Source organism: Desulfobotulus alkaliphilus (assembly GCF_007830435.1).
Taxonomy (GTDB): domain Bacteria; phylum Desulfobacterota; class Desulfobacteria; order Desulfobacterales; family ASO4-4; genus Desulfobotulus; species Desulfobotulus alkaliphilus.
Window position 1 is genome coordinate 1 of sequence record NZ_VLLC01000021.1, and the last position, 52,832, is coordinate 52,832.

The following is a 52,832-nucleotide window of genomic DNA, read 5'->3' on the forward strand; positions in this document are numbered from 1 at the left end:
GCATAGGTGAGCTTATCCACATTGACAACGCTGTCAGGGGTGTTTTCGATAATATAACGGATCAGGGCAGAGCCAATAAACCCGGCACCACCTGTAACGAGAATCTTCATATCGTAAAAATACCGCCTCTTTTTAGAATCGAACCCATGAAGGGCCTTTTCATGATGCAAATGAAAAAGACTTTGCATCTTTTTCACCCCTCGTCAAGGAATAAATCGTCCTTCAGGGCAAAAAAATGCCCGTTTAAAAAAACGGGGCTTTCTGACCAACAAGGTTCAGCCGGGTTACTCAGCGAGAAGTATGGATCAAACACGCCATGAATGCCACCAACTACCCAAATCAACCCTGCTTCCTCCGGCATTACAAAAAAGGGGTGCCTCTTTTCTGCAATAGCTAATGGATGCTGTCATCTTTGGACAAAAGAATATCAAGGCCTTTGTCACTGGCGGCAAGGATGGCTTCGATCTTTTCAGGGGTAAGCCGGGTAATTTTGGCAAGATATTCAGTTTTCATATTGGACAAACGGAAATCTTTCAAAATTTCAAGGTATCGTCACTGCCCCCGAAAATCTCGTCCAGATTGATTTCCGGTACTTTTGTTGAAGCAACAATTTCTTTTCGGAGTTGATAAAGCTTAGTCAGACCAGCGAGACGATGCTGGGAAAAAAGCTGGGCATATACAAGGGAAAGGGCCCCCGTTTTGCTTAAAACTCCCACTTTTTCAGGTTCAAGGCCCTTCAGTGCCTGCTCATCAATTTTAAAAAGACCTTTAACAAACTGTGCCGCTTCTTCCTTTACGCCCTCATTCTGCACACGAATTTTCCATGGAGCAATCAACCCCATGCTGCTTATAAGGTTTACCGCTTCCTGGGTTTTGAACCGGTCTTCCTCGCATTGCTTTAAAAAAGAAAAAACATTTTTCAGGTCCTGAGTCATTTCTCCTTCGGGGGTAAAAAAAGAAACATCATCAGCCTCCGAATTCTCATGGAAAAGACCGCTTTGCGTATCTACACACAGTGCCTGCCGGTTGCTTCCCTCCACGGGCAGAAGCCTGAAAGGGTAGCCTCTGTAAACGGCAGGAATATATCCTCCAAGCCAGCGGCCATCCGGATGTATGAAAAGATTCAGGCCCGGTGTCAGCGACTGTAGCGCAACCATCTGATAAATTGACGGTTCTTCCTGAAAAATAAAACCCAGCGGCATGGTCGGAAGAAGATGGGGCAGCTCAATGGCCAGCACAGGGGCAACGGCATCCTCAGCTGCAAAGGTAAAAGTCTCCGCACGTTTCCAGCCTGCTCCCTGATGCAGAGAGCGCTGAAGGGCAATAAATCTTTGCATTTAAAACCTCTTTCTCTGACCCTTTATAAAAAAACCTTTACGCATTTGTGCAGTCAGCACAGGCGTAAAGGATAGAATTCATTTTAAATTATCAATCTGCCTTCAGTTCCTGCTGAAGAGCACTGGCATAGGAGGCCCTTGCAGTCTGGGCGATGGCAAGCTTCTGGTTGAGGCGGGCAATTTCCTGATCCGTTACCCTCAGGTTAATGATCTGATTTCGAGCTTTCTCGCTCAGCTCATTCAACTTGTAGCTTTTTCCGTCAATGGTAATGGTTTCAATACCTTCCTGATCAGACATTCAGCAGACTCCTTTTTATATACAAACATTAAAGACTCGCTCCGAAAAAACTCCCCGGAACACACAGTTTCTTAACGAACAAAACGAACGTAATACCAGCGGTTCTTAACAGCACCAGGCCCACTGGAGCCGCCATGGAAACAGCTAACGGTCCATCCCGTTTTCTCACGACGATCCGCTCTTAATTATTTATGGTTTTCAGCGTTTATGGTACCCAATTCTACGGATCGAAAAAGGCGCATAAGCAATCGCCTGCGATCTCTCCCGCTCAGGAGCAGACCACGACATTTTTACTATCAGAGTACAGGCTATTTTACAAGATGATCAGCCCCCCTCCAAATCTTCCATCAAATTCAGTTACACCTTCCTATGGGTAAAACAAGATCAGCCCTTTTACAGTTTTAAATAAAGAAAAAGGTTCAAAGTTTGAATTTTTTAAGTAAATAACAGGCAATACTATTCATTCCTGCGGCATATCTCCATGCAGGGGAAGGTCTTTTCAAAAATTCGAAAAAAGGCAAGAGAAGGGTAATGGGGGATCCGCCAAAAGCTTCTTCTTGTCTTTAGCATGCCCTGCTGATAGAATTTAATCCTGTCGTATCAAAAGCTGAAGAACAGGAACTATTTTTTCACAAAAGCACATGGACTCTTCTGATACCTGCTACCGGCATCATCGGGGAAAAAAGGGGACGCTCTTCCAGGAAATCACAGATCAGAAAGAAAATTCCATACAGCAACAGTATATAAACCAGATGGATAAACCGAATCTGAACCAAAGGACTTAGATTCTGAAAAAAGATCAAAAAAAGAATCTGAATTCTTTTTCTCAGGAGCGCCCATGACCCAAAAAAAATGGCAGGCCCCCTTGAACAAGATTGATGCGGATATCAATATTCTTGTTGCCGATGATGAGCAGATCATGCGCCAGATCCTTGGTAACATACTGAAAACCCTTGGCCTGACAAAAATAAGCTATGCCAGCGATGGCGGAGCAGCCTGGCTGAGACTTCAGATAAAACCCGCCATTGACCTGATCCTTCTCGACTGGAATATGCCAAAAATGACCGGCCCCGAACTCCTCAGTATGATGCGCAAAAGTGAAGACTATAAAAACATCCCAGTACTGATGATAACGGCAGAAGGCACCCGGGAACACATCCTTAAAGCCATGGAAATTGGTGCCACAAACTATGTGGTCAAACCCTTTACACCTGCTGTCATTGAAAAAAAAATCAGACAAATTTTACAGGAAACAGAAGAATCTGGTTAAAATTTCCTGCCTTTTTTGCAGCAGAACCATGCTAAAGACGCCTGGGCTCTCCGGTGTCCGTTTTTTATCCCACCCTGCCAAAACTTTTTTCCAGAAAACGTTTTTCCCACTGAATCCAGATGGGTCTGCCATGGGGGCACCGGGAAGGCTGGGCGCAGGCGTCCAGCTCATGGAAAAGATGCCGGATCTCTTCGGGCTTCAAAGCCTGATTGGCCCGGATGGCCGAGTGACAGGCCATAAGAATCAGACACTCATCCAATGCCTCCGCAAGGCTTTCTGTATGCCCCGCCGCCACGATCTCTGCAACCATATCCGCAAAAACCTGCCCCAGATCCCCGTGGGAAAGAAGATCGGGAACGGCCTTAATCACAAAGGAGTTGCCACCAAAGGGCTCCACATATAGCCCCAGAGCCTCCATTAACGGCATAAGCCCCCTGGCCAGATCCGTTTCACGGAAACCAAGCTCCACCACCTGAGGAATCAGAAGCTGCTGGGAAAGGCCTTTGCCCTTTTCATGCCGCCGCCTCAAGGCCTCGTAACGCACCCGTTCATGGGCCGCATGCTGATCCACCAGCACCAGCCCCGCTTCGGACTCACAGAGAATATAGGTATTATGGAGCTGACCAATGATCTTCAGTTCCGAATAAAATGCTTTTTTCTCCCAAAGTATTCCCTGGGGGTCCGGTACAGGAAAAACACCGGACCTGTCCCCCTGACCGGAAAAAAGGGGCCTTTCCTGCCGGATCTCTCCTGCCCATCCCCTTTGTTCTCCATTTCCGGAGACCATGGCTTCCGGAGAAAAAGCATGCCCCGGATCTCCGGATGCTGCAGGCTCCCCCACCACTTCACCGGACAAAGGCTCTGCCTCTGCAGAAAAAGAAGATACAGACCCTGCCCCATCCTTAATATCATCTCCTGAAACAGAGAGACCTTCTGCCTCCCCCGGCCCCTCAGTGGGAAATACATTTCCTGATACATTCTCTCCGGAAAATGGGCCGAGACCTTGACCATGCCTTGAAGAAACAGCGCCGTGGGTGGCAACAATATTCCTGACTTTTTCCAGACTCTCCCTGCGGGAGACTGAAGAAACCTGCCATTTCCGGCTGTCCTCCCCCCTCAGTGCCAAAGCCACACCGTCGCGCACGGCAGCCCATACCGCCCTGCCGTCGGCAAACCTCACCTCATGCTTGGTGGGATGCACATTCACGTCCACCCGGTCGGGATCCACATCAAGAAATAAAATGGCCACAGGATAACGGCCCGTCATCATCCGACCCTTATATCCCTCAAAAAGTGCCTTATAAACCGACCGGTCCCGGACATAGCGGCCATTGACGTAGAGGTAAATCCGCTGGGTGGTACTCCGGGATATATCCGGAGATGCCACCCAGCCCCTTACCCGGATTCCCGCCCCCCCATGATCCACGGGAAAAAGATGGTTTTCCACTTCCTTTCCCAGCACATCCACGGCCCGGACAAAGGCATCGCCCCCGGCAAGATGCCTCAGCACACGACCATTGTGAAGAAGCCGGAACTGTACATCGGGAAAACCCAGAGAAACGGAAAGCAGGGTATCGGCAATGTGACCCATCTCCGTATTTTCCGTTTTCAGAAATTTTCTGCGGGCAGGAACATTGAAAAAAAGATTTTTTACGGAAATCACCGTGCCCGGAGCCGCACCCGTTTCCGCCACATCCAGAATCCGGCCGCCTTCCACCACGATGCGCACACCGGCAGGGGCGTCCTGTACACGGCTGACCAGCTCAAAGCGGGAAACGGAAGCCATGCTGGGAAGTGCTTCACCCCGAAAACCCAAGGTCCGGATGGAAAAAAGATCCGCATCGCTCAAAAGCTTGCTTGTGGCATAACGCTCCAGAGACAAAAGGGCATCGTCTGATCCCATGCCGTGGCCGTTATCGGACACCCGGATACCCGCAAGACCACCCTTTTCGATGGCCACCTCAATGCTGGTACTTCCCGCATCCAGACTGTTTTCCACAAGCTCCTTCACAACGGAAGCCGGACGTTCCACCACCTCGCCTGCGGCAATTTTATTGGAAAGAATATCCGGCAAGATACGGATCTTAGACATACCATCTCCATAAAAAAAAGGAAGACCAAAAGGGCCTTCCTTCCATTGGCTTCAGATATCTGAAGAGACGGGTTCTGCCCCTTCGCCCCCTGCCTTATGTACCAGACGCAGCAAAAAATCCGCCTCTAAAGGAGAAAGATCAAATCGCTGTGCCGCCATCATGGCAAGTTTGGTGACAGGCTCTCTGCTTTGGCCACCCTGCTCTCCGGCAATCCATTCACAGGCCCGCCTGATGGCAGGACTTGCTGCCACCGCTGTCAAGATTTTTCCCCGGCTGCGGGATCTGCAAGCCCCCTGTCCCATGCCGCTTCCTTTTCATAGGCATAGGCCGCCTTTAAGAGGGTGGCTTCATCAAAGGGTTTTCCCAGAAGCTGCAATCCCATGGGAAGTCCTTTTGCAGAAAACCCGCAGGGAACAGACATGCCGGGAATGCCTGCAAGGTTTGCTGAGATCGTAAAAATATCAGCAAGGTACATGGTCAGAGGATCATCCGCCACTTCCCCAAGCGCAAAGGCCGGCGCCGGTGTTACAGGGGCAGCAATCAGATCACACCCTGCAAAAGCATCCGTAAAATCCTTTGCAATGAGGGCACGCACCTTAAGGGCCTTGTTGTAATAGGCGTCATAATATCCCGAAGACAGGGCATAGGTGCCGACAAGGATGCGGCGTCTGACCTCCTCGCCAAAACCTTCGGAACGGGATTTTTCGTAAAGTTCCAGAAGACTGGCCGCTTCTGGAGTCCGGTAGCCATAGCGGATACCATCAAAGCGGGCCAGATTGGTGCTGGCCTCACTGGAAGCCACCACATAATAGGCCGCCACAGCATAGGCCATGTGGGGAAGGCGAACCTCCACGGTTTTTGCTCCGGAGGCTTCCAGCACACGCACCGCTTCCCCGATGGCCGAACGGATTTCCGGATGCACGCCTTCGGCACCATGGTACTCCACGGGAAGACCGATGGTAAGCCCCTTAAGATCCTTTGACAGAAGGGAGTAGTAATCCGGCACCGGCACATTGACCGAGGTGCTGTCTTTAGGGTCGTGGCCCGCAATAGCCTGAAGGAGAATGGCACAGTCTTCAACACTCCTTGCCATGGGCCCCACCTGATCCAGCGAAGAGGCAAAGGCCACCACCCCATAGCGGGATACCCGGCCATAGCTTGGTTTCAGCCCCACAACACCGCAATGGGCTGCGGGCTGTCGGATGGAGCCGCCCGTATCCGTTCCCAGAGAGCCCAAGCAAAGTCCGGCGGCCACGGCAGCAGCACTGCCACCGGATGAACCACCGGGAATATGGGACAGGTTCCATGGATTTTTTACCGGCCCGAACCAGGAAGTCTCGCTGGAAGAGCCCATGGCAAATTCATCCAGATTGAGCTTCCCCGTAATCACGGCACCTGCGTCTTTAAGCTTTTCCGCAACGGTGCCGCTATAGGGCGGATCAAAATTTTCCAGCATACGGGACGCACAGGTCGTGCGTATGCCCCTGGTCAGGATCAGATCCTTAAGGCCCAGAGGAATCCCCGTCAAAGCCCCGGCTTCGCCTTTACGGATTTTTTCATCGGCAAGACGCGCATCTGCCATGGCCGATTCTTCTGCCACTGTAATGTAGCTGTTGATCAGGGGATCTTTTTCTGAAATGGCTTGCAGGGTCTGCCGGGTCAGTTCTTCCGCTGTAAAATCTCCGGCATCCAGATGCTTTCGTGCTTCGTGTATATGAAGGCCCTTGGTGAGGCTCATAGTTTCCTCCTTCGGAATGGGCGCTTCCTTTAGCACCCGATGGAATCAGCCTACAATTTTCGGAACCAGAAAATGGCCGTCTTCTTTTTCCTCTGTGCCAGACAGGCCAATATCCACACCCAGATGTTCCCCAACGGTATCTTCCCGCATGGCATTGACCAGATGAACGGCATGGGACATGGGAGCCACCCCTTCCGTATCCACTTCCTTCAGGGTATCCACATAGGCCAGAATGGTCCCAAGCTGGGTGGCCATACGTTCCACATCCCCTTCATCCATATGCAGACGGGCAAGGCCTGCCACATGCATTATTTCTTCCTTTGAAATTTTCATCCGGATTCTTCCCCCAAAAAGCATAATTTGATCACATGGTCTGCAAAAGACCTCAGTCCATACGAAGCACAAAGGCATTCATCCGATCCGCCTCCAGACGGGCCAGAACAGGTCTTGCCGCATCCCGGCTGACAAAACGGCCCACACGAACCCGGTACCAGACGCCCCCGCCCTGATCTGTTCCCGAAACAACATAGGCATCATAGTTCTGCGCCAGAAGCTGCTGCACCATGCGGGCCGCATCCTCGGGGTTTTTCATGGCTGCTACCTGAATGGTATAGCTTTCTTTGCCAGATACCAGCGAAGAGGAAGGAGCTGCGGGTGTCCTTGCCTGCTGTCTGGATACAGCAGGCAGCGTTTTTTCTTCGGGCTTCTGTGCTGCCGCCGCTGCTCTCTCACTGCGGGACTCCGCCCTCCTGACTTCCCCTTGTCCAGACGGACCTTCTTCAGAGTTCCCCCTTGCCTGAAAAGAAGGAGACTCTGACGCCATCAGGGGGGCAGGGGGCATAGGCTCCTTTTCTCCATCAAAGCGGGGCATCTTAACGGGCAGATCTTCCAGCTGCAGCACTTCCGTATGCTTCAGGGACTCAAAAAAAGTCAGCTCCGGTACATAGGACAAAGCCTGGGGTTTTTCCCTTTCAAAAAAGCTCTGCAAACGGGCTTCCATATCCGGAATATCAAAGGTGACCGGAGAGGTCCCCCTACCCACCAGAATACCGAGAACAAACATGCATACGGAAACAAAAAGCACAAAAAGCATCCACTCCCGGTTTTTACTGTTTTGCAAAGGATGGGAACCTTCTTTTTTCTCTCCGTTCTGAAAATTCCGGGACATGCCTTCTGCTCCTCTACCCATCTACTACATTTCTTCAGGCGCAGAAATACCCAGAAGAACAAGGCCATTGCGGATGACCTGCTGCACAGACCGGATCAGTACCAGCCTTGCCGAAGACATGGCAGCATCCTCGCCGAGAACCTTGTGGCGGTTGTAATAGGTGTGGAATGCCGATGCCAGTTCCATGAGATAAAAAGGAACCCTGTGGGGCTCCAGATTGGCACCGCTTAAGGCAATGGTTTCCGGAAAACGTGCCAGATGCTTCATCAGGGCAATTTCTTCGGGTTCCTGTAGCAAAAAGAGCTGATTCATATCTTCATGGATCTTCTCCTCAGCCGCCTTGCGGAGAATACTGGCAATGCGGGCATGCACATACTGCACATAAAAAACGGGATTATCATTGCTTTTTTTCTTTGCCAGCTCCAGATCAAAATCCAGGGATGTCTCATAGCTGCGCATCAGAAAAAAGAAGCGGGCCGCATCCTTTCCGACCTCATCCACCACAGCCTTCAGGGTTTCAAACTCACCGGAGCGTGTGCTCATGGCCACAGGCTGACCATTGCGGAGAAGGGCCACAAGCTGAACCAGTATCACCTGAAAACGCTCAGGATCCGTACCCGTTGCCCCCACAGCCGCCTTGATGCGCTTAATATAGCCGTGATGATCCGCCCCCCAGACATCAATCACCCGGTCAAAGCCCCTCTCAAACTTGTTTTTATGATAGGCAATGTCCGATGCAAAATAGGTGGTGATGCCATTGTTACGAACCACCACCCTGTCCTTTTCATCCTGCCAGTCCGTGGTCTTAAACCATTTGGCCCCATCCATTTCATACACAACCCCTGAAGCTTCCAGTTCCTTCAGTACGGCATCCACGGTGCCGGAATCATAGAGGCTCTGTTCACTGAACCACTGGTCATGCACCACACCAAAGGCTTCAAGGTCTTCCCGGATACCGGCAAGAATACTGTCTGCGGCAAAGCGGGCACAGAGGGCAACCCCCTTTTCATCGTCTGCTCCGGCCAGTTCAGGAAAACGATCCTTTGCCTCAAGGGCCAGCTCCCTGATATAATCCCCCTGATAGCAGTCCTCAGGAAATTCCAGAGACTCACCCCGAATCTGTTTCAGGCGCAGCCATACGGAGTTCCCAAGGGTACGGATCTGCCTGCCGGAATCATTGATATAGTATTCTTTTTCAACCGCATAGCCGCAGGCGGAAAGAATGGCGGCCATGGCATCACCCACCACAGCCCCCCGTCCATGGCCCACATGCAAAGGACCAGTGGGATTGGCACTGACAAACTCCACCTGCACCCTGCGGCCTTTGCCCTCATCCACCCGGCCAAAGGTGTTACCGGCTTCAAGTACCCTTTGAACAACGGGAAGCCATGCAGAAGGTTTCAGGTAGAAATTAATGAATCCCGGACCCGCTATTTCCTTTTTTTCAAGGATTCCGGACGTATCCTCCATATGAAACAGGAGAATTTCCGCAATTTTACGGGGGGGCATCTTCTGGGTTTTAGCCCCGACCATGGCAATGTTGGCAGAAAAATCTCCATGGGCCTCCGCTCTCGGAACTTCAATATCAAAGGCCGGAAACTCACGGGACAGAAGACTGCCTGCACCAAAGGCCCGGTCAATGGCCTTTTCAATCATGGATCTTAAATGATCTTTCATAGACTAATGACTTTCAAAAAAATTCAACCGCGGTTTTCAGGGCCGACAAAGCGGGATGCCGGAGCCCCTTAAAAATCAGGACATCCGGCACCGCCCGATGCAAGCAGAAAATACCCGACATCAAATGTCTATATCCACACCACCATCATCATCGGCAAGCTTGATGCTGCCTTTCTTATCCTTTTCATCCAGACCGTCCAGCCCATCTTCCGTATAGGCATCTTCTTCGATTTCCTCTTCCAGAAGATCATCAATGAGATCTGCAGAATCCTCATCACTTTCATAAGTGGCGGCTACATCCTGCTCACGGGAAATGAAATCCATGTCGTCAAACAGAAGCTCCCTGCGGTCCTCTCCTTCTTTAAAAAGGGCGATCACAGCATCTGCAATGGGCTCTGCAAAACCCGCAGGCGGATACATGTTGTGGGTCCGCAATGCATTCACCAGAAATTCTTTCCCGGCTTCCATGGCAGCTTCCACGGTTTCTGATGTAAAATTTTCTTCACAGAGCAGAGAAAAAATACCCGTTTCCAGCTCGGCGTATTCCTTGACGATCAGGGAATTGTCTGCATCCCTGGATAAAATATACTTCTGCTTCATCGAAATCTCCTTCAGGCCCGACTCTTTCGGATCCGTTGTGGGAAGGCAAAATAAAACTTTAACATTATAAACGCTCACTCCCGTCTGTCAACAAAGGCCTTAACAAATCATTTTTCTGGCCCATCATGACGTGCATATCGATTCTTTTCTGTGTAAAAAAGTCATTGACCAGAACGAGCCTTAATGCTATCTGTTCTAGCCGTTGCTGGAGGAGTGGCCGAGTGGTTGAAGGCGGCGGTCTTGAAAACCGTTGGGTGTCACAGCCCCGTGGGTTCGAATCCTACCTCCTCCGCCACGAAGTTATACGGAGAGATGGCCGAGTCGGCTGAAGGCGCACGCCTGCTAAGCGTGTATGCGTCAAAAGCGCATCGAGGGTTCGAATCCCTCTCTCTCCGCCATTTTTAGATTTTTTTATATTTAATTTCAACACCTTAAGAGCAAACCAGAGAGATCGTCCATAGGGCCATCCATAGGCAAGCCGTATTATAGAAAAACTCAGACAAAAAAAGAAAAACGATAAAGAAGCCGGAAAATTTCGGCTTCTTTTTTTTTATGGAAAAAACAAATGGGAAAGGTAAAAACCCTTCCCCTTTGTTTTTAGGCGGAAACATTTTTGATGGATTCCTTAAAACCTTCAATGTCCTCGGCACACCACCCTATAAGCTTGCCGTCCTGACCAAATCTTCTCGGCTTCGGGAAAATCCCATTCTTGCACCATCGCCAGATAGTGCTTCTGGCTACACAAAATTCGGCCATCACATCCCTCACTCGGTAGAATTTTTTCTCTTCCATCACAGGTCCATCCTTTCCATCAAAGAGATACCCCTTTTCCCTGCTTCCTCTTTATAATGACTGCTGGCCTGACCATTCGCCAGCTCAAGCAACACATCTGCATGACATGGCGAGCCTTCCTTGCAGTAGCACGCCAGGTTCTTCCCGCGCAGTTCGTGCAGGCTTTCCAGGATACGCTGCTTCCGTTCAGGCATGTCAGCCGTACAGCCCTCAACGGCCAGCCAAATCCGGAAAGCAGACACGGCCTGGGCATGGCTGCGGTCTTCTGTCACCTTAAAGGGATTACCGAATTTTCCGGGACGGCAGACACTCACTGTATTTGGCGGCATTCTCCATCCTTTTGATCTCTGCCGCTGGATACGGCGAGGCGCATCCATCCCAAAGTTCCCATTGTTCCATCCCATCTCACACTTCAAACCTCACTCCTTTCATTTTCCTTGAGATAAAAGCTTCTGATAAAGCCCCCTTTTATAAAGCCGAAGCCCTGCTGCCTGCGGAATTCCGCACCATCATGGATGATATTGTGTGTGGGGAATATCCGCAGCTCCCCGATATGGAGCGGGTGTACTACCCACGAAAGCAGGATCGATAGATCCCATGCAGACGGCCTCTATGCGTCCATAGTAATTAATGCCGCAGTGAACGCAGGTGACGGGGGAGGCATCCCCCCGGAGCATGGCATGGATGAACAGGGGATCGATGGTGGTACTTTTGGTTTTCTGGTGACAGTGTGGACATTCAAACATGGGGCCTCCTTAAAATTGCTGCTGACGGGTGTTTTTAAAGGGGGAAACGCCTTTTCTCTGGATACGCCCTGACATCACCATTCCCCAAACAAAGACATTTGATTTTCATGTTCCGGCTGTGGCAGGCCTGAACAAAACAGCCGCTTTGCCTTTGACGCCGGGAGCAGTTCAATTTCTGCGCCCTCCCTAGACCATGCTTTCAGGCTGTCAGCGAGGTCTGCCGCACAGTCTGGGGCTGCGGAGCAGATGGCGTATGCTCTCCCGTTTTTGGAGGCAACATAGGCCATTTTCATATTTCCATCCCTCTTTCCTGTTTTCACACCTCCCCCCTTTCATCTCCCTTGAGATAACAGCCTCTGCAAAGCATTCTCAGCCCCGGTGCCACGGGCTGCCTGCCGCAGCAGGCGCATTTTTTTTGGCCCCGATGCAGGATCTTTGCCCTTTCTCTGGCCTTGCCCTGTCTTTGCTGGATTTCCAGCAGCTCCTGTCTGGAAAAAAGCCTGCGGCCCCCGAATGTAATGCAGCTCCGGATTTCATTTCTGACGGCCTTTTTATTGATGGTGGTGGGCTGCCAGCCCGTAAGGCGCATGGCTTCCCGCATGTCCGCCGCATCTTCATCCGGAATCGGCGGCTTGGCGGATCGCCGCAGAAACCGGGGCAGCTTGCGGACCTCATCCGCCGACACAAGGCGCTCGCCGCCGGGACTTTTTTCCGAAGAAAGCCTGCCGCTGCGTATCCATGAGTGCAGGGTGGGAACCGGGATATCCAGCTCCCTTGAAACAATTCTGAGAGGTTGCATGGCTCCTCCTCAGGCTGCGGACCACAGGCAGTGAATGTGGCCGGATTTGAGTTTGCGTTTTAAATTGGGGTCCCGAAGACCGCTTTTTCTGGCAATGCCCTTGGTTCTGGCCATGGCCAGGGGGCGCCTGGGCTTTGCTGAATGCTTTGTCCGCAAGCGGTAAAAGGTGATGATGTGCAGGGTATCCCGGCTGCGGCTGGATATGACGCAGAAATCTTCCAAGCGATGCAGCATGCGGCCATCACGGTTGGGCATGGCCACCCCCGCAGACAGCACGGCCAGCAGATGGGTCAGGCCGAGGTTGCGTTCCCGCATCCGGCGTTCGGCGTGTTCGGTGAGGGAGACGTGCATGGGACCTCCTTCAGGCTTGGTTTTTTTATGAAGCTGTGTTTTTATTCTTGCAATAAATGATAACCATCACAACAAAGGTGCCTGTCATGTACTGGAGCTACAAAACCCCCATTGGTATTTTCTGTATCAAACCGGACAGAGGCGGTTTTTCTCTGTGGTTGGTCAGCAACAATCTGGGCTTCTACCATCGGCCTGAGCTGGCTGCAGATGATGTGTTCTGTCATTCAACGGGTTATCCGGGATGGGACAGCCAGAAGAGATTATCCGTCCCAGGGGATTTATCTTTCTGGGATTTCCATCCATAAGCCCCCATACTTCAGGGGCACAAACTTTCAGACAGTCCAGAAAAAACGATTCTTCCATGAAGATCATCCCGGATCTCTCAAGGAAAGAAACCACCTCTGCGCCCACAATAACGCAAGCATGGCGGAACGTTTTATACAGCATGGCTTCAGTGGGATCGTCCGGGATAAACATACGATCCGGATCCAAAGGTACGCAAAAATTTTCCGGGTTTGGCTCTGCCATGGGAGCCCGGTATCTGCCGCGGGGTTTTTCCCGATCCGGAGGCCAGACCCCGGCGCTGTACTGGTGAATCATGGGGCCAAACACCTCTTCCGGAACAATGAAAATTCCGTTTTCTTCCAAAAGGAGAAATGCAGGCAGGCCCATCCTACAGATGGCGTAATGACTGTAGCGTTGCAATCTGCCGAGGACGGGGTTTTCAGAAAAAACCAGAATCTCGGGGTTGTAGTCGATTACGGACATATTGCCTCCACCCACGCCCGGATTGCCGGGAGCTCTTCCTGCAAAGTGTTTTTGAGGTTCGGATCTCTCTGATTTCCGGTGAAAACACGCCGAAACGGCACGACCAGCATCCGTCTGCGACAGCCTTCTCCGAGCCTTTCAAAATCCGGCTCCGTGTTGTGGTGAAAAACCAGACTGCATGTCGGCCTGAACTCAAAGGGCTTCTGAAATTTGAAGGTTCCGAAAAGGGTATCCCCGCTGACGATGGACTTAAAACAGGAGACGCAGTCAAGGGGCAGACCGCTTAAGCTGATGACCAGCTTTTTGCCCCGGATGCGGGCGCGTTCAAACGGGCTGTTGATGTACTGAAAGTCTATACATACGGTGTTTTCGTCTCCGGTCAGCCCCACCAGCACAGAAAGCAGAGTGCTTTTGCCGCTGCATACGTCACCATGGAGGTACAGGGCTTTTTCATTGGGACCATCCCCCAGACATGCGGCCATCCATTCCCGCAGGGCGTGAATGCTTGCAGCATCCTGCATGCTCTCTTCGAGGAATTGCAGCCATCTGGGGCATCCGGATTCGGGATGAAAAGGGGTTGTCCGGGGTGTAGCATGGGCAGCTTGTGTCATCATGGAAGTCTCCTTATTTCTGATGGGTTTTACGGAAAACCTGTTCCCGGACCAGACTGCGTTCCCTTGCCTCCCGTCTGGCCCTCTCCTTTTCCAGTGCCTCTCCGCAGGCTTCGTAGACCTGAGAGATCATCTCCAGCGCATCTGTTTTCATGATTCCTCCGTAGTCAGCGGGAGTTTTAGCAATAGAGAATCAATTTCCTCTGGGGAGAGGAAGTCGGAGACGGCTTTCTCAAATTTCGTCCAGTTTTCGGCCAGAAAAAGATCCAGGGCTATTACCTCACGCTGTGTCAACTCAATCATGATGCCTCCTGCATGCTCAGGCTTCCGTTATCCAAAAGGGCCGACATCTGGTGCGCCCTCCCCATATTCCAGCCAAATTCATAGGTGATGTTCAGGATGTCGAGAAGATACCAGAGCTGTTTGTCCGATACTTTTTCAGTCATAAATATCAGGGCACGGCCATCCGGTCCCATCAGGGCTGCGGTGGAAGAGGTTCTTTCAATTCTGCATTGTTTGGGGTCTGCGTAGATCATCCGGCACCTCCTGTGATGGTGTGGATATCTGTGCTGGCGGGTGGGAAGATCCAGCGGCTGCTTTTATCCGGCATCCGAGCGACTTCCGCCGTGGGGGGCATGGACCGGAGAAAGTCTCCGGTGGTGCGGTGACGGCGTTTCAGGCTGGCCATTACAGCCATTACTTCCCGCCGCCGTCCCTTCATTGAAAAGCCGTTGACTTGATTTGGGGTCATGGGTATTCTCCCTTTATTGTGGTTTTGCATCAGCCCTTGTACGGTGGCCGCCGTGCAGGGGCTTTGTCTTTTTCTGAGCCTCTCTGAGGTTCATTTCGTGCGCACACGCGCCTTTAAAGCAACCTTCTTCTCTTTTAATGCTATTGTCAAGAAGAAATAACATTTAATGCTTTATTTTTTGCACAAGCTTCCACAAAGAAACCCGGCCCTACACCAAATAATTATTTTTAGGCTTCCAAAACATCCTTACAGCGTGATATGCTTTAAATCCAAGCAGGCCTTTAAAATCCTTAAGAATAAGGGGGAGACATGAAAAATTCAGTGCTGATTCGTGAATTTGTATCCCTGCCGCCAGAAGCACAAAAACAAGTGATGGATTTTGTTGCTTTCCTTAAAACCCGGTACCCGGAAAAACAGGAAAAAAAGCAAAAAAAATCCCACTCTCTGGAAAAAGAGCCGTTTATAGGAATGTGGCAGGACAGGGAGGATATGAAGGACAGCTCTGAGTGGGTCCGAAACATGAGACAAAAAGAATGGAGCGGAAATGGGCTTGATGAAAAGAACAGTCCTGGATACGGACATTCTCATTGATGCCGCAAAGGGGATAGATACTGCGGTGCAATGCCTTTTTTCTCTTGAGAAAAGCACAGGCGTTGCCATCAGCATTATTACATATATGGAACTGGTAGTAGGGTGCAGAAATAAAACAGAGTTGCGGAGCTTAGATCTTTTTATGAAAAAATTCAAAGTTCTGCCATTGGATAACCCCGCTTGCGACACAGCCCTGAATCTTCTGAAGCAATATCGCCTTAGCCATGGACTTATGATTCCAGACGCCCTGATCGGGGCCACAGCCCTGGCTGCGAACCTCCCTTTTATTTCAAAAAACCAGAAAGATTTTCGTTTTATTCCGGGACTGGACCTTCTCCCATACCCCGACCCCAAAAAAGAAGAGGAAATCAGAACCTGATTTCCCCTTTCTGCCTTAAAGTATTTTTACAAAGGTATAATAATACCCGTTTTCATGCTTGCAGTAGATGATGTCCATGTTCACCACAAAGCCATCCGCACGGGTGATATGCACGGTTCGACAGACACAACCTTCCTGTTCTACCTCCTCAAAAATCTCATCTCTCTGCTCCGGCCTCAGATAGATGTCTCTGGCAAAATCTATTTCCCTCAGACTGTAACCCAGCAGTCCTTCCCAGAGCTCCCACTGACAATTTCGAATTCTTTTTTTGTCTGAGACCAGACAGATAACATCTGTAGCACCGTGCCTTTTCATCCACTTTTCGAATGCCTTGCGGATAAAGCGGCTCATAAAAAAGAGATTAGAGTTTTCCCCCTGCACCTGATGCCGCTCCGCATCAACAGCCCTCTTACACCGCCTTCGGTCTGAGCCGCTGCGGCGTTCCATGAAAACTGCGAGGCCTTTGCGGGCCGCCTTTATTCCCCCGAAGCTTTTTTCCGGCTTTCGGATTCCTCTTGAAGGGTGTTGTTTTTAAGGTCGGAGTTTTCCTGAAGGAGGGAGGCTACTTTTTCCTGAAGTTCATCCAGGGTAGTCATTAGTTTTTCTGAGCGGGCTTCGGTTTTTTCCAGTCTGTCTTCGAGCTTTTCTGAACGACGGGTTTCACGCTCTACGGTTTTCTGAAGATCCGTAATATAAGAATCCTGTTTCTCGATGTAAGAATCTTGCTTTTCTATGCGGCTGCGCAGCTCTTCAATCCGCTCCTCATACATCTGACGAATAGAATCATCCATACCCCCCCTTTTTTCCACAAGCTCTTTGATCCCGGTTTTTGGACTTCCAGCCACATCCTCAAACCCAAAAAGTTCATTGGGGGTAATTTGCAGGACCTTGCATATAGCAGGAATCTTCTGGGTTCTGGGCAATACGGTCTTGCACCACCGGTACGCAGTTTTATCTGTGTCACCGGTAGCATCCCCCAGCTCCTGAGCAGTAAGCCTGAGCTGCTCCACCCTCTTACCAATTGTCCCGCATACCTGATCTCTTACATTCATCATACCCTCAATATACGCAAACAATGCGAATCTTGCAAAAGACCTTTGATGATACTTTTTGTGCCATAGGATGAAAAAATACTTGACTTTCACATCTTTTGGGTAAAATATTTCATTCTATGAAACCAAGAACGATAGATTATAAAATTCTGGGTTTGATTTCAGGGAAACACCCGAACCATACCCGACGCCTCAAGCAGCTCGAATCCTTTCCAAGAAAAGAGTTGGCTGCCCATCTTTCTGACTGGTTCGGCATGGAGCCCTACCACTTCATGTGGCCCGAACGCTACGGCAATCCATGGCCCGTCATCGAAGCCCATTGGCCGGAGGTGGAAAACTACCTCAAGGCAAGGCTTTCCGGTGACAGCCCAGCCCTTCCGGACTGCCTTGCCGTCTTCAGTCAGCATCCGGAAAAAGAATATGCAGATTCAAAGGCAGGATGAACGCAAAAGTGGCATTCGTTTCTGCGGGGATTAATTTCCTTTTTTCAGGGGAAAAAAACAGGCCAGTCAAAGGAGCACCCATGAACGACATCAACGCCATTTTGTATGAAGCCCTGATCCAGAACCGTGAAGATCAGGCGCTGGTTCCGCAGGTGGCCACCATGGCAGGCATGGCGGCAAGAACCGTCTATGAATACTGTGCCGATCCCCGCCGCACCCCGGATATCCGGGCCATCCGCGCCGCCTTTGCCGTAACCCAGAGCCCCACCATCAAAATGCTGCTGGAGCCGCCGGGATGGCGTCTGGTGCCGGTTGCGGATCTGGCCACACCCCAGACGGACAGCCTCAGCCGTGAAATCGAAGATGTGGTCATCCACACGGGCAAGCTGCTCCAGCATCTTCGGGAAGGGCTTAAATCCAGAGAAACGGCCACGGTGGTCAAAACCGCCCGGCTCATCGGTCGGCTGGAAACGGAGGTCATGGAAGTACGCAGACTCTTTGAAGACACCATACGACAGGGGGGAGAATGGGAAATGTCATCGCTTTGACAATCAAAAGAAAAAGGCTTTTGTCTCAGCTTATGAAACGAAAAGCCCTGAACCTTGAAGGCCCTGAAAAGCGCGTGATGCTCCTCAGGGCCAGAATGGCAGATCTGGATGCAGACAGGCTTGAGCAAAAATACGGCATTCCGGCTTAACTGGTTAGCCGGGCAGGGAGAACGCTATGGGAAAAGCCGTTGAATTCTTAAATCCCGATGAGCGGGCGGCCATCGCCAGGGGGTGTTTTCAGGTAGATCCCCGCAGCAGCAACGAAAAAGAGCTGCGGGGCTTATGCCCCTTCCATGACGATCAAAACGCGTCTTTTTCCTACTCTCCGGAAAAAGACGCATACAACTGTCTGGCATGTGGTGCTTCCGGGGATCTCATCAAATTATGGGGCCATGCCCAAGGCAAGGCATCCCCGAAGGAGGCGTTCCAGGCATTCTGTGGCCAGTACAAGCCACAGGATCAGCCAGCAGGGGACAGTGTGCCAACGACAGAGCAAATGGCAGCGGTGTGGGATCAGTTCCCCCCTCTGCCTCCGGAGATGTGCTCCCGTCTGTGCCGGGACAGGGCATGGACCGAGGACGGGATCAAATCTCTGGACCTCAGACTGCAAACCCTCAGGTGGAATCCCAAGCTCGGTGGTTTTGTAGATGACAGGTACAAAAACCGAATAGCCTTTGCGGTGCGGGACGATTCCGGAGAAATCCGGAACATCCGCTCATATATGCCCGGCGCCAGGGAGTTCAAGCTCCTTTCCGTTGCCAAGGGCATGGGCGAAAGCCGCCTCTGGCCGCATCCTTCCACCCTGAAGGATGGCCCTGTCTGGATCTGTGAGGGCGAGCCGGACGTAATCTGCGCCCGCAGCCACGGAATCAATGCCATCACCCAGACCACGGGTGCCCTGAGCTGGAAAAAGCAGTTCAATCTGGTATTTGAGGGCCGGGATGTGGTGCTGGCCTATGATGCCGACGGCGCAGGGATTCGGGGGGCCGACAAAGCCGCGGCTTCCCTGTCAAAAGTGGCGGCGTCGGTTCGTGTTTTAAAATGGCCCGACTTCATGGGCCGGGTGGATGGTGCGTGGCCCGAAAGTGGCGGTCAGGATCTGACGGACTGGTTTGCAAAGCACAGGCGGTCTGCCTCCGAGCTGGAAGAGCTTTTGGGCGAAAGCCCCGCCATCCAGAGAGATCCCGGCAGGCCTGAGTCTGTGGAGCGGTTTTTTTCCGGCCGCTCTTTTCAGCATGCAAAACTCGCCCGAGAGCTGTACCGGGAAAACCCCCTGATTTTCGATACCAAAACAAAGACCTTATACAGGTGGAACGGGAAGAATTGGGCCAGTATCAGCGAAATGGCGATCCAGCAGCGGGCACAGGCCCTCCTGCAGGATGAATCCACCATGGCGAGGATATCCGATGCCACGTCCCAGGTGGCTGTCATGGCGGCCATGCCTGCGGAGCAGGAGCTGGACAACAATCCGGATCTGGTGCCCCTTGAAAATGGCATGCTCAGCCTCTCCACGGCGGAGCTGCTGCCCCATGTCAAAGAGCATTTGAATACATACAGGCTGCCGGTGTCCTTCGATCCTGATGCAAAATGTGAGCGCTGGCTGCAGTTTTTGACAGAGACCATACAGGATGCGGCCACCATCGCTGTGGTGCAGGAGTGGTTTGGGTATTGCCTCACCCGTGACACCAGCCACGAAAAGGCCATGTTTTTGATCGGGCCGGGGTCTGATGGCAAATCGACATTTTTACACGTTATTCAGGAGCTGATCGGGGAGCGCAATTCATCGGCGGTCAATATGGCGGACATGGCCAAAGAGCATTACAGGGCCACGCTGATAGGAAAGCTCCTTAACACCGCCTCCGAGACCGAAGGGGCGGCTTTTGAGTCCGACTGGTTCAAGGCCATCGTTTCCGGTGACAAGATTTCCGCATCATTCAAATTCAAGGACGTCTTCGATTTTTCCCCCTACGTCAAGCTGATGTTTGCCAACAATCGCTGGCCAAAGGTCAAGGACAACTCGGACGGCTTTTATCGGCGCATCCTGCCCATCAAATTTAAAAGGCAGTTCAAGGGCAAGGCCATCCAGAAAAACCTGAGGGCGATTCTGATAGCAGAGCTGCCCGGTATTCTGCTGTGGGCGCTGGTGGGGCTGGAGCGGCTGCGGCTGCAGGGAGGGTTCACCCATTCCGATGACATCCACCGGACGCTGGTGGAATACCAGTTTGCCAATAACCCGGTGCAGGCATTTGTGGATGAAGAGTGCCTGACGCAGCCGGAATATGATGGGCAGGGCCTGAGCGTGAGCAAGAAGGGCCTGTATGATCGTTACAGGGCCTACTGCACGGGGTATGGATTTCATCCTATGAACATCGTGCATTTTTCCAGAGAGCTTTTGACCATTCTGCCCCACGTCAAGGAAACCCGTCCCGGCGAGCGGGGCGGCAGCCGCCAGAGGCATTTTGATGGTGTGGCTCACGTGGACAGAGGTGTCATATAATGGCCCCCTCTCTCCCCCACACCCCCCCACGGGACAGGGCGTGTCCAGGTAAACTGGCCAAATGTCCAGCCCGTGTCCAGGTAAACACGTTTACGGCGTTTTCAGATTTTCAATTAAATCAGAATATTACAAGCCGTGTCCACCGTGTCCAGGTAACTTCCGAAATACGCGCATGCGCGAGGGGGTTATTTTACCAAGCCACAAGCCAAGCGAAGACTCATAGTAGTTTAATAGAGATTTACCTGGACTTGACGGACACGGAATATAAAAGACTGAAAATAAAAGAAAAACAAAAATGCCTTAAACCAAGTTACCTGGACACGGGCATTTTTCAAAAACTTTTTAATGGCAAAGCCATTGAAAATAAAGGGGTATTTTATGTTCCTTGAAAAATACCCTCAGCTCAACCGGTTTACCGGGGGGCAAATCCTCTCCACGGGGAGCGAAGAAACGGCAAGCGCATCAAACCACAGCCCGGTCACGGCGGGGCTGCCGACGCACACTGGTGCGACTCGGGATGGACAAGCACCGCAGGCTTTCGAGGAGGGGGTTTCTTTAGAGGCAGTAAACAGCGTCGGCACCACTGGCGTCCGAGAGGCAAGCGCATCAAACCACAGTTCGGTCACGGCTGGACTGCCGACACACACTGGTGTGACTCGGGATGGACAAGCACCTGGATGCACGGGGCAGACGCACTGGCGGGACTTTCCCGCCGTTGTGGCACTTTCCGAGTTCCTGCGGTCAAAACCCATGGGCATTTCTCTGGCCAGAGATCCGCACTGGCGGATCATCCTGAGAGCCAGGCCCGGCGTTACGCCTGAGGAACCGGAGCGATGGGAGTTCTACCGGCAGGCCTTGGCATTGGCCGAGACTGCGCTGCCGGATCTGTACGAGCTGATGGACCACGGCAGGATGGGCCTGCCACTGGCCGACCCCCACGGAAACCAGCGCCGTTGAACCGGCCAAGGTACTACCCGGCCCCCGGCCCTGTACGGGGCGCGGAGGCGCGAAGTTCGTGCACAGTGAAAACCGAAAACGGAACGGAAAACGGAAAAGTCTGTGATTCCGGAGGGTTTTTGGGGGATTCCGTCATGGAATTGACGCTGCAAAAAGAGTTCCCGCCTTAGGGGCCAGCAGCCTAAACCCTTACAAACCGCCGGAAAGTGCGCAAAAAAGGTACCCGCTGGAGGGGCCTCGCGCACGAAGAAAGTCCAGCCATTGGGCTGGCAGTCAGTACCCGGCCCATTGGGGTCGGTCGGGAGCGCAAAGGTACCCGCTTAAAGGGGCCTGTCGTTCACAAGAAAAAAAGTCCAGCCATTGGGCTGGCGGCAGTACCCGGCCCATCGGGGTCGGTCGGGAGCGCAAAGGTACCCGCTTAAAGGGGCCTGTCGTTCACAAAGAAAAAAAGTCCAGCCACTGGGCTGGCGGCAGTACCCGGCCCATGGGGGTCGGTCGGGAACGCAAAGGTACCCGCTTAAAGGGGCCTGTCGTTCACAAAGAAAAAAAGTCCAGCCATTGGGCTGGCGGTCAGTACCCGGCCCATTGGGGTCGGTCGGGAGCGCAAAGGTACCCGCTTACAGGGGCCTGTCGTTCGCAAAAAAAGTCCAGCCATTGGGCTGGCGGCAGTACCCGGCCCATTGGGGTCGATCGGGAACGCAAAGGTACCCGCTGGAGGGGCCTGTCGTTCACAAAGAAAAAAAGCCCAGCCATTGGGCTGGCAGATACCCGGCTGAAGAGGCCGGAAGGAGCGCACAAAGGTACCCGCTTAAAGGGGCCTCGCGCAGGTTTTTGGGTTCAGGATTCATGGAAGGAGAAGGGATGGAGGAGACCCCGCCTGAAAGGGAGTTCAAGACCCTGATGGACGTCCTGCGGTTTTTGCAGGGAGAGGGCTTTTCCATCGAAAAGACCAAGCTCTATCAGGATCAGAAGAGCGGGCTGATCCGCTACAAAAAGGGCCAGCCCATTACGGAAACGGAAGTTCTGGCCTATGTGGCCAGATGCGAGCTGGAAAAGACCGACGGCGGCAGCCCCATCACCGCCGCCCGACAGCTGGAAAAGGACAACGCCGCCAAGCGTGCTCTGGCGCTGGAGCTGATGGCCCAGAAAAGGGAGATGGTGGCCCTTCAGCTGGCACGGGAAAAAAAGAAGCTGGTGGACAGAAGCGAGGTGGATCAGATGCTGGTGGGCCTCCTTCAGGTTCTCGACACCTCGTCCAAGCAGCTCATGGATCGGCTCATGCCGGACATCGCCCGCATGGTGGGCGGAGACGGTGCCAAAGCCAACCTTGGCCGGGATCTGCTCCGTCAGGAGTGGGATGCCATGATGCACCGGCTTTCCCGCACGGAAGCCTTTTCCCTGAAGTACGCGGAGGATGAAGGGGATTTTTCGGAAGACCTCCCCCCGTCCGTCTTCGGGCAGGAGAACAAAAACCCATAACCCCACAGGCCAACCCTGCGGGATAAAAAGCCCAGGCTGAAATTCCTCAGACCTACGGGATAAAGACATCCGCAGACAGCAAACTCCGCCCTGCGGAAAAACCGCCTCAGGCGGCAACCCTAACCCATCCGAAGGGATGACCCCATGGAAATGCAGCAGCCCATCCCCTCCTGGATGCCGGAGACCTACCGCAGCGTCATCCGCCATTCAGGCCACAGCATCCGTTTTCAGCCCCTGCCGGGGGTGAGACGGGTGATGCGCAGGCCCCGGCCCATGTCCATTGCGGACTGGTCGGAAAAATACCGCTACGTGACCCTTTCGGCCATCGAAGGCCCGTGGCGGCACGAGAACGCGCCCTGGGCCGAGGGCATCATGGAGATTTTGGATTTTCCCTCTGTGGTGAAGGTGGGGCTGTGCAAGTCCGTGCAGTCCGCAGGAACGGAAACCGCCCTGAACATGGTCGGCTCCCGCATTGATCAGCAGAGCGCCAAGGTGATTTTTGTGTATCCGGACAAGGACACGGGCCGCAATGTCATGAAAAAGCGCATCGTGCCCATGATCCGCAATACCCGGCAGCTGTCCCGGCACCTCACGGGGTATCAGGATGATGTGCAGGGGCTGTCGGTGCAGCTTTCCCATACATGGATCAAGATCGGCTGGTCCGGATCTCCGGCAAGCCTTGCCTCGGACCCGGCCGACACCGTGGTGCTGGACGAGGTGGACAAGTACATGCCCTTCACCTCCAACAAGGCCGAGGCCGGGCCCATCGAACTTGCGGAAAAGCGCACCACCACCTTCCGCCGTCTGGGACGGGCGAAGATCTTCATGCTCTCCACGCCCACCACGGAGAACGGCCCCATCTGGAAGTTCATGGAAGAGGAAGCGGAGCTGATCTTTGACTGGCATGTCCGCTGCCCGGACTGCGGCAGGGAGCAGAAGATGGCCTTCAGCCGCATCCGATGGCCCGAAGGCAGCGCTGCGGACGCCTCCCGGGTGGAATCCCAGCATCTGGCCTGGTACGAGTGCAGCCACTGCCCCTCCCACTGGGACGATGAAAAGCGGGACATGGCCGTGCGCCACGGCAGATGGCGCTCCCGGGACAAGGGCCTTTCCATATCCGCAGCCCTGCAATCTTCCCGGCCCAGCCGTGTGGGCGTGCATTTTCCCGGATGGAATTCCCTCTTTGTGACCCTTTCGGAATGCGCGGCCTCCTTTCTCCGGGGGCTTACCAGCAAATCCGCCCTGCGGGATTTCTGGAACAACTACGCCGCCGAACCCTGGAAGATTGTTTTAGAATCCACCTCCGAGGCCGAAGCCCTCAAGGCCCGCTGCGCCCTTGCCCCCGGCATGGTGGCCAATGAGGCCGTGGCCCTCACCTGCGGCATCGATCAGCAGCACGGGGGCTTTTTCTGGGTGGTTCGCGGCTGGGACAGGCACTTCAACTCCTGGCTGGTGGAAAGCGGATTCTCGCCGGACGAGGCGGATCTGGATCATCTTTTGTATGAGCGGAGCTGGCCCATCGACGGAGAACCGGGCCTGCGGATGAAAATCTGGCGGGCGGCCCGAGATTCCGGCGGCAACGCCTACGACACGGGCCAGACCATGCGGGACGAGGCCTATCTCTGGTTAGACAGCCGCTGGGGCCTCTGCCGTGGGTGTCAGGTCTGGGTGACCAAGGGCGCATCCACCAGCCTCCCCACCTTCAGCAAGCTGGGGAACCCCCTGCGCCAGACCCGCTCCGGCAAGAAGCTGCGCTCCGGCGCGCGCCTCATGCTGCTGGACCCCAACCGGCTCAAGACCTCCTTTTTCGAGCGTCTGGAAAACGCCATTCAGGGCCGTGGCCATGCGGGCTATCTCCATGAAGGTGTGGCCGAAGGATCGGACTATCTGCGCCAGATCACGGCGGAAGAGCTTCGGGAAGAGGCGGGGCGGCAGGTCTGGGTGCAGCTTCGAAAAGACAATCATTTTCTGGATTGCGAGTGCATCGCCCTGGCTCAGGCCCTGTGGGAATGGCCCGGCGGCGGCGTGAACCTTCTTCAGGATCGGGTGAATGTGGTGGAAGAAGCGGCCCCACCGCCTCCGCCCCGGAGGCCGAAGGGCGAAAGGCCGGAGAAGGGGCGCAAGCTTCCCGGCTGGCGGGACAGGATGTGAGCCATGGCAATTTGTAAGACGGACAGGAAAAAGGAGGCGGCATGAAAACCAGCCCCACGGCCCTTGTGGGCTTAAAAGAAATTTGTGCCTACGCGCGGATGAGTACGCCGAGGGTGAAGATTGCCATTCAGGAGTATGGATTTCCTGCCCGGCAGATCATCGGAACGGAGTGGCAGTCGGACATGCAGCTGGTGGATGAATGGCGACGGGAGAGGATTGGGCGGGGGGCTGCGTGAGGGGAAACAGAAAAGAAAGGAGAAGGCCATGAAAACGGAAAATATCTCAGAGGAAATGATTGAAAGACTGTACTGGGCGGCTGTGCATTTCAGGGATTTCATTGCCATGCAGCCGAATGCCAGCCCCGTGATCTGGTGCGGGGACAGGAAAAGCTGGGTGGTGAATATGCCGCACTATAAAAGTGCCTGTGAGGCGGTGAGGGAATTTGAGATGAAGGTTTACGGTAAAAAGCCCAGATTCCGCCTGATATTTATGGGGTCAAAAATTCCTGATTTTGAGAACTCGGAAAAAGAGGATGAACTTTTTCTCAAAAAACTTGAAAGTATGCGCTGGACAGTGCCTTCGGGGGGTGGTTCAAAGGCATAAAAAAGGTGATAAAAACTAAAAGGGGTCTGACCCCTTTTAATTCAACGCCTGAGCTAAAAGGGGTCTGACCCCTTTTAGCAAAAGGTGCCTGCCTCCTTTTGGTCATAGCTATATTCGGCGGCTAATTATTGCACGATATTCATTGGCAATAATGAATCCGTGAAACTGAATTGCAGCAATTACGATGCTTAAAAAAAGGCACGCTACACGGATCGAGATAGCAAATGCCCAAGCCCAATTAAACGGGTTACCACTGGTGACGGGGAAAATCAGTGCAAACCCATGGGCGATTCGTTCAACTACCAACAATCCAACCACAGAAAACGCATTCACTAAGATTTCTTTTTTTAGCTCGGTTAGTTTCTCAATCACCTTATTATAGTTGGTTCCTTCACTATTATTTTCATTTGCTGCGACATCCTTTATCACACTGTCAACATATGCATACAAAGCATATGACAACGTGCCGGTAATCATTGCAATAACAATAAATGCAGATAGTAGTTCTTGAAAAATAAGTACAGAAAGTCCTTCTATATAATAAGTAACGCAAAGTGCCGTACTAAAAGCAAGAATGAAAAGTAAAATAAATCTAGTCATTTTTATCGTCGCGAGAGAGGTTTTCAGCTACGGTCATTACCTGAGCAACCAGTCCTGCATCAATTACTTCCCTTCCCGGTGCAGGTAGCCCCGTTTCTAATTCAAGTTGTCCTTCATGATGGACTTCATCTTGAGTCGGGACAGGTAGTTCAACTAGAACTGCGGCTTTTTCACTAGTATGTTTCTTTTTACCACCACGAGTACCTTCAGTTATCAATACCCACCTCCCTTCACCTTCAGATGCATAGTCAATATAATCAGCTATAGGCTCCTGAGGAATTACCAAATCCCCGGATTCGTTTTCAAGCGCTAACGTTATTTCGTCTTGCCCATAAAGCTTTTTTAATTCTTTTAATGCTTCACGAGCCTTTTCATTGGTACGGAGAATATTCGGTGAGATTAGCTTTATTTCTATTTTATAAATTTTCTTATGTTTCTTTACAATAGACCAGAATTCTATCGTCTTAGTTTTTAGTTCAACAAAAATTCTATGATTATATTTCTCTAATACAGGATCGCGAAGGCCGGATTGAATCGCATTTGCTATTTGTGATTCTGTACCAAATTTCCAATCCCTTTGCACAAAAATATATTGTTCGTGCATATCAAAAACTGCTACAAGCGGAACCCAGTCATCTTTTTCATGCGCCACAATATCACCGGGTATTTTTTCACCGACATGCGCGGTTCTTAACTTCGCAACTTTTCCAACCATGTACCGCCCATCTTGGAACCGATAAAGATCCGTTGGCTCTGTTTTAGAAAATCCAACGAACGCATAACGTACATTATAGCGATCAAACTCTCTATCACCCAAGAGCGAAACGATTACAGCGGTTCCTTTGGGGGTTGGTACTGGAACGCAAACTGTACTTCCTTGAGATTCCTCGACAAGTGAATACCTGAGAACAAAAAAATTACCTGTATTCTTCATTCTTTCACCATAAAATAAGAGCCCCTCCTCTTTTAGTCCGTTTTTACATTGCTAAAGGTACTTTTTTGTAATCAATTTCATTGAATCAATCATCTCATTCTCTGATTCACGAAATAATTCTAGTGCATCAATTCCAGTCTCATCTATCTTTTTTAAAGCCAGTTCGTAGTAAAAGGGGTCAGACCCCTTTTAGCTGTTATCTTAACTCCTTCGCTGTCTGCCCTTGTAGAGTTAAAAGGGGACAGACCCTTTTTAATGATGGAGCGTGCGGCTTTTGGATTAAAAGGGGTCTGACCCCTTTTGTCATTTATCTAATGCAAAAAATAAGATCTCACCCCTTTTCCCAAAAAAAGCAGGTCTCCCACTTTTTGTCGCCTAGCCGATCAACTCGTCTAGAGAGAGGACTTCTGTTGGGTAACCGAATTTTTTATATATTATTTTAGCTCTTTCTCTTAACCTCTTGTCTTCTGTAATAAAATATTTTGAGTTAGAAGCGTATAAAATGTGTTCCCAGTCATAAGTTCCACTAATTACAGCACCTACTTCTTTATCACTTTTAAATCGCAAACAATCTAGTGTCATAAAGAAAGCGTAAAATGCTACACGCAATGTTATATAGTTGTTTTTTTGGACGTTATCAAGCAATAGGGATTTTCCGTTATTAAATCCATACAATTTCATAAAAATGTTATTAAATTCTTCATCACTTATCTCTTCAATCTTAATACCTTCTTTATATTTTTCAAAAAAAACAAATCTGTCACCGAAATCCACCAAGCGCATTTGCTCTTCTAACGCTGTCAATTTTTTATATGCAAGTACCTGAGGAATACACTTAGCTGGATCTATCTTGCCATATCCAAAACGTGGATACGAATCATTAATTACAGTTAAGATCTGGTTGTTTGTGATCTCACTAATGACTTCAAAATATTCACTTTGAATACTTGCACTATTGCATTTAATTATTTCATCTATATGCACAAGACTATAAACAATTTTTGAGTTAAAATGTCTTTTTATGTCGCTATAAATTTTGGAGCTTCTTCTGCATTGATCAAAAATATTTTGATCAAAATAACAAGTATCTATTAAACTAATTTCATTTATCCGAAACCCTGATGGAGGTTTATGTGCCTTTATAAGTTCTTCAGCAATAGATTTTTTTCTTTTATCTTGGACATACATAGCAAATTGATGTCTCGGCGTATTTAATAGTTGGAAAAAAAAATCACAATCACTACAGTCGCCAGCTCTATTTTCATCCAACAAATCAACTATAACACGTCTTAATTCATGACTAAAATCCTTACCATTTAGTCTTACAGATTCCAACAATTCACATACTGCAACTTCATATTTACATCTTTCACAAGCCATTTCCATTTCATAATTCCTTTAAAAAATATCAAAAAAGTATTGTTTTATTGGATGGATATAGTCTTCCATAGTCTCCAAGCTACATAATGCATCCGCTCGACGCACCCTCTAAAAAACGATCCTTTCCCATACCCCACCCATCCGCCTCTGACAAGCCCCAGCGTCCGTTTTCCGTAATTTTCTCCCATTTCCCCCGATCCGCTACAGTGTCTTGACATTCCATTCCGGTCTGGGTACAGTTTTCATGCTGCGGCAAAAAACCGCAGTCGGGATTAGCCTCCCGATCAGCACAGAGCCTAGCGCCCCCACCATAATGAATACGCAGGCGCATTTTTTGCGCCCTCGCTCACCCTTATGGCGGAGCTGTGCGGGGCTTCTTCGGAAGCGCCGGTTCTCTGTGCCCGGTAAGGCTAACCCGCCCAGCTCTGCCACCCACTGATTAGCCTCAGTTGTGGCGGAATCCTTCACCTACTCAAAGCACAGAGGATCGCCATGAAAAACAATCTGCCCACCATCGACTTTACCTTTCAGAACAACACCGTAAGAACCATCGAAAAAGAAGACGGAAGTTTCTGGTTCATTGCAAAAGACGTTTGCGATGCCCTGGAGATTACGTGGAGCGGCAACAAGATTCTTGCCAGTATTCCGGAAAACTGGAGGGGGGTCGTAAAACTCACGACCCCCCTCCAGAATCAGCACGGCGTGTACGGCGAACAGGATCAGGAGTTCGTCACCATCAACGAACCCGCCCTGTACAAGCTGGCCTTCCGATCCAACAAACCCGCCGCCGAAGATTTCACCAACTGGGTGGCCTCGGAAGTGCTTCCCGCCATCCGCAGAACAGGCCGCTTCTCCGGAACGGGTCCGGCCCTTGCCACGGAAGCCCCGGACAGGGAAGACCAGATCCGCCTTGCCCGGAAGCTCGTGGGGCAGGTGAACGCCATCCTCCGGGATATGCCCGCCCTCAGCCGCCTGTATCAGGATCTGGGCGTTTCCGTGAACGATGTCCTCCGCACCCTCTGCGTCCTCAGCCCGGACATCCACCACGAAGCCTATCTTCAGTCCCTCCGGGATCATGATGCCGCAGCACGGCCCCGGAACTGATCCATAAACAAAGCCCCTGCATCCTTTTTCGGTGCGGGGGTTTTTGTTTTATCCAGCCAAGGCCCCAACCCCCGTCAAGCAAAATCAAGCCCCATTCAGCCAAAAAGAACACCCATCCACGCACATCTAAGCACCATCTAAAAAAGCCCCCCCATTCCGGCCCTATAATCTCCGCAGAAATGATCACCTGAAAGGGGTGACCCCTTTTATGAAAAAAAGGAGCGGAACATGGATACAGCGGTACAGGTTTTTGAAAATCGGGAGTTTGGGCAGGTTCGCATTGTTGAAGGACGGAACGGCGAGCCGTGGTTTGTGGCAACTGACATTGCAAGGGCGTTGGGTTATGAAAAGCCAAACAACGCAATAAACAGCCATTGTAAAAAAGTCAATAAAATCAATTACCCTGAAACAGGGCACCCAATAAATATTATCCCAGAGGCTGATCTTTACAGGCTCATAATGAGATCAAACCTTGAATCGGCTGAAAATTTTCAGGATTGGGTGGTTGAAGAAGTCCTCCCCTCCATCCGGCGCACCGGGGCATATCAGATCCCCCGCAACGACCACCCCCTCAAAATCCTGATCCAGAAGGATTTTTGGGCAGCGGAATGTGTTGCCGACATGCTCCGGGTTTCCGATGACTCCCGGCTGGCCCTTTGTTATGCCATCTATGACCGCCATGGTCTGGATAAATCTGTACTGCCCCAGTACACGGAAGCACCCCGCCAGCGCATGTCCGCATCGGCCCTTTTAAAAAAACACAACGTGGACATGAGCACCATCAGATTTAATCAGCTCATGGTGAACAATGGGATGCTGGAGGAGCGGGAGCGCACCGGAGCCAGTGGGTCGGTCAGAAAATTCAAGAACCTCACGGATCTGGGTTTGGCTTTCGGTGAGAATATGGTTTCCCCGCAAAACCCCAGAGAAACCCAGCCCATGTATTATGAGGATGCCTTTGAGGATCTTCTCATGACCCTGACCATGGGGAAGTCTCAGGAGCCGTGAAGGGTGCTCCGGAACTGATCCATAAAAAAGCCCCTGCATCCTTTTCGGTGCGGGGGCTTTTTCTTGTCCGGGGGCCGGGCAGAAAATTTTGTTGCTCATATTCTTTAAAAAATGAGAGACAAGCTTCTTTGTTTTGCATAGATTAGAAACAAAGGGCCTTGTTTCTCATATTCTCGCAAATCTGAGCAACAAACGTCCTTGTGCGGAAGGGATGGGAAGCAAAGGCCTGTCCGTCATTTTCAAAAAATCCCCTGAGGAGCAGACGATGTCCCTGAATCTGGATCAGGCGGTTCATTATCATTACGATGCCTTTCCACCGGAGCGTCTTGATACGGGACGCTTTCTGGAAGAGCTTCTGGATGCCACCGCCGCCATGGCCCGTTATGATCAGATGCTGAAGACCATGCACAACAGCGAAATTCTTCTTGCTCCCCTGAGGAGTCAGGAAGCGGTGCTTTCTTCCCGCATCGAAGGCACCATCAGCACCATGGATGAAGTGCTTATGTATGAGGCGGAGTCCGACGGCTCGGACAGAAACACTTCTGAAACCCGATCCGATGTCATTGAAACCGCCCTGTATCAGCGGGCTTTACGCGGGGCGCAGCAGGCCATGGAAGACGGGTATCCCCTGTCCCAGTCGCTCATCCGGGGAGTTCACCAGACCCTGCTTTCCTTTGGAAGGGGAGCGGCCAAATCTCCCGGAGAGTTTAAGAAAGAGCAGAACTATCTGGCTGACAAGATGAGCCGTAACATCCTCTTTGTTCCCATCAGCCCGGAACGCCTGCCGGAGGGCATGGACAGGCTCTTTGCCTATATCGGAGAAAGCAGGCATCCCTCCCTCATCAGAACCGCTTTGGCCCATGTGGAGTTTGAGGCCCTGCACCCCTTCAAGGATGGTAACGGGCGGATCGGCAGGATGCTCATTACCCTGATGCTCTGGTCTTCAGGGATCATATCCGCACCGCATTTTTACATCAGCGGCTATTTTGAGGAAAACCGGGATACCTACATTGACGCCATGCGCCGGGTTTCAGAAAAGGGAGACTGGGAGGACTGGTGTCGGTTTTTCATGAAGGCGCTGGCGGTGCAGGCGGGAAGAAATCTCGATACTGCAGATCAGATCCGCTCCCTTTACGATGAAATGAAACGGGTTTTTGCGGAAGTGCTTTCGTCAAAGTGGTCCATCGAGGCGCTGGATTTTGTTTTCACCTTCCCGGTTTTCACGGTCAGCAGATTCAAAGAAAAAAGCGGTGTTCCCGCTGCAAGCTCCGCCCGGTTCACCACCTTGCTGCTGGAAAAGGATCTGATCCGTAAAGTGAAGGAGGCAAGCGGAAGAAAACCTGCGGTTTATGCCTTTGAACCTCTGATGCGGCTGGTGAGGGTGTAGAAAGGGGTTTTTCTGATGCCCGGAAGCCCGGCCCTGATCCATAAACAAAGCCCCTGCATCCTTATCGGTGCGGGGGCTTTTGTGCATCTGGGGGTCAGCAACGCCCTGGGGCAGGCAGTGTTCTCATTTTTCCACATCAAATGATGTAGGAAAACAGGAACTGGAGGAAGGGGGGCAGGCCCTTTTCTCAGTCTTTATTTGTTTCTGTCCATATAGCTTCTGATGCCAAAGCCGCTGCCAAGGCCGCCAAGGAACACGGCAAAAAGTTTAATGACCTCCCGGTACAGTTCCTTGTCTGAGCCGACCAGAAAAACGGTGGCGAATATGAACAGAACGGCAAAAACAAGAACGTATATCAGGGTGTATTTTCTGTTTTCTGCGGCATCCCTGAAAGACCTTTCATCATCTTTTTCGGCAAGTTCGAGAATTCTTGTGATGTGGGTTTCATTGATCTTATCCACAAGAGGATGGGGAGCCGGTCCCAACCTGTGCATGGACATCCCGATTTCCAGAACCTTCCTTGCTTCCGGGGGAAGCCCTTTAAGCATCTCCGGCTCCACAAAGCCCACATCATTTTTTTCAGAATACCCTTTGCCTTCTTCTGGGGCGGTATCCTTTGTGTTTGTTTCCGTATCCGTCATTGCAGCAACTCCCGAAGGCGGCCTGAGCTGATTTTACTGACCAGTACCTTTTCAATGCGTTCCGATATTTCTGCACCAGAGTAGGATGCAGCGGCCTGCCGGACAAGGGCATCAAAGGCCTGATCATCCATATGCCCTTCATTGCGGAGACGTACCATATACCGGATGAGATTCTGAAAAGCGGTACGCCGGGCCTGTGCAAGGGTGTCGCTTCTGTCTTCATGGAAAGCCATGGGAACAAAAGGATGCTTCCCTGACTGTCCGTATGTGTTCAAATACATATGCCCTCCGGAACACGGATGGTTTATTGCAAGTAAAAAAATCTGCTGGCAGCAGTATAGCATGACGGGCGGCAGGGGCAATGCCTGTTATAAGGACAAAAGGGGTATTTGCAGAATTTTCGGACAAAAAAAAGACCCGCTCGATTTGTGCATTGGCCCCCTTACAAAGTAAGAGCAGCGGCCAAGAGGCATGGCGAGTATGTTAGATACATCTTACCAACGCCAGAGTACCGACGTCAAAAGGAAAATGCATAAAAGGGGTCTCATAAAAGGGGTCTGCCCCCTTTTCCCTGTAACCCCTTTTCCCTGCTTTTCCTCTTAATCCTTGAATCTTGACACAGCTGATTTCACAGCATTCCCAAGGGAATCCCATGAACTGTCAATGCCTGCTTTCAGGTCTTCCCATGCATCGCCACTGGCACTCTTCAGTTCGGCAAGTTTATTGCTGGCCGATTCACGCTGAGACCGTAATTCCTCAATTTGTTTGTGATATTCAAGTTGTGCGTCGGCTTTTTTAATGTCGGCCTTTGCTTTGAGCTTGTCGATCCTTATACCCCATTCATCTAATTGTGCCTGTAATTTCTGCTCATATTCTTTTTTCATGCTCATGATTTTTCTCCTGCTCGATGTAAAAAAGGGGGGATACCATTTCCTGTTCCCTCATCTGCCTCGCTAAAAATTGCATTCCGGAATCATACCACCCCATGTCAAGTAAATATATATGCTGAATAACAAAAAAGAACATCCATCCACGCTCATCTAAGCACCATTTAAAAAAAGCCCCCCATTCCGGCCCTATAATCTCCGCAGAAATGATCGTTTTTTCTGCGGGGACTTTTCCCCGCCTTACCCCCAAGGCGAGGCCGCCATGCCCTTCCGGATGCTGGAACTTCTCAAAACAGAAATCTGGGCCGCTGCGCCTTCGGCTTTAGATGCCCTCGCTTCGGCCCTGCGCCATTCTGCCGCCGTCCCTTCTTCCCAAACCCCTGATCCGGAGCCGTTCACCCGCTCCGGTGGCATTGCTTTGCTGCCGGTCACGGGAACCCTGTCGCCGGATTACGGCTATGCCGGGGCCTTTGCCCCCCTTCGCACGGGATACAAGGGCCTGCGGGATCAGTTTGATCTCGCCATGGAAGATCCCGGCATCCATACCCTGCTGCTCTGTTTCAATTCCCCCGGTGGCACGGTGCAGGGTTGCAAAGAGCTGGTGGATCACATGGCTTCGGCCAAGACCGCATCGGGCAAACGGGTGGTGGGTTATGTGGACGGGGCCTGCATGTCGGCGGCCATGTGGCTGTCTGCGGTCTGCGATGAAGTGGCTGCTCCGGCCACGGCCTTGGTGGGCAGCATCGGTATTTTGCAGGTCCATGCGGACTGGAGCCGTTTCAACGAAAAAACGGGCATCACCTTTTCCTATCTTTCGGCGGGGAGTTTTAAGGCCCTGCCCAATACAGACAGCCCCTTAAACGATACGGGCCGGGCCTATGTGCAGGAACGCTTAGACAGAATGTACGGCATTTTTACGGAATCCTACGCCAGCCTTCGGGGGCTTTCTCCGGAGAACATCCGGGCCACGGATGGCCGGATCTATCTGGCGGAAGACGGCCTCAAAGAAGGGCTGGTGGATCGCATCACCCCCGGCCTCGAACCCTTTATGGCAGCACTCAGGGAGGAAAACATGGATGTGAACAAACTCAAAGCGGAGCACCCCGCCCTTTACGCCCAGATCAAAGCCGAGGGCGGGGATGCGGTGCGTGCGGAACTGGCACCCACAATCAGTGCGGCCGGAGAGGATATCCTTTCCATGGTGGCCATGGTGGCGGGGCCGGAAGCATCCGGCAAAATCCGCACCCTTCAGGGGCTGGGCCTGAAGGCGGATCAGATCAAGGCCATGGCCGATGCCGGTCTTCTGGCTCTGGGTGGCACAGGCGGAGCCGGTGCGCAGGGCGGCCAGTGGAATGCCCCGGCAGGTCAAGGCAACGGACAGGGCCATCCCGCAGGCAGTCAGCCCAGCGGACAGGCCAATGCCCAGACACCCGCCCCGGCCACAGGCCCCACCGCTGCGGAGATTCTCGCGGCTTTGCAGGCAGCCACCCCTTCCGGTGTTGCGGCGGGAGGTCAGCCGGCGGGTGCAGCGGCCCAGCCCGGAGGTTGGCCGGATTTTCTGGCGCTGGTGGAAGGGCATATGGCGGCCAAGGCCTGTTCCAAAGGCGAGGCCATGCGGGAGATGCAGGCCAAATATCCGGAAGCCCATAAAGCCTACATCCTTGGTCTTCAGAAAGGCGGTGCCGCATGAGCTACGTTCTTGGGCCAAGATCCTACGAGGTGGGAATCGGCGGTGTGGAGTCTTTCCGGATTGTGCAGTTTGACGGGGGCAAGGTGGTTTTGAACAGCGCAGCCGGAACGCCCATCGGCTTTGCCACCACCTATGCGGCGGAAGGGGAACGGGTGTCTGTGCAGCACCTTGGCGTGGACGGCACCTGGGAGCTGGAAACCGCCGGAGCCCTTAGCGCATTGGATTTGGTTTTTGCGGCGGATGAGGGGCGGATTCAGGCCCTTCCTTCGGAAGCAGGAACCTACCGGAAAATCGGCATTGCCCTGAATGCGGCCGCTTCCGCAGGGGAGATCATTGAGGTGTTGCCCTATGATTTCCATGCCACCGTAACCGTTACCTAAAAGGGGTCACCCCTTTTTTCCACCCCGGCCCTCTGGCTTCGAGAGCCTCAGCCAGCGGTCCTTTAATGGGGTCAGCCCCCTTTTCCATGAACATTTCGAGAGCCGGTCGCTGAGGCTCCCGAAGCGAAAGAAAGGAAGTCCCATGCGCGCCACCAGCGGCAGTCTGATCTGGCGTCCCGATCTGGGCGCTACCGTACTCGAAACCCTCCGCGATCCTTCGGAGGGCTATATCGGCCTTTCGGTCATGCCCGTGCATAAGGTCATGGCCAGAGGCGGCACCTATCCCGTGATTCCTGCGGAAGTGCTCTTTTCCGATGAAGACGTGGAACGCTCCCCAAGGGGCCGTTACCACCGGTCGGAATGGGAGTACGAGCGGGGGAAATATGCGGTGTCGGAAAAGGGCCACGAAGAGCCCATGGATGATGTGGAATGGGATGAGCTGGAAAACCAGCGGCCCGGACTGGCCGAAGAAATCGCCACCCGCCGCACCATGGCCATCATCCTCCGGGCGCAGGAAAAGCGCATTGCCGCAAGGGTGATGAACCCTTCCGTATTTACACCCCACAACGTGGCCAAAAAATGGAGCAACCCTGCCGAAGGAACGCCGGTGCAGGATATCCGGGACGGCAAGGCCGCCTTCCGCCAGCAGTGCGGCATGGAGCCGGATGCGCTGGTGCTCTCCTGGCAGGTGGCGGAATGGCTGAAGACCAATGCCGAGATCCGGGAGCAGCTCAAATACACCTTCCCCGGCATTGACTTAAACCGCCTTACGGCGGATCAGCTGGCCCAGATCCTGAACGTGAAAAACGTGCTGGTGGCGGGTGGGATGCGCAATGCCTCGCCCAAGGGCAAGCGGTTGGTTTTTGAAGACATCTGGACGGATACCCATGCCGCGCTGGTGAAGATTTCCGGCAGCTACGACATCACGGAACCCTGTGTGGGCCGCACCTTTGTGTACGCCAAGGATGCCAGCACAGAGCCCATTGTGGAGCAGTACCGGGAAGAGGCCCTGCGCTCGGAGATCATCCGGGTGCGCCATGATGTGGACGAAGCCTACCTGCGCTCCTACTACGATGATGGCCGCATCCGGACAGATGTCTCCGGCAAGTGCTGTTACCTCATGGGTGGGATTAAATAAAGGGGCCACATGGTTGCCCAAAAGGGCAGGCACAGGGGCCTGCCCCCGGAAAAAAGGGGTCAGACCCCTTTAACCCTTCTAAAGGAGACGCGGCGTGCGGATACCGGAAGAACTCCTCAAAGCCTGCATGGAAGTCGCACCCGCTGTTCTGCTGGCCATGCTGGGAGGGATGGTGAGGATGATGCAAAACCCCAAAGCCTTTTCGTGGTGCTGGTTTTTCGGCGGGCTGCTCATGAGTGCCTTTGTGGGCATCCTCGTCTTTCTTCTCATTGCCGATGCCGAGGCCATCTCGGCCAACTTCCGGGCCGCTGTCTGCGGCGTGAGCGGGTATTCCTCCGCCCAGATTCTGGGTTTACTGGAAAAAAAGGTGCTGCGGGCCGTGGCAGAAAGGAGCAAGTGATGCACCCGTTTATGAGCGCAGGATTTGCCCTGCTTCCCGAAAACATGAAAAGCCCGGCGGCCATGGGCATGCTCCACGCCATTGGGATGCAGGAATCCCGCTTTCTTCACCGTCGCCAGATCCGTGGACCCGCACGGGGTTTCTGGCAGTTCGAAAAGGCAGGCATTGCCGGAGTGCTGAACCACCCGGCAAGTGCCGTCACCATCCGCCGGATTCTCGTGGGAATGCGCTACGGCGTGGACGTGGACGAAAGCTATGCCGCCATCGAGCACAACGATGCCCTTGCCTGCTGCTATGCACGGCTTCTGCTCTGGACCATCCCGGAACCCCTGCCGGGGCCGGATGAGCCGGAAAAGGGCTGGCGGCAGTACCTTGCTGCCTGGAATCCGGGCAGGCCGAAGCCCGAAACATGGGACGGATATTTCAGGGAGGCCCAGCGGCTTTCCATGTCAGGAACCTGGAAGTGAAAGGATGGACCATGGCCGCTTCAGGAACCGTCATCCATATGCGGACGGTGCCGGGTAAACCCCTGCACAGGGCGCTGGATAAGCCCCTTTTCTGCATGAACATGGACGGAAGTGCTGGCGAGGTACCAGCGGATTTTGAGTGGGACGGGTCATCGGTGCCGGTCTTGCTTCAGCCCTTTTTCCCAAGGCACAGGCACCCCATTGCCTCCTGCCGCCATGACTGGCGGTGCAAACATGCCCGCAACCACAAAGAGCGAAAGTGGGCGGATCAGGAATTTAAAAAGGATGTGGGCCGCACCTCATGGAAGATCACCGCACAGGCAGGCTATGCAGGTGTTCGCATTGGTGCCCTGCTGGGTATCGGAAATCGCTGGTAAAAGGGAGACCCTTTTAAAGGAGCTGGCCGTGGACTGGAAAGAGATGCTGGAAGAAGATGCCCGAACCATCATCCTGAACCCCGAAGAAGGGGCGGAGTGGATCTTCTACAATGGCCGGGAAATTCTGGCCCGCACCCGCCGCACCGGGGAGATGGAACGGCAGACCGGCGTGGTAAGCTGGGAAATGGAAATCGAGGTGCTGCGTTCGGATGTGGGTGCTTTCCGGGAGGCGGTTCCGGTGATCCTGAACACCACCCACTACAGAACCACACGGGTACTGGTGGAAGGGGATGTGCTGATGAAGATCGGGCTGGTGCGGCATGGATAAGGAGGGAGGCATCCCATGATTTCCCATGTCAGCATTCAGGGGCTGGATGAGGTGGAAAAGCTGCTTGCCCGTGTGAAAAACGGCAGCAAAAAGGCCACCACAAGGGCCTTGAACAAGGGTCTTTCCAAGGCAAAAACCGTGGCCGTGGATACCATATATAAGGAAGTCAACCTCACCAAGACCGTCATCCGCCAGACCATCACGGAACGCAAAGCCACCTACACGAATGCCACCTGCTACCTCCGGGCAAGGGATAAACGCGGTGTTCCCCTCTACGACAAATCCAAGGCCTGGAAGATCAAGGGACAGGTGCCGGGGATGCACTTTGGCGGAAGAAGATCCCAAAAAGGCTTTTCCGCCCTGTTCAAACGCCGCAAGGGCCGGATTCAGTTTCACGAGAAATTTAAACAGGCTGGCTTTGTGGCCACCATGGCCAACGGCCATACCAACATTTTCATCCGCACGGGCAAGCGCCGGGCCAATCCCAGAAAGGGCAACCCCCGTGATGAAAGCATCAAAGGCATCTGGTCATCCTCACCGCCCATGGTCCTGCAGGATGAGGAACGCATGGGACCGGTGCTGCAATCCGCATCCCAAGCCGCACAGGCAGAACTGGACCGGCAGGTGCAGCTCATCCTGTCTGGCATTCAAGGGCTCTGACCCCTTTTAAAGGAGCTGCCATGAACCCATCCATCCGGCAAACCCTGCTGGAAGAACTGGAAAACGTGCTTTCCGGCATCCGCAGGATCAACGGCTTTCATTCCGACATTGGCACGGCCCTTGTGCTGGCCGAAGGCAAGCGGGATCTGGAGGCACTCCCCGCCCTCTGGCTCACCCCCGGAACGGAAGAATGCGAAAGCACCCGCTACGGCGAAGACAGCCTCACCCTGCCGCTGACCATCCGGGCGGGGCTTCGTTACACCCTGCACGATGCCCCGGACCTTCAGGAACGGGCCATGGCCACGGCAGCGGAAAACGTGCTGGCGGATATCCGGCAGGCGCTGGGCCAGTTGGAAGAAGAAAGCGAAACAGCAGACAGCGTCCGCTATGTGTCCGGCGGCGTGGAAGACTGGCCGGACTGGTCTCAGGGCGAAGTGTCTCTGTTTGTGAGCGTTCAGGCAGAAATTGGGTACAGCACGGCCAGAAACAATCCCTATGGGTAAAAAGGGGGCATCCCTTTAAAAAAAATGGAACCACAGAACACACAGAATACGCAGAAAAAGTTGGGACGACATTGCGGCATTTTAAGCCATTGAAAGCATTAAAAACATCGATGGTTGTCAAGGCATCAAAAATCCAGAAAATCAGAGTCCACAGGAGAAACCATGCAGAGAACACAAAGTAAAAAGGGGTCAGACCCCTTTAAGCCATAGAACACAAAGCGTTGTTTTTAAAGGATTATCCTCCATTTTCTTTCCGTGTGTTCTGTGTGTTCTGTGGTTAAAATTTTTATTTTCAAACACAAAGGAGCCTCCCCATGTCCAGAAAAAGTCAGAGTGCGGCCCATGCCCTTCTGAAATACGAATCCGGCCAAAACTTCATACCCATGCAGGCCATGGTTGATTCCGGCGATCACACAACGTTCACCATTACCGCCGCCCCCTGGTCCGCCGCTCCGGGCCGGGAGCCGGTCATCCGGCCCGATGGTCTGGCAACGGGCGGAGCCATCTCCCCGGCATCGGGCCTGAACCGGGTCAGCGTTGCGGCCCTCACGGCGTATCAGTCCGGCAATCTCGTGTCTCTGGCATCGGAAAGCCTCACCATTGCCAGAGCCTCCACGGGCAGCCATAAGATCAGCTCCATCATCCTCACGGATTCCGGCACGCTGGCCACGGAGGAAGGGGCCGACGGCTCTGCCTTTTCGGAATCAAGGGGGGCCGATGGCGGCCCGCCCCTCATCCCGGAAGGAGCCATTGAGCTTGGGCAGGTGCGGCTTTCCGGCGCAGGGGATGCGGCCATACAGGCCACGGAGATTTACAGCGTTCCCGGCACCCACACGGAGCTGTATGATTTTCCCATCTGGAACGAAAATCCCGGCACGGGCGAGGTGGAATTTGTCACGGCCCTGCCCCCCATCCATGCGGGGAACAAGCCCAGACGGGTGTTCATTCAGGTGTATACGCCCATCTTTGCGCCGCTGGAACCCACCTCGGACTTTGTTCCACCGGAAACCACCTATTCCCAGTCGTCCACGCAGGTGTACGGCGGCACCATCGGCTCCAGCTCCAAATCCCTTGCTCAGGGGAGCTTCACGGCCTACCTGAAAGACGGCGTGACAGACCCCATCATTGCGCTGGAAGGACAGGAACTGTGGTGGCAGTTTTTCCCCCATCGGCTCCGTGCGCCCCAGCTTCTGATGCAGGCCACGCTGGGCATGGGCAGGCAGTACCCGGCCGGAGACGGCATCCGGGCAAACTGCACCCTCAGCGCCAGTGGCCCCGCCATTCCGGTGAAGGAATGATGGATGTTCAGGCCTTTCTCCGGGCTTCCTTTCGGCCCCGGACCCGGAGACTGCCTGCACCACAGGAGCTGCATGGTTTTTTTGGAAATCCCGCAGAAGCGGTGTTTGAGGTGCGGGGCCTCAGCGGGGAAGAGCTGGCTCGGGTGCGGTCTGCCGTGGAGCGGAACCGGGATCTGGGCCAGCTTGTGGAAAAGCTCTTTGGCGATCAGGAAGACAAGCTGGATGCCATCCGCACGCTGGCCGGGGTGAACCCGGATACTCTGCCCGATGATCTGGCACGGCGCATGGCCCTTGTCTGCGAAGGCTGCACAGCCCCGGCCTTTGACGAGCAGGCCACGGTGAAGCTCTTTCAGGTGCAGCCCGTTTTTGCCTATCAGCTTGCGGATACTGTTTTGAATCTGACCGGCGAGGGCGCAAGTCTGGGGGAGTAGAAGCCCTCTGGCGGGATCAGGGCATACGGGCGGCCTTAAATCTCGGCCACGCCAGGGGGAAGATGCTGTTTGAATTAAGGCCGGATGTCTTTCCGCAGGGGTTTTTGACGGGGGTGGAAACGGCGCTGTGGGGGAGGTTTTATGAGGAGCTGAACAGCCAGTAAGGGGCAGGCTCCTGTGCCTGCCCTTTCTTTTGCTTGACAATCCAAGGTCTGGACGTACAATATGTTGTACAGGAGGAACCAGATATGGAAGCTATCACCTATACCGCTGCAAGACAAAATCTCGCCAAAACAATGGACAGGGTTTGTGAAGACCGCTCGCCAGTTATTGTGACGCGGAAATCATCCAATGCCGTTGTGATTATGTCCCTTGAGGATTATGAAGCCCTTGAAGAAACAGCCTATCTTTTACGGTCACCGAAAAATGCAAGGCGTCTTCTGGAATCCATGGCCCAGCTTGAAAACGGCAAAGGGCTTGAAAAGGAGCTTAGGGATTGAAGCTCATTTTTTCTGCCCATGCATGGGACGATTACCTTTTCTGGCAAAAAACCGACAAACAGACCCTGCGCCGGATTAATACCCTGATCAAAGAAACAATGCGTACCCCCTTTGAAGGTATCGGAAAACCGGAACCCTTAAAACATGCCCTCTCAGGCTACTGGTCCCGAAGAATCAGTGATGAGCACCGCTTTGTCTATAAGGTCTCTGGGGATGCCATTGAAATAGCACAGTTGCGGTATCACTATTGATTTTTTGAGTAAAAGGGGGTTGACCCCTTTTCTTTTACGGTTTCTTCCTTCAGAGCCAGTTCTTCCGGCGTAGGCAGAAAGTCCGCAACGGGCCTGACTTTCCCCATAGGTTCATCCGTGTATTGGATTCTGTTTTTCATATATCTTCTTTCCTTTCCGCCAGAGCATACATAAAAGGGGTCTGGCACCTTTTATGTTTTCTTTTTGCTTTTTAGCTTATTTACAGTAACTCACATGTAATTTAATTTTGGGGAATACTCTGCCTTGAACAAAATCACTCCATATTTCTTGGCAATTTAGATTAGGCCAAAGATAATTAACAATATGAACATGTGCTCCAAGCACCCAGTGGTTATTACGATTATCAGTTTCATTTATTTCAAAAAAAACAAAATGCCATTCACTCAGTGGGTGTATACGTTCTTTAGAAAAAAACATATGCCCAACTTTATATTTTCTTTCACCATGTGTTTTAAATAATCTTCTTATAGCTTTTTTCCCTTCATTTGATTTTCTTAATATTTCATCACCGTCAAGAATTTTCCAATCATCTTCTCTAGTTTCAAGATGATCTGGCACGAAATCAAAGTAATGCATTAACAACATGATTCAATCTTGTACGCCCAAGTTGACATTTTATAATAAATTCTGAAAACTCATCGGAACTGATTTTAATTTTTTTACATAACGCTGTAAGTTCTTTTTTTGTTTTGCAATTGATAAGTGAAGAAAAATTATTAGTCATATTGCTTTTGCTACAGCCAAAAAAACGTTGGCCCCTTTTATGTTTTGTCAGTAACTTTAGCTAAAAGGGGTCTGACCCCTTTTGCTGGGGAAAAGGAGGAAAGGGGGCTGACCCCTTTTTGTTTTATACTTTTATTGGTTTTAGCCAAGCATATTTCTTAATGCATGAATATTTCTTTGTATTCTTTTGTAAGCCATCCCATATGAACTTAAATGACATCCCCTCCATAGAAATATTATCAACGGTTAAATCATTGTCTTTCGTTACAGCATAGTTCTGAGCGGTAATAAAATGTTTGAATTTTTTTAAGTTACCTTTGTTGAAATATGACCCTTCGTTAGCAGCCATTAAAAAAAAACAAGCTTTAGGCTTAAGGCCAGAGTTTTTAAGGTAGTTCAAGCGAGCTAAATCTCGATAGACAGCACGGCGAACTTGAGTGATATTTGAACCACCCTTTTTAGTTTTCTTTGGTAGCTTAAATTCAATTGCAATTTTGAATTCTGGGTCAGTATAAAATAGTAAATCCAAATATTTGCTTTCACCGTTTAACTCGTCAAAACATTTATTTTCAAAATCGATACAAAGTTCGTGGCCGACTTCGTGTAAAAGTTCTATGGCAAATAAAAAACATAGTGTTTTTTCGCTTGAAAGCTCATGACCACTTTCAATTTTACTTCGAACAGCATTCCAACATTTTAAAACTATTTCATCTATAGAATTTGAATCAATTACCATAGGTTATCTTTCGGGTTTGGTATAACGCCCAGCGTAACCGGCCGGCTTTACCCGAAGCGAACGCGCAGGGTGAAGCCGTCCGAGTTGACGCTGTTGTTAGAGATCTAGAAGTGAAACTTAACCCCGGCACTGATCGCCGACAAATCATATCCGCTTTCATCCAAGTACTGCGTGTACTCAACATTCAAGCCAATCTGTTCTGAGGGATAGAACTCGGCACCAAATCCGTACGATAGCCCACTATCAGTATCGGAGCCTGAAAACCCATTAGCCGAAAATGTGGCCTTTGCGTCTGTAAAACCGAACAAGCCATAAATAGACGCTGCTTCGCCCAGCGGGAGATGCCCCACAGCATAAAAGCCAAAAAGACGATCAAGCTCCACATCAACATCAACCGCCGGGCCAAATCCGTCAACACGTACCGTATCATCGGAAAGGCCAATACCGAGCCGCCCTTCGATCGCGATCTGGTTCGCAACAAAATACCCAAGGCGCCCAATCAATGCGGTAGGATTTGCATCGTCCGATATACCATCCTCATCGTATTTCAGCTGACTGAACGTAATCCCACCATAAGAAGTTCCTTGACTCATGGGGTTTGCCATCAAAACGGTCGGCAAAACGGCAAGGACAACAGCGACTGCTGATGTGAGGTGCATTTTCATCTTATTTCTCCTTCTGTGTTTGGATCTACTTGCCAACTCTAACAAAATACTATACAGTTCTGTATAATATGCAGACTGGGGTGTTATACTGCCCACAACCCCACTGCACCCTCAAAAAACGATTCTTTTCCATACCCCACCCACCCCCTTCTGGCAAGCCCGGCATACATTTCCCGTAACTTTTCCCATATCCCCAACAGCGCCTTGACATTCCATTCCGGTCTGGGTACAGTTTTTATACTGCGGCAAAAAACCGCAGCCGGGATTAGCCTCCCGCTTGAACAGTAGGCGCGTAGCGCCCTTCCAGAAATGCAGGCGCATTTTTTGTGCCCATGCATACCCTTATGGCGGGGCTGCGTGTGGGCTCTTCGGAGCGCCGGTTCCTACTGTCCGGTAAGGCTAACCCACGCAGCTCCGTCACCCACTGATTAGCCTCAGTTGTGGCGGATACCTCTTATCCTTTATTCAGTAGGAGAAACGCCATGGAAAACCAGCAACCCACCCTTGATTTTACCTTTCAGAATCTCGTTGTCAGAACCCTCACTCAGGAAGATGGAAGCCTCTGGTTTGTTGCAAGGGATGTATGTGATGCCTTGGGTATTACCTGGAGCGGGAACAAAATTCTTGCCTCGATTCAGGATGAATGGAAAGGGGTCGTAAAACTCACGACCCCTTCTTCCGAAGACCACCGGGGCGGCGGTGAGCAGCAGCTCATCATCATCAACGAACCCGCCCTCTACAAGCTGGCCTTCCGGTCCAACAAACCCGCTGCCGAAGATTTCACCAACTGGGTAGCCAGTGAAGTTCTCCCCGCCATCCGCCGAACGGGCCGCTACGGGGCTTCCGCTCCTGCCCCCCTCCCCCATGGCCATGAAGACCAGATCCTTCTGGCAAGGCACCTTGTCCGGGAAGTGAATGGTATGCTGGCAAGTTTACACACCCTGAGCCAGCTTCATCAGAATATGGTGGTATCCGTAAACAATGTCCTGCGGACGGTCTGTGTGCTGAACCCGGAAGTTCACCACGAGGCCTTTGTTCAGTCCCTCCGGAGTCAGGGCGGCGGCAAGTAAGCCTTTTCTGATTTCATTAATGAAGCCCCTGCATCGGTTCCGGTGCGGGGGTTTTTTGTTTGTGGCTTTACCCCGTCAAGCTAAATCATGGCCTGTTTAAGCAAAAAGAACATGCATCTGCGCGAATATAAGGTGCAAATGGCAAATGCTGTTATCTGTGGGCCTATACTGCGAAGGGGCTGCCCTTATTAAGGTCTTTAATGACCTTAATAACCAAGGACCATCAATAAGGACAAACGGCTTAAGGTCCTTAAGGTCTTTAAGGTCCTTAAGGAAGGCAGTCTTTTGTGGCAGGCCGGGCCACCGGGCTTCGAGAGCCGGTCGCTGAGGCTCCCGAAGCGCAGCCACCGGACGGGCTTTAAACCCTCGGGCAGGCCCCTGCAACAACACCGAATCAAATAAAGGGGCATCATGTCCAACGTGGAAAAAATAGTCAAAATAGTCTTTGCGGGGGATGATCAGGTTTCTCAGGTGGCCACGGGCATCAACACCAATCTGGGCAAGCTGGGAGTGACCATGAACGTCATAGAAGATGGCGTCCGCAGTGTCACCAAGCCCATGGCTGCCATGGCCGATGCCACCCTCACCACCACGGCGGCCCTTGGAGGCATGGCAGCAGCCGGAGCCGGGGTGGCCATTGCCGCAGCCGGGGAGTGGTCCGATTCCTTCAATGAGATTTCCACCCTCATTGATGCCACGGGCGATGACCTCAGCGCCTTCCGAAAAAATCTGCTGGACTATGGCGCGGATTCCTCCTTTGCCATGTCCGAAGTCAACGCCGCCACCTATGCGGCCATCTCTGCCGGTACGGACTACAAAGACGTCATCAGCCTCATTGCCCAGACAGAACGCCTTGCCATCGCAGGCAAGGCCGAGCTTTCGGATACCACCGTGGCGCTGGTTTCCACCATGAACGCCTACGGAGCCAGTGCGGACGAAGCCTCCCGGTACTCGGACATTCTTTTCAACACGGTCAAATCCGGCCAGACCACCCTGCCGGAGCTGTCCAAATCCCTCTCACAGGTCACATCCATAGCCGCCGCAGGCGATGTTCCCTTTGACACGCTGGCCGCATCCATTGCCGTGCTCACGGCCAAGGGGATGCCCACCAGCGAAGCCATGACCGCCATCCGGGGAGCCATTCAGGCCATCATCAAGCCATCGGAGCAGGCCGCCAGAGAAGCCGAGGCCTTAGGCATCGGCTTTGATGTTTCTGCCCTGAAATCCAGGGGCTTTGAAGGGGTGATGCAGGATGTGTATGCGGCCACGGACGGCAATGTGGAGACCATTGCAAGGCTCTTTGGCAGCGTGCAGGGGCTTACGGGTGTGCTGGCCATGTTTGGTCAGGACGGGGGCGAGCATTTTCTTTCTCAGATGCAGCAGATGCAGGCCTCTTCCGGCGCTACGGATGAAGCCTATGAAAAAATGGCCCGGAACATCACCTTTCACAACCAGCAGCTTCTCAATTCCATGCGGGCCACCTTTGTGAGCGCAGGCCTGCCCCTTTTGGATGAATACGGCGATGCCGTGGGTGCCCTGTCCGAGATCTTTGGCGGGCTTCGTACCAGCATCGATGCCGGGGCCTTTGATGAGCTGTATGCCCGTCTTTCCAAAAGCGCCGGAGAGTTTACGGAATGGGCTTCCGGTATCGGTCAGGCCCTGCCCGAGGCACTGGAGGGCATAGACTGGTCCCGGTTTACGGCAGGGGCGGATGAGCTGAGCGAAACCATCAAAGGGCTGTTTGATTCCATATTTCAGGGGCTGGACCCTACAAAACCGGACGAGCTGGGCCAGATTCTTCAGGTGCTTGTGGATGGCATGGGCAGCCTTGCCACGGCATCATCCGGCATTCTGGAAGCGTGGAATCCTCTCTTGCAGCTGGGTGGGGATCTCATAACAAAATTTGCAGAAATGGACCCGGCACTGGTCAAAACAGCCGGTCACAAGCTGGGTCTGGCCCAGCGGTCTGAGTTTTTGACGGAAAAGTTCGGCTTCTGGAAAGGGATGCTGATTTCTTTGTTTTTGCCCGTCCGGGACACAGAGACCAATATCGACCGCATGAACGTGGCCCTTGCCGGTGCGGGGGTTTATGTTCCGCAGAACACGGAAAAACTCCGGGAGATGGCCGAGGCCACGGACCAAACCGCCAAAGCCATGGAGGGCGGTGCCGGGTCTGTGGGGGAGTTTGCCGAAGAGCTTGAAAAGCTGGCTGAAAATAATGAGGTGGAAATAAAGGTTTCTGCGGAAGAGATCGAAGCCGCACGGGAACAGATGAAGGCGCTGGGGCTGGATGCCACCCATTTGTCCGAGGAAGTGATCATTGATTTTCTTATCCATAAGGACGAGGCCTCCTGGGATGCTTTAAAGACCGCCCTTGCGGATATCCCCGATGAAAAATCCACCAAAGTCACTGCGGAAGCAGATGAAAAATCCCTGGAGGTGGTCAAGGGTGTCATGGCCTTCACGGATGATGAGCAAAAGATCACCTATGTTGCAGGCCCGGACAGGGCTTCCATTGAGAAAACCAAAGAAGAGCTGGAAAAGGAAATCCCCCCGGAAAAACGCCTTGAACTGATGCTGGAAATGGACAAGGCCCAGCTCAAGGAAGAGACCGAGCGCATCAAGGCCACCTTGGCGGTGCTGGATACCAGCATAGAGTGGACCGCCAAAATGAACATCGCCGAACTGGAAGCGGATGCGGACAAATTTAAAGCCATCATGGGCAGCATGGACAATACCATCAGCTCCACGGGCAGCCTGTTGGACAGTCTTTTTGGCAAGCTGGGGACCATGGATAATATGGGCGATAAATTTATGCTGGAAGATCAGATCCGCAAAGAACAGCGCATGCGGCAGGAAGCCCACGACAAGCAGATGCAGATGACGGATCTGGAAATAAGCATGTTGCAGGAAAAACAGCAGCGCCTGTTGCGGGGGACAGAGCAGTCTTTGATTACCATCAACGGCGATGGCCTTGCCCCCCACCTTGAGGCTTTTATGTGGGAGGTTTTAAATGCCATTCAGGTGCGGGTGAACGAAGAGGGCATGGATATGCTGCTGGGCAGTTAAAAATAAAAGGGGTCAAACCCCTTTCAGCCCGTAAAACCCTTCGGGGTGAATGCCGGGCCGCAGCAGCAAGGCCATTGCCTGCTGCAAAAGACAGCCTTCATTAAGGACCTTAAGGACTTTAAAGACCTTAATAACCAAAGCCCATAAATAAGGACAAACGGCTAAAGTCTTTAGGTCTTTGAAGACCTTAATAACCAAAGCCCGTAAATAAAGACAAACGGCTAAAGTCCTTAAGGTCTTTAAAGTCTTTAAGGAAGGCAATCCACAGGGCAGGCAGAACATCCGCTACCTGTAGCGGACATTCACCCCGAAAGCGCTGGAAACCGCTGGGGTAACCACCACAGTGCTTTTTTTTGAAAGGGCGAGCATGAACATCATTGTAACAGCCCCTGAATTTGACATGGACGGCACCCGCATCCTGCGGCAGCACCCGTCCGCCATTCCGGGCAACAGAACCGGCGCCCGCAGAACCTCCCGCACGGCCACCCTTGATGGCGGGGCTTCTGTGTATGACACGGGCTACGCCGCCGCAGACCGCACCCTCAGCGTTTCCACGGATATCCGGCATCTGCCATGGCTCACCCGCATGGTGAAACTGTACGGGGAAGTCCGGGTATCCACGGAAGAGGGCCTGTTTTTTGGGGTGCCGTCTGCGTGGCAGGCAAGGGATAATCTGGCAGGTATGGAGATTTTAATTTTAAGGGAGGTGTAAATGGCCGTATCAAAAACGCTGGCCAACGGGCTTTTATTCGAGATGGGCAGAGGGAATATCAATTTTGAGACGGGCAGCTTCCGTGTTCTGCTGATGAGTGCCGGGTATGCCTTTGATCGCAACACCCACAAAACCTACGGGCAGGTTCTGGCGGATGAGGCCTCCGGAGAAAACGGTTATGATGCGGGGGGTAAAGCCCTCATCGATGACATGCCGTGGTCGCAGGATGATGCGCAGAACAAAGCCCTCATCCAGTGGCAGAATACCACATGGACTGCAGACGGCGGCAGTATCGGCCCGGTTGCATCCGCAGTGGTGCTCCAATGGGATGAGGCGGACCCCGAGGCCAGCCTGATTGTGGGGCATATCGCCTTTGGTCAGAACATTACCGTCACAAACGGCGTGAGTTTCCAGCTTCAGGAGCTGGGATTTGATATGGATGGAGGTGTATAATATGGCCCTTCAAAACTTCTATAACACAGCCTTTAGCGGTTATGATGCCGCGCCGGTTCTGGAGGTGTGGGACGATGGAAAAGCACTGGTTTTTTCAGTGTACATAAGCACTCCGGACCCCGCCAGTCTCCCCGCAACGTTTACGCTGGGATGGGGCGGCTTTGATATGGACAGCTGCATTTCCCACATACACGGGGAGCTGACGGCAGAAAAGCCCGTGTTCATACTGTCCGTTCCGGTGTTTTTGCAGCCATACAATAATATGTTCCTTAAAGCCACGGGATCAGCGGATCTTGGTTGCTGGGTTTCCTATGATGATATGGCAGAAGCGTGATGGGACATAAGTACAACATCCCCCCGCTGGCTCTGGGGCATGATGTCTGGGTGAAGGCTGAGCTGATGGGGCTGGTTCTTCCTCCCCTGAAGAGGACCGGCACAGACCCCGGCGGAGACACCGCTCTGCCATGCGGCCATTTTCGCATGACTGCCCGGCTTTCCGGGCAGCCCCGTTCGTTTGCCCGCCATGCAGGGCGTTTTTCTGTTCAGCCGGTTTTGTCAGGGAGTCCGTCGGGGCTGATGATCATGCTTTCCTGCGGCAGGTTTACGGCTGCGGCTGGCATTACCGGGCCGGGACTGCTTCACGGCTATCCCGTGCAGGCGGGGGTGCTGTCTCCTGTGTGCAGGCTGTCCGGCCGGTGGGAGCATATCGTCTGGTGGCTGAAACATCGGGCACGGTCTGCCCAGCGGGTATTTGTCTGCGTTATCACCGGCACCGCCAACGGCCTTGAGGATCTGGAAATCCCCATATCTTCCCTGCAGTACCGGCTATACGGCCACGGCGGGTCATATCTATCCGTGGTGATCCCCAACGCCGTGCAAAACACCGCAGCCATCACCGCCCGAAAGGGCGGGCAGATTGTGCTTTATCAGGGCATCCGCTACGCAGACGGCAGCAGGGATCTGGCGGAGATGGCAAGGGCTGGAAAAATCAATATCCGCCACGACACCGGAGGCCGCAACAGCTCCGTCACCCTCACCGCAGGGGAAAGGCTGTCCTTTTCCTTTGACCCTGCCATCCCCAAGCGATCCGGCCCCCTCATCAGCACGGCCCTGCAGGCGGACGGTCAGACACGTATCCGTTGTGCTCCTGTTTTCGGCCTCTTTCCGGGGGATACGGTGCAGACACCCCAGGGCAATTATGTGGCAGAACGCATATCCGTTTCCGTGGGCCGCAATCAGGCCACCATGGAAATTCTCACAGCATAGGGGGCAGGCATGGCAGTGGCAGAAATTCTGGAACATCTGGGGGATGGCAAATACAGGGTGCAGGTGGCCTGTCACCGGGAATGGATTCCTCCCCTTATGGAAGCCACCCAAAAACGAATCGATTTTTACGAAGACGCCATGGCGGAGCTGTTGGAAGAGATCCACCGCTTTGCAGATGAGACCACGGCAGCGCTCAATGCGCTGGATAAGCTGCTCTGGGAGTATGCGGGGCAGCAGATCAGCGATGCCCGGAAACGGGCTGTGATGGACGCGCAGACACAGATACAGCTCCGCAGAAACGCAGAAAACGCCGCCCGTGCCCAATATGCACAAATGGACCTGCGGCTGATGGCCAATCAGCAGCGCATGAAGGATCTGCAGGAATTAAAAGACCGGGTGGACAATGATGTCCGGGAGATCTGGTGTGCGGACTTAAGCGAAAACCTCACGGGCAGGATGCCCACCATGGAAATCAACGGAGAGCCGGAGCATATGATACTGGCTCCGCAGTCTCTGGAGCCGGGGCCGGATACTCCGGACCCGCTGCCCCACGGCATGCTCAAGCCCATGCCTGCCATGACAGCAGCACAGGCGGTGTTTAACTGGACCATCATGCCCGGCTGGCAGAAATGGAAACCCACATACAGGACTGGCGTTATTGGAAGCATAGATACCGCAGCGGGCACAGCATCCCTTACGCTGGATGAGGCCCGGTCTTATATCAAAAACTTTGAAATCAATCAGGAAGATACGCTGAATGCCGTGCCCATCGACTACATGGACTGCCACGCCGGGGCCTTTGGAGAGGGGGATCATGTGGTGGTGATGTTCAGCGATCAGGATTTCAACCATCCGAGGGTGATTGGTTTTGTGGAGGAACCCAAGGGTTGCGGGTCTGTATTTTTTACCGTTGTCAATGACTGGGAAAGCCGTCGCAGCGGCTTTGGCTGCGTGTATGAATGCGACCCTCTGCTGACAGCGAGGAAGGGTGTCCGCCAGCACGGGGCGCTGCCCCAGCCCAGAATACAGGCGAGCTGGAACCCCCACCAAAGGGTGCTGTGCCAGACTGTCTCCGCATATAACAGCAAGGACAGGCTGGTGCTGGTTTCGCAGGATGAAGGAACCCTGGTATGGGACGGATTTACCGCCCATTTTGCCGATGCCATACTGGGATGCTCCCTCCCCCCTTTGGGAAAAAAGCTGGGTGTCAGGGCCACTGTGAGTGGGGTGCGGAGAATCTGGACAGCAGGGATGTGTGCAGCGGACGATGAGTACATTTATGTGGTCTATACTTACGCGGACAGTATAGATATGACCACTATTTCCTGGGTTTATCACAAGATCATGGTTTTTGATTTTGGTGGCAGTTTTATCAGGGAGTCTCCGCAGTGGAGGATCAGCGTCCCATGGTACAATATGGCGCCAGTGGTGGCCCGGATGCAGGTAACAGGGGGTAGGTTGATTCTCGGCCATGCACCATCCATATCTGTTTCTGCTGCTCCTGAGTGCTATTTTTGGGAAATCAGCCCCGTGACATGGGAGCGCAGGATCGTGTCTCTCCCACGATTGGGCAGTGTGACAAACCGACAGTATTCTCCGTTCGCCACCAATGGGGTTTTCGTTTTTTTTGCCTTCAACGAGGGAGACACGATCTGCTGCGCCATGGCGGACATGAACGGTGCGCTTCTGGATACCTCTGCCAGCACCATAACCGCCAGCATGGTGGGCAACGAGACATTCCATGCCGCCTGCACATCCTCCTATGTTTATTTCTGTATCGGCGGCAGGGTGTGTATGTGGCAGATAGACGCTGATGAAAAAAAGCTGGTCCCCATGGAAGACGTTGACGTGACCGCGCTGATTGATATGGGGCCAAACAAATACGTCATGGCGGTGCAGGCAGGGTGAGGCGCAGGCTGTTGCATCACCGGGCCGGAAAGCAGCAACTCTTTAAATCGGCAAGGGCTTGTGTTTATCAAAAAGGGCAGTCTTCATTAAGGTCGTTAGAGACTTTAAGGTCTTTAAAGTCCTTAAGGACAACAGCCAATAAAAAC

At 52.6% G+C, this 52,832-nt stretch carries 67 protein-coding genes and 2 tRNA genes; 36 read left to right on the top strand and 33 right to left on the bottom strand.

What is annotated here, in order from left to right:
• The 3 genes from LZ24_RS18010 to LZ24_RS12150 all read right to left on the bottom strand — a co-directional run.
• The coding region (locus tag LZ24_RS18010) for an NAD-dependent epimerase/dehydratase family protein (RefSeq protein ID WP_342779297.1) at window positions 1-188 on the bottom strand (188 nt) is incomplete at its 3' end.
• A 345-nt stretch (window positions 189-533) separates the two neighbouring features.
• The gene (locus tag LZ24_RS12145; protein WP_144685578.1) at window positions 534-1,337 is read right to left on the bottom strand and encodes a SapC family protein; all 804 of its coding nucleotides are present in this window, start codon (window positions 1,335-1,337) and stop codon (window positions 534-536) included.
• Window positions 1,338-1,428: 91 nt separating this feature from the next.
• Window positions 1,429-1,635: a DUF6447 family protein gene (locus tag LZ24_RS12150; protein WP_144685579.1), complete on the bottom strand. Its 207-nt coding sequence runs from the start codon at window positions 1,633-1,635 to the stop codon at window positions 1,429-1,431.
• 838 nt (window positions 1,636-2,473) lie between these two features.
• Between LZ24_RS12150 and LZ24_RS12155 the strand changes: the two genes are divergently transcribed.
• On the top strand, window positions 2,474-2,905 hold the full coding sequence (locus LZ24_RS12155) for a response regulator (RefSeq protein ID WP_144685580.1): 432 nt from the start codon (window positions 2,474-2,476) through the stop codon (window positions 2,903-2,905).
• 64 nt (window positions 2,906-2,969) lie between these two features.
• Here the strand turns inward: LZ24_RS12155 and mutL are convergent, their stop codons facing one another.
• The 7 genes from mutL to LZ24_RS12190 all read right to left on the bottom strand — a co-directional run bounded on the left by mutL (window position 2,970) and on the right by LZ24_RS12190 (window position 10,181).
• On the bottom strand, window positions 2,970-4,997 hold the full coding sequence (gene mutL, locus LZ24_RS12160) for a DNA mismatch repair endonuclease MutL (RefSeq protein ID WP_144685581.1): 2,028 nt from the start codon (window positions 4,995-4,997) through the stop codon (window positions 2,970-2,972).
• Between the two features lie 51 nt (window positions 4,998-5,048).
• On the bottom strand, window positions 5,049-5,258 hold the full coding sequence (locus tag LZ24_RS12165) for a hypothetical protein (protein ID WP_144685582.1): 210 nt from the start codon (window positions 5,256-5,258) through the stop codon (window positions 5,049-5,051).
• The gene (gatA, locus tag LZ24_RS12170; RefSeq protein ID WP_144685583.1) at window positions 5,255-6,736 is read right to left on the bottom strand and encodes an Asp-tRNA(Asn)/Glu-tRNA(Gln) amidotransferase subunit GatA; all 1,482 of its coding nucleotides are present in this window, start codon (window positions 6,734-6,736) and stop codon (window positions 5,255-5,257) included. Before gatA ends, LZ24_RS12165 begins: the two co-directional genes overlap by 4 nt.
• Before the next feature lie 45 nt (window positions 6,737-6,781).
• Window positions 6,782-7,069: an Asp-tRNA(Asn)/Glu-tRNA(Gln) amidotransferase subunit GatC gene (gatC, locus tag LZ24_RS12175; protein WP_144685584.1), complete on the bottom strand. Its 288-nt coding sequence runs from the start codon at window positions 7,067-7,069 to the stop codon at window positions 6,782-6,784.
• Window positions 7,070-7,121: 52 nt separating this feature from the next.
• Window positions 7,122-7,904 (bottom strand): SPOR domain-containing protein, encoded by a 783-nt coding sequence (locus tag LZ24_RS12180; protein ID WP_186443114.1) that lies wholly within the window; start codon window positions 7,902-7,904, stop codon window positions 7,122-7,124.
• Between the two features lie 24 nt (window positions 7,905-7,928).
• The gene (argS, locus tag LZ24_RS12185; RefSeq protein WP_144685586.1) at window positions 7,929-9,581 is read right to left on the bottom strand and encodes an arginine--tRNA ligase; all 1,653 of its coding nucleotides are present in this window, start codon (window positions 9,579-9,581) and stop codon (window positions 7,929-7,931) included.
• A 120-nt stretch (window positions 9,582-9,701) separates the two neighbouring features.
• Window positions 9,702-10,181, bottom strand: coding sequence for a hypothetical protein (locus LZ24_RS12190; protein WP_144685587.1), 480 nt, complete (start codon window positions 10,179-10,181; stop codon window positions 9,702-9,704).
• Window positions 10,182-10,388: 207 nt separating this feature from the next.
• Here LZ24_RS12190 and LZ24_RS12195 point away from each other — a divergent pair.
• Together LZ24_RS12195 and LZ24_RS12200 are read left to right on the top strand one after the other, a co-directional pair.
• Window positions 10,389-10,476: transfer RNA gene (locus tag LZ24_RS12195), tRNA-Ser, on the top strand.
• 11 nt (window positions 10,477-10,487) lie between these two features.
• A tRNA-Ser gene (locus tag LZ24_RS12200) sits at window positions 10,488-10,579 on the top strand.
• Window positions 10,580-10,778: 199 nt separating this feature from the next.
• On the opposite strand, the gene LZ24_RS12205 is transcribed toward LZ24_RS12200, so the two are convergent.
• The 11 genes from LZ24_RS12205 to LZ24_RS12245 all read right to left on the bottom strand — a co-directional run bounded on the left by LZ24_RS12205 (window position 10,779) and on the right by LZ24_RS12245 (window position 14,999).
• Window positions 10,779-10,973: a helix-turn-helix transcriptional regulator gene (locus LZ24_RS12205; RefSeq protein ID WP_144685588.1), complete on the bottom strand. Its 195-nt coding sequence runs from the start codon at window positions 10,971-10,973 to the stop codon at window positions 10,779-10,781.
• Window positions 10,973-11,377 (bottom strand): DUF4326 domain-containing protein, encoded by a 405-nt coding sequence (locus LZ24_RS12210; RefSeq protein ID WP_342779299.1) that lies wholly within the window; start codon window positions 11,375-11,377, stop codon window positions 10,973-10,975. Before LZ24_RS12210 ends, LZ24_RS12205 begins: the two co-directional genes overlap by 1 nt.
• A 105-nt stretch (window positions 11,378-11,482) precedes the next feature.
• On the bottom strand, window positions 11,483-11,719 hold the full coding sequence (locus LZ24_RS12215; protein ID WP_144685589.1) for a hypothetical protein: 237 nt from the start codon (window positions 11,717-11,719) through the stop codon (window positions 11,483-11,485).
• 316 nt (window positions 11,720-12,035) lie between these two features.
• Window positions 12,036-12,518 carry a MerR family transcriptional regulator gene (locus LZ24_RS12220; protein ID WP_144685590.1) on the bottom strand — a complete coding sequence of 161 codons (483 nt, stop codon included), beginning with the start codon at window positions 12,516-12,518 and terminating at the stop codon, window positions 12,036-12,038.
• A 9-nt stretch (window positions 12,519-12,527) separates the two neighbouring features.
• Window positions 12,528-12,869 carry a DUF4258 domain-containing protein gene (locus tag LZ24_RS12225; protein ID WP_144685591.1) on the bottom strand — a complete coding sequence of 114 codons (342 nt, stop codon included), beginning with the start codon at window positions 12,867-12,869 and terminating at the stop codon, window positions 12,528-12,530.
• 162 nt (window positions 12,870-13,031) lie between these two features.
• Window positions 13,032-13,637: a hypothetical protein gene (locus LZ24_RS12230; protein ID WP_144685592.1), complete on the bottom strand. Its 606-nt coding sequence runs from the start codon at window positions 13,635-13,637 to the stop codon at window positions 13,032-13,034.
• A complete protein-coding gene (locus LZ24_RS12235; RefSeq protein ID WP_144685593.1) occupies window positions 13,628-14,251 on the bottom strand; it encodes a phage/plasmid primase, P4 family in 624 nt (207 codons plus the stop codon). The genes LZ24_RS12230 and LZ24_RS12235 overlap by 10 nt, the downstream gene beginning before the upstream one ends.
• A 10-nt stretch (window positions 14,252-14,261) precedes the next feature.
• Entirely contained in the window at window positions 14,262-14,402 is a 141-nt protein-coding gene (locus tag LZ24_RS17260; protein WP_186443115.1) for a hypothetical protein, read from the bottom strand.
• Window positions 14,399-14,551 (bottom strand): hypothetical protein, encoded by a 153-nt coding sequence (locus LZ24_RS17265; RefSeq protein WP_186443116.1) that lies wholly within the window; start codon window positions 14,549-14,551, stop codon window positions 14,399-14,401. Before LZ24_RS17265 ends, LZ24_RS17260 begins: the two co-directional genes overlap by 4 nt.
• Window positions 14,548-14,784 (bottom strand): hypothetical protein, encoded by a 237-nt coding sequence (locus tag LZ24_RS12240; protein ID WP_144685594.1) that lies wholly within the window; start codon window positions 14,782-14,784, stop codon window positions 14,548-14,550. The genes LZ24_RS17265 and LZ24_RS12240 overlap by 4 nt, the downstream gene beginning before the upstream one ends.
• Window positions 14,781-14,999 carry a hypothetical protein gene (locus LZ24_RS12245; protein WP_144685595.1) on the bottom strand — a complete coding sequence of 73 codons (219 nt, stop codon included), beginning with the start codon at window positions 14,997-14,999 and terminating at the stop codon, window positions 14,781-14,783. Before LZ24_RS12245 ends, LZ24_RS12240 begins: the two co-directional genes overlap by 4 nt.
• A 309-nt stretch (window positions 15,000-15,308) precedes the next feature.
• On the opposite strand from LZ24_RS12245, the gene LZ24_RS18080 reads away from it, so the two are divergent.
• Together LZ24_RS18080 and LZ24_RS12255 are read left to right on the top strand one after the other, a co-directional pair.
• Complete coding sequence (locus LZ24_RS18080) at window positions 15,309-15,590, top strand: DUF2281 domain-containing protein (RefSeq protein ID WP_144685596.1); 282 nt, start codon at window positions 15,309-15,311, stop codon at window positions 15,588-15,590.
• Window positions 15,553-15,969, top strand: a complete 417-nt coding sequence (locus LZ24_RS12255; RefSeq protein ID WP_222427627.1) for a type II toxin-antitoxin system VapC family toxin — start codon at window positions 15,553-15,555, stop codon at window positions 15,967-15,969. Before LZ24_RS18080 ends, LZ24_RS12255 begins: the two co-directional genes overlap by 38 nt.
• A 15-nt stretch (window positions 15,970-15,984) precedes the next feature.
• On the opposite strand, the gene LZ24_RS12260 is transcribed toward LZ24_RS12255, so the two are convergent.
• Complete coding sequence (locus LZ24_RS12260; RefSeq protein ID WP_144685598.1) at window positions 15,985-16,416, bottom strand: hypothetical protein; 432 nt, start codon at window positions 16,414-16,416, stop codon at window positions 15,985-15,987.
• Between the two features lie 29 nt (window positions 16,417-16,445).
• Entirely contained in the window at window positions 16,446-16,760 is a 315-nt protein-coding gene (locus LZ24_RS17640; protein WP_222427628.1) for a hypothetical protein, read from the bottom strand.
• Between the two features lie 380 nt (window positions 16,761-17,140).
• Between LZ24_RS17640 and LZ24_RS12270 the strand changes: the two genes are divergently transcribed.
• The 8 genes from LZ24_RS12270 (at window position 17,141) to LZ24_RS12305 (ending at window position 25,699) form a co-directional block, all read left to right on the top strand.
• Window positions 17,141-17,464, top strand: a complete 324-nt coding sequence (locus LZ24_RS12270; protein ID WP_144685600.1) for a hypothetical protein — start codon at window positions 17,141-17,143, stop codon at window positions 17,462-17,464.
• A gap of 80 nt (window positions 17,465-17,544) precedes the next feature.
• Window positions 17,545-18,012: a hypothetical protein gene (locus tag LZ24_RS12275; RefSeq protein ID WP_144685601.1), complete on the top strand. Its 468-nt coding sequence runs from the start codon at window positions 17,545-17,547 to the stop codon at window positions 18,010-18,012.
• Window positions 18,013-18,187: 175 nt separating this feature from the next.
• Window positions 18,188-20,509 carry a phage/plasmid primase, P4 family gene (locus LZ24_RS12280; protein ID WP_144685602.1) on the top strand — a complete coding sequence of 774 codons (2,322 nt, stop codon included), beginning with the start codon at window positions 18,188-18,190 and terminating at the stop codon, window positions 20,507-20,509.
• A gap of 651 nt (window positions 20,510-21,160) precedes the next feature.
• Window positions 21,161-21,466 carry a hypothetical protein gene (locus tag LZ24_RS12285; RefSeq protein WP_144685603.1) on the top strand — a complete coding sequence of 102 codons (306 nt, stop codon included), beginning with the start codon at window positions 21,161-21,163 and terminating at the stop codon, window positions 21,464-21,466.
• A gap of 861 nt (window positions 21,467-22,327) precedes the next feature.
• Window positions 22,328-22,945, top strand: coding sequence for a hypothetical protein (locus LZ24_RS12290; RefSeq protein WP_144685604.1), 618 nt, complete (start codon window positions 22,328-22,330; stop codon window positions 22,943-22,945).
• Between the two features lie 144 nt (window positions 22,946-23,089).
• Complete coding sequence (locus LZ24_RS12295; protein WP_144685605.1) at window positions 23,090-25,096, top strand: terminase gpA endonuclease subunit; 2,007 nt, start codon at window positions 23,090-23,092, stop codon at window positions 25,094-25,096.
• Window positions 25,097-25,137: 41 nt separating this feature from the next.
• Window positions 25,138-25,332, top strand: a complete 195-nt coding sequence (locus LZ24_RS12300; RefSeq protein ID WP_144685606.1) for a hypothetical protein — start codon at window positions 25,138-25,140, stop codon at window positions 25,330-25,332.
• Window positions 25,333-25,360: 28 nt separating this feature from the next.
• Window positions 25,361-25,699: a hypothetical protein gene (locus LZ24_RS12305; RefSeq protein WP_144685607.1), complete on the top strand. Its 339-nt coding sequence runs from the start codon at window positions 25,361-25,363 to the stop codon at window positions 25,697-25,699.
• A 108-nt stretch (window positions 25,700-25,807) separates the two neighbouring features.
• On the opposite strand, the gene LZ24_RS12310 is transcribed toward LZ24_RS12305, so the two are convergent.
• From LZ24_RS12310 to LZ24_RS12320, 3 genes are all read right to left on the bottom strand, one after another.
• Window positions 25,808-26,299, bottom strand: coding sequence for a hypothetical protein (locus tag LZ24_RS12310; RefSeq protein WP_144685608.1), 492 nt, complete (start codon window positions 26,297-26,299; stop codon window positions 25,808-25,810).
• Window positions 26,292-27,233, bottom strand: coding sequence for a hypothetical protein (locus LZ24_RS12315; protein ID WP_144685609.1), 942 nt, complete (start codon window positions 27,231-27,233; stop codon window positions 26,292-26,294). Before LZ24_RS12315 ends, LZ24_RS12310 begins: the two co-directional genes overlap by 8 nt.
• Window positions 27,234-27,608: 375 nt before the next feature.
• Complete coding sequence (locus LZ24_RS12320; protein WP_144685610.1) at window positions 27,609-28,619, bottom strand: hypothetical protein; 1,011 nt, start codon at window positions 28,617-28,619, stop codon at window positions 27,609-27,611.
• 486 nt (window positions 28,620-29,105) lie between these two features.
• Here LZ24_RS12320 and LZ24_RS12325 point away from each other — a divergent pair, with 486 nt between their 5' ends.
• From LZ24_RS12325 to LZ24_RS12335, 3 genes are all read left to right on the top strand, one after another.
• Complete coding sequence (locus LZ24_RS12325; protein ID WP_144685611.1) at window positions 29,106-29,717, top strand: BRO-N domain-containing protein; 612 nt, start codon at window positions 29,106-29,108, stop codon at window positions 29,715-29,717.
• 228 nt (window positions 29,718-29,945) lie between these two features.
• The gene (locus LZ24_RS12330; protein WP_144685612.1) at window positions 29,946-30,725 is read left to right on the top strand and encodes a BRO-N domain-containing protein; all 780 of its coding nucleotides are present in this window, start codon (window positions 29,946-29,948) and stop codon (window positions 30,723-30,725) included.
• Between the two features lie 265 nt (window positions 30,726-30,990).
• A complete protein-coding gene (locus LZ24_RS12335; protein ID WP_144685613.1) occupies window positions 30,991-32,112 on the top strand; it encodes a Fic family protein in 1,122 nt (373 codons plus the stop codon).
• Between the two features lie 194 nt (window positions 32,113-32,306).
• Here LZ24_RS12335 and LZ24_RS12340 read toward each other — a convergent pair whose 3' ends face one another.
• The 3 genes from LZ24_RS12340 to LZ24_RS12350 form a co-directional block, all read right to left on the bottom strand.
• Window positions 32,307-32,753, bottom strand: a complete 447-nt coding sequence (locus LZ24_RS12340) for a hypothetical protein (RefSeq protein WP_144685614.1) — start codon at window positions 32,751-32,753, stop codon at window positions 32,307-32,309.
• Entirely contained in the window at window positions 32,750-33,034 is a 285-nt protein-coding gene (locus LZ24_RS12345; RefSeq protein WP_144685615.1) for a hypothetical protein, read from the bottom strand. Before LZ24_RS12345 ends, LZ24_RS12340 begins: the two co-directional genes overlap by 4 nt.
• A 318-nt stretch (window positions 33,035-33,352) precedes the next feature.
• Window positions 33,353-33,643 carry a sll1863 family stress response protein gene (locus LZ24_RS12350; RefSeq protein WP_144685616.1) on the bottom strand — a complete coding sequence of 97 codons (291 nt, stop codon included), beginning with the start codon at window positions 33,641-33,643 and terminating at the stop codon, window positions 33,353-33,355.
• A 259-nt stretch (window positions 33,644-33,902) separates the two neighbouring features.
• Here LZ24_RS12350 and LZ24_RS12355 point away from each other — a divergent pair, with 259 nt between their 5' ends.
• The 13 genes from LZ24_RS12355 (at window position 33,903) to LZ24_RS12415 (ending at window position 42,063) form a co-directional block, all read left to right on the top strand.
• On the top strand, window positions 33,903-35,330 hold the full coding sequence (locus LZ24_RS12355; RefSeq protein ID WP_144685617.1) for a S49 family peptidase: 1,428 nt from the start codon (window positions 33,903-33,905) through the stop codon (window positions 35,328-35,330).
• Window positions 35,327-35,710 carry a DUF2190 family protein gene (locus LZ24_RS12360; protein WP_144685618.1) on the top strand — a complete coding sequence of 128 codons (384 nt, stop codon included), beginning with the start codon at window positions 35,327-35,329 and terminating at the stop codon, window positions 35,708-35,710. The genes LZ24_RS12355 and LZ24_RS12360 overlap by 4 nt, the downstream gene beginning before the upstream one ends.
• Window positions 35,711-35,852: 142 nt before the next feature.
• Window positions 35,853-36,848, top strand: a complete 996-nt coding sequence (locus LZ24_RS12365; protein WP_144685619.1) for a hypothetical protein — start codon at window positions 35,853-35,855, stop codon at window positions 36,846-36,848.
• A gap of 94 nt (window positions 36,849-36,942) precedes the next feature.
• Window positions 36,943-37,248: a phage holin family protein gene (locus LZ24_RS12370; RefSeq protein WP_144685620.1), complete on the top strand. Its 306-nt coding sequence runs from the start codon at window positions 36,943-36,945 to the stop codon at window positions 37,246-37,248.
• The gene (locus LZ24_RS12375; RefSeq protein ID WP_144685621.1) at window positions 37,248-37,715 is read left to right on the top strand and encodes a hypothetical protein; all 468 of its coding nucleotides are present in this window, start codon (window positions 37,248-37,250) and stop codon (window positions 37,713-37,715) included. The genes LZ24_RS12370 and LZ24_RS12375 overlap by 1 nt, the downstream gene beginning before the upstream one ends.
• Window positions 37,716-37,726: 11 nt before the next feature.
• Complete coding sequence (locus tag LZ24_RS12380) at window positions 37,727-38,092, top strand: DUF1353 domain-containing protein (protein ID WP_186443118.1); 366 nt, start codon at window positions 37,727-37,729, stop codon at window positions 38,090-38,092.
• A gap of 28 nt (window positions 38,093-38,120) precedes the next feature.
• On the top strand, window positions 38,121-38,420 hold the full coding sequence (locus LZ24_RS12385; RefSeq protein ID WP_144685623.1) for a hypothetical protein: 300 nt from the start codon (window positions 38,121-38,123) through the stop codon (window positions 38,418-38,420).
• A gap of 15 nt (window positions 38,421-38,435) precedes the next feature.
• Entirely contained in the window at window positions 38,436-39,080 is a 645-nt protein-coding gene (locus LZ24_RS12390) for a phage tail protein (RefSeq protein WP_144685624.1), read from the top strand.
• Window positions 39,081-39,100: 20 nt separating this feature from the next.
• Window positions 39,101-39,583 carry a hypothetical protein gene (locus LZ24_RS12395; RefSeq protein WP_144685625.1) on the top strand — a complete coding sequence of 161 codons (483 nt, stop codon included), beginning with the start codon at window positions 39,101-39,103 and terminating at the stop codon, window positions 39,581-39,583.
• Window positions 39,584-39,897: 314 nt separating this feature from the next.
• Complete coding sequence (locus LZ24_RS12400; protein ID WP_144685626.1) at window positions 39,898-40,881, top strand: hypothetical protein; 984 nt, start codon at window positions 39,898-39,900, stop codon at window positions 40,879-40,881.
• Window positions 40,878-41,312 carry a hypothetical protein gene (locus LZ24_RS12405; protein WP_144685627.1) on the top strand — a complete coding sequence of 145 codons (435 nt, stop codon included), beginning with the start codon at window positions 40,878-40,880 and terminating at the stop codon, window positions 41,310-41,312. Before LZ24_RS12400 ends, LZ24_RS12405 begins: the two co-directional genes overlap by 4 nt.
• A 248-nt stretch (window positions 41,313-41,560) precedes the next feature.
• Window positions 41,561-41,812 carry a type II toxin-antitoxin system Phd/YefM family antitoxin gene (locus tag LZ24_RS12410; RefSeq protein WP_144685628.1) on the top strand — a complete coding sequence of 84 codons (252 nt, stop codon included), beginning with the start codon at window positions 41,561-41,563 and terminating at the stop codon, window positions 41,810-41,812.
• Window positions 41,809-42,063: a Txe/YoeB family addiction module toxin gene (locus LZ24_RS12415; protein ID WP_144685629.1), complete on the top strand. Its 255-nt coding sequence runs from the start codon at window positions 41,809-41,811 to the stop codon at window positions 42,061-42,063. Before LZ24_RS12410 ends, LZ24_RS12415 begins: the two co-directional genes overlap by 4 nt.
• Here the strand turns inward: LZ24_RS12415 and LZ24_RS17275 are convergent.
• The 4 genes from LZ24_RS17275 to LZ24_RS12430 all read right to left on the bottom strand — a co-directional run bounded on the left by LZ24_RS17275 (window position 42,057) and on the right by LZ24_RS12430 (window position 44,208).
• Window positions 42,057-42,203: a hypothetical protein gene (locus LZ24_RS17275; RefSeq protein WP_186443120.1), complete on the bottom strand. Its 147-nt coding sequence runs from the start codon at window positions 42,201-42,203 to the stop codon at window positions 42,057-42,059. The two genes, LZ24_RS12415 and LZ24_RS17275, sit on opposite strands and share 7 nt — an antisense overlap.
• Window positions 42,204-42,279: 76 nt before the next feature.
• Window positions 42,280-42,642: a hypothetical protein gene (locus tag LZ24_RS12420; RefSeq protein ID WP_222427629.1), complete on the bottom strand. Its 363-nt coding sequence runs from the start codon at window positions 42,640-42,642 to the stop codon at window positions 42,280-42,282.
• A 289-nt stretch (window positions 42,643-42,931) separates the two neighbouring features.
• Window positions 42,932-43,543, bottom strand: a complete 612-nt coding sequence (locus tag LZ24_RS12425) for a hypothetical protein (RefSeq protein WP_144685631.1) — start codon at window positions 43,541-43,543, stop codon at window positions 42,932-42,934.
• A 104-nt stretch (window positions 43,544-43,647) separates the two neighbouring features.
• Complete coding sequence (locus LZ24_RS12430; protein ID WP_144685632.1) at window positions 43,648-44,208, bottom strand: porin family protein; 561 nt, start codon at window positions 44,206-44,208, stop codon at window positions 43,648-43,650.
• Window positions 44,209-44,690: 482 nt separating this feature from the next.
• Between LZ24_RS12430 and LZ24_RS12435 the strand changes: the two genes are divergently transcribed.
• From LZ24_RS12435 to LZ24_RS12465, 7 genes are all read left to right on the top strand, one after another.
• On the top strand, window positions 44,691-45,278 hold the full coding sequence (locus tag LZ24_RS12435) for a BRO-N domain-containing protein (protein WP_144685633.1): 588 nt from the start codon (window positions 44,691-44,693) through the stop codon (window positions 45,276-45,278).
• 411 nt (window positions 45,279-45,689) lie between these two features.
• A complete protein-coding gene (locus LZ24_RS12440) occupies window positions 45,690-48,347 on the top strand; it encodes a phage tail tape measure protein (RefSeq protein WP_144685634.1) in 2,658 nt (885 codons plus the stop codon).
• A 367-nt stretch (window positions 48,348-48,714) separates the two neighbouring features.
• Window positions 48,715-49,059, top strand: coding sequence for a hypothetical protein (locus tag LZ24_RS12445; protein ID WP_144685635.1), 345 nt, complete (start codon window positions 48,715-48,717; stop codon window positions 49,057-49,059).
• A complete protein-coding gene (locus LZ24_RS12450; RefSeq protein ID WP_144685636.1) occupies window positions 49,060-49,512 on the top strand; it encodes a hypothetical protein in 453 nt (150 codons plus the stop codon).
• Window position 49,513: 1 nt separating this feature from the next.
• Window positions 49,514-49,846, top strand: coding sequence for a hypothetical protein (locus LZ24_RS12455; RefSeq protein WP_144685637.1), 333 nt, complete (start codon window positions 49,514-49,516; stop codon window positions 49,844-49,846).
• Window positions 49,846-50,778 (top strand): hypothetical protein, encoded by a 933-nt coding sequence (locus tag LZ24_RS12460; protein WP_144685638.1) that lies wholly within the window; start codon window positions 49,846-49,848, stop codon window positions 50,776-50,778. Before LZ24_RS12455 ends, LZ24_RS12460 begins: the two co-directional genes overlap by 1 nt.
• Before the next feature lie 9 nt (window positions 50,779-50,787).
• A complete protein-coding gene (locus LZ24_RS12465; protein ID WP_144685639.1) occupies window positions 50,788-52,686 on the top strand; it encodes an OmpH family outer membrane protein in 1,899 nt (632 codons plus the stop codon).
• Window positions 52,687-52,832: the final 146 nt, after the last annotated feature.

What these genes read in the sequence shown, in the direction of transcription:
- LZ24_RS12145 (WP_144685578.1), bottom strand. Translation starts at nt 1,337, where the DNA reads ATGCAAAGATTTATTGCCCTTCAGCGCTCTCTGCATCAGGGAGCAGGC.
- LZ24_RS12150 (WP_144685579.1), bottom strand. Translation starts at nt 1,635, where the DNA reads ATGTCTGATCAGGAAGGTATTGAAACCATTACCATTGACGGAAAAAGC.
- LZ24_RS12155 (WP_144685580.1), top strand. Translation starts at nt 2,474, where the DNA reads ATGACCCAAAAAAAATGGCAGGCCCCCTTGAACAAGATTGATGCGGAT.
- mutL (WP_144685581.1), bottom strand. Translation starts at nt 4,997, where the DNA reads ATGTCTAAGATCCGTATCTTGCCGGATATTCTTTCCAATAAAATTGCC.
- gatA (WP_144685583.1), bottom strand. Translation starts at nt 6,736, where the DNA reads ATGAGCCTCACCAAGGGCCTTCATATACACGAAGCACGAAAGCATCTG.
- gatC (WP_144685584.1), bottom strand. Translation starts at nt 7,069, where the DNA reads ATGAAAATTTCAAAGGAAGAAATAATGCATGTGGCAGGCCTTGCCCGT.
- LZ24_RS12180 (WP_186443114.1), bottom strand. Translation starts at nt 7,904, where the DNA reads ATGTCCCGGAATTTTCAGAACGGAGAGAAAAAAGAAGGTTCCCATCCT.
- argS (WP_144685586.1), bottom strand. Translation starts at nt 9,581, where the DNA reads ATGAAAGATCATTTAAGATCCATGATTGAAAAGGCCATTGACCGGGCC.
- LZ24_RS12190 (WP_144685587.1), bottom strand. Translation starts at nt 10,181, where the DNA reads ATGAAGCAGAAGTATATTTTATCCAGGGATGCAGACAATTCCCTGATC.
- LZ24_RS12205 (WP_144685588.1), bottom strand. Translation starts at nt 10,973, where the DNA reads ATGGAAGAGAAAAAATTCTACCGAGTGAGGGATGTGATGGCCGAATTT.
- LZ24_RS12210 (WP_342779299.1), bottom strand. Translation starts at nt 11,377, where the DNA reads ATGGGATGGAACAATGGGAACTTTGGGATGGATGCGCCTCGCCGTATC.
- LZ24_RS12215 (WP_144685589.1), bottom strand. Translation starts at nt 11,719, where the DNA reads ATGTTTGAATGTCCACACTGTCACCAGAAAACCAAAAGTACCACCATC.
- LZ24_RS12220 (WP_144685590.1), bottom strand. Translation starts at nt 12,518, where the DNA reads ATGCAACCTCTCAGAATTGTTTCAAGGGAGCTGGATATCCCGGTTCCC.
- LZ24_RS12225 (WP_144685591.1), bottom strand. Translation starts at nt 12,869, where the DNA reads ATGCACGTCTCCCTCACCGAACACGCCGAACGCCGGATGCGGGAACGC.
- LZ24_RS12230 (WP_144685592.1), bottom strand. Translation starts at nt 13,637, where the DNA reads ATGTCCGTAATCGACTACAACCCCGAGATTCTGGTTTTTTCTGAAAAC.
- LZ24_RS12235 (WP_144685593.1), bottom strand. Translation starts at nt 14,251, where the DNA reads ATGATGACACAAGCTGCCCATGCTACACCCCGGACAACCCCTTTTCAT.
- LZ24_RS17260 (WP_186443115.1), bottom strand. Translation starts at nt 14,402, where the DNA reads ATGAAAACAGATGCGCTGGAGATGATCTCTCAGGTCTACGAAGCCTGC.
- LZ24_RS17265 (WP_186443116.1), bottom strand. Translation starts at nt 14,551, where the DNA reads ATGATTGAGTTGACACAGCGTGAGGTAATAGCCCTGGATCTTTTTCTG.
- LZ24_RS12240 (WP_144685594.1), bottom strand. Translation starts at nt 14,784, where the DNA reads ATGATCTACGCAGACCCCAAACAATGCAGAATTGAAAGAACCTCTTCC.
- LZ24_RS12245 (WP_144685595.1), bottom strand. Translation starts at nt 14,999, where the DNA reads ATGACCCCAAATCAAGTCAACGGCTTTTCAATGAAGGGACGGCGGCGG.
- LZ24_RS18080 (WP_144685596.1), top strand. Translation starts at nt 15,309, where the DNA reads ATGAAAAATTCAGTGCTGATTCGTGAATTTGTATCCCTGCCGCCAGAA.
- LZ24_RS12255 (WP_222427627.1), top strand. Translation starts at nt 15,553, where the DNA reads ATGAAAAGAACAGTCCTGGATACGGACATTCTCATTGATGCCGCAAAG.
- LZ24_RS12260 (WP_144685598.1), bottom strand. Translation starts at nt 16,416, where the DNA reads ATGGAACGCCGCAGCGGCTCAGACCGAAGGCGGTGTAAGAGGGCTGTT.
- LZ24_RS17640 (WP_222427628.1), bottom strand. Translation starts at nt 16,760, where the DNA reads ATGGATGATTCTATTCGTCAGATGTATGAGGAGCGGATTGAAGAGCTG.
- LZ24_RS12270 (WP_144685600.1), top strand. Translation starts at nt 17,141, where the DNA reads ATGAAACCAAGAACGATAGATTATAAAATTCTGGGTTTGATTTCAGGG.
- LZ24_RS12275 (WP_144685601.1), top strand. Translation starts at nt 17,545, where the DNA reads ATGAACGACATCAACGCCATTTTGTATGAAGCCCTGATCCAGAACCGT.
- LZ24_RS12280 (WP_144685602.1), top strand. Translation starts at nt 18,188, where the DNA reads ATGGGAAAAGCCGTTGAATTCTTAAATCCCGATGAGCGGGCGGCCATC.
- LZ24_RS12290 (WP_144685604.1), top strand. Translation starts at nt 22,328, where the DNA reads ATGGAGGAGACCCCGCCTGAAAGGGAGTTCAAGACCCTGATGGACGTC.
- LZ24_RS12295 (WP_144685605.1), top strand. Translation starts at nt 23,090, where the DNA reads ATGGAAATGCAGCAGCCCATCCCCTCCTGGATGCCGGAGACCTACCGC.
- LZ24_RS12300 (WP_144685606.1), top strand. Translation starts at nt 25,138, where the DNA reads ATGAAAACCAGCCCCACGGCCCTTGTGGGCTTAAAAGAAATTTGTGCC.
- LZ24_RS12305 (WP_144685607.1), top strand. Translation starts at nt 25,361, where the DNA reads ATGAAAACGGAAAATATCTCAGAGGAAATGATTGAAAGACTGTACTGG.
- LZ24_RS12310 (WP_144685608.1), bottom strand. Translation starts at nt 26,299, where the DNA reads ATGACTAGATTTATTTTACTTTTCATTCTTGCTTTTAGTACGGCACTT.
- LZ24_RS12315 (WP_144685609.1), bottom strand. Translation starts at nt 27,233, where the DNA reads ATGAAGAATACAGGTAATTTTTTTGTTCTCAGGTATTCACTTGTCGAG.
- LZ24_RS12320 (WP_144685610.1), bottom strand. Translation starts at nt 28,619, where the DNA reads ATGGAAATGGCTTGTGAAAGATGTAAATATGAAGTTGCAGTATGTGAA.
- LZ24_RS12325 (WP_144685611.1), top strand. Translation starts at nt 29,106, where the DNA reads ATGAAAAACAATCTGCCCACCATCGACTTTACCTTTCAGAACAACACC.
- LZ24_RS12330 (WP_144685612.1), top strand. Translation starts at nt 29,946, where the DNA reads ATGGATACAGCGGTACAGGTTTTTGAAAATCGGGAGTTTGGGCAGGTT.
- LZ24_RS12335 (WP_144685613.1), top strand. Translation starts at nt 30,991, where the DNA reads ATGTCCCTGAATCTGGATCAGGCGGTTCATTATCATTACGATGCCTTT.
- LZ24_RS12340 (WP_144685614.1), bottom strand. Translation starts at nt 32,753, where the DNA reads ATGACGGATACGGAAACAAACACAAAGGATACCGCCCCAGAAGAAGGC.
- LZ24_RS12345 (WP_144685615.1), bottom strand. Translation starts at nt 33,034, where the DNA reads ATGTATTTGAACACATACGGACAGTCAGGGAAGCATCCTTTTGTTCCC.
- LZ24_RS12350 (WP_144685616.1), bottom strand. Translation starts at nt 33,643, where the DNA reads ATGAGCATGAAAAAAGAATATGAGCAGAAATTACAGGCACAATTAGAT.
- LZ24_RS12355 (WP_144685617.1), top strand. Translation starts at nt 33,903, where the DNA reads ATGCCCTTCCGGATGCTGGAACTTCTCAAAACAGAAATCTGGGCCGCT.
- LZ24_RS12360 (WP_144685618.1), top strand. Translation starts at nt 35,327, where the DNA reads ATGAGCTACGTTCTTGGGCCAAGATCCTACGAGGTGGGAATCGGCGGT.
- LZ24_RS12365 (WP_144685619.1), top strand. Translation starts at nt 35,853, where the DNA reads ATGCGCGCCACCAGCGGCAGTCTGATCTGGCGTCCCGATCTGGGCGCT.
- LZ24_RS12375 (WP_144685621.1), top strand. Translation starts at nt 37,248, where the DNA reads ATGCACCCGTTTATGAGCGCAGGATTTGCCCTGCTTCCCGAAAACATG.
- LZ24_RS12380 (WP_186443118.1), top strand. Translation starts at nt 37,727, where the DNA reads ATGGCCGCTTCAGGAACCGTCATCCATATGCGGACGGTGCCGGGTAAA.
- LZ24_RS12390 (WP_144685624.1), top strand. Translation starts at nt 38,436, where the DNA reads ATGATTTCCCATGTCAGCATTCAGGGGCTGGATGAGGTGGAAAAGCTG.
- LZ24_RS12395 (WP_144685625.1), top strand. Translation starts at nt 39,101, where the DNA reads ATGAACCCATCCATCCGGCAAACCCTGCTGGAAGAACTGGAAAACGTG.
- LZ24_RS12400 (WP_144685626.1), top strand. Translation starts at nt 39,898, where the DNA reads ATGTCCAGAAAAAGTCAGAGTGCGGCCCATGCCCTTCTGAAATACGAA.
- LZ24_RS12405 (WP_144685627.1), top strand. Translation starts at nt 40,878, where the DNA reads ATGATGGATGTTCAGGCCTTTCTCCGGGCTTCCTTTCGGCCCCGGACC.
- LZ24_RS12410 (WP_144685628.1), top strand. Translation starts at nt 41,561, where the DNA reads ATGGAAGCTATCACCTATACCGCTGCAAGACAAAATCTCGCCAAAACA.
- LZ24_RS17275 (WP_186443120.1), bottom strand. Translation starts at nt 42,203, where the DNA reads ATGAAAAACAGAATCCAATACACGGATGAACCTATGGGGAAAGTCAGG.
- LZ24_RS12425 (WP_144685631.1), bottom strand. Translation starts at nt 43,543, where the DNA reads ATGGTAATTGATTCAAATTCTATAGATGAAATAGTTTTAAAATGTTGG.
- LZ24_RS12430 (WP_144685632.1), bottom strand. Translation starts at nt 44,208, where the DNA reads ATGAAAATGCACCTCACATCAGCAGTCGCTGTTGTCCTTGCCGTTTTG.
- LZ24_RS12435 (WP_144685633.1), top strand. Translation starts at nt 44,691, where the DNA reads ATGGAAAACCAGCAACCCACCCTTGATTTTACCTTTCAGAATCTCGTT.
- LZ24_RS12440 (WP_144685634.1), top strand. Translation starts at nt 45,690, where the DNA reads ATGTCCAACGTGGAAAAAATAGTCAAAATAGTCTTTGCGGGGGATGAT.
- LZ24_RS12445 (WP_144685635.1), top strand. Translation starts at nt 48,715, where the DNA reads ATGAACATCATTGTAACAGCCCCTGAATTTGACATGGACGGCACCCGC.
- LZ24_RS12450 (WP_144685636.1), top strand. Translation starts at nt 49,060, where the DNA reads ATGGCCGTATCAAAAACGCTGGCCAACGGGCTTTTATTCGAGATGGGC.
- LZ24_RS12455 (WP_144685637.1), top strand. Translation starts at nt 49,514, where the DNA reads ATGGCCCTTCAAAACTTCTATAACACAGCCTTTAGCGGTTATGATGCC.
- LZ24_RS12460 (WP_144685638.1), top strand. Translation starts at nt 49,846, where the DNA reads ATGGGACATAAGTACAACATCCCCCCGCTGGCTCTGGGGCATGATGTC.
- LZ24_RS12465 (WP_144685639.1), top strand. Translation starts at nt 50,788, where the DNA reads ATGGCAGTGGCAGAAATTCTGGAACATCTGGGGGATGGCAAATACAGG.